Annotated in this window: 51 protein-coding genes (1 of these 51 cut by a window edge); 31 read left to right on the plus strand and 20 right to left on the minus strand. The window is 68.9% G+C overall.

The genetic code is table 11. The features are described 5' to 3' along the window. The first annotated feature begins 149 nt into the window (after positions 1-149). Together ACT3HL_RS01170 and ACT3HL_RS01175 are read left to right on the plus strand one after the other, a co-directional pair. The gene (locus ACT3HL_RS01170; RefSeq protein ID WP_445084970.1) at positions 150-10,142 is read left to right on the plus strand and encodes a PKD domain-containing protein; all 9,993 of its coding nucleotides are present in this window, start codon (positions 150-152) and stop codon (positions 10,140-10,142) included. A gap of 77 nt (positions 10,143-10,219) precedes the next feature. Further along, entirely contained in the window at positions 10,220-12,382 is a 2,163-nt protein-coding gene (locus tag ACT3HL_RS01175; protein WP_445084971.1) for a histidine kinase N-terminal 7TM domain-containing protein, read from the plus strand. Between the two features lie 23 nt (positions 12,383-12,405). On the opposite strand, the gene ACT3HL_RS01180 is transcribed toward ACT3HL_RS01175, so the two are convergent. From ACT3HL_RS01180 to ACT3HL_RS01190, 3 genes are all read right to left on the minus strand, one after another. Next, complete coding sequence (locus ACT3HL_RS01180) at positions 12,406-14,373, minus strand: bacterio-opsin activator domain-containing protein (protein ID WP_445084972.1); 1,968 nt, start codon at positions 14,371-14,373, stop codon at positions 12,406-12,408. 141 nt (positions 14,374-14,514) lie between these two features. Next, positions 14,515-16,344, minus strand: a complete 1,830-nt coding sequence (locus tag ACT3HL_RS01185) for a ribosome biogenesis/translation initiation ATPase RLI (protein WP_445084973.1) — start codon at positions 16,342-16,344, stop codon at positions 14,515-14,517. Between the two features lie 3 nt (positions 16,345-16,347). Next, entirely contained in the window at positions 16,348-16,662 is a 315-nt protein-coding gene (locus ACT3HL_RS01190; protein ID WP_445084974.1) for an EMC6-like membrane protein, read from the minus strand. A 217-nt stretch (positions 16,663-16,879) separates the two neighbouring features. Here ACT3HL_RS01190 and ACT3HL_RS01195 point away from each other — a divergent pair, with 217 nt between their 5' ends. Further along, the gene (locus tag ACT3HL_RS01195) at positions 16,880-17,470 is read left to right on the plus strand and encodes a 50S ribosomal protein L15e (protein WP_445084975.1); all 591 of its coding nucleotides are present in this window, start codon (positions 16,880-16,882) and stop codon (positions 17,468-17,470) included. Between the two features lie 144 nt (positions 17,471-17,614). Then, entirely contained in the window at positions 17,615-17,713 is a 99-nt protein-coding gene (locus ACT3HL_RS01200; RefSeq protein ID WP_445084976.1) for a TFIIB-type zinc finger domain-containing protein, read from the plus strand. A 57-nt stretch (positions 17,714-17,770) separates the two neighbouring features. Here ACT3HL_RS01200 and ACT3HL_RS01205 read toward each other — a convergent pair whose 3' ends face one another. The 4 genes from ACT3HL_RS01205 to ACT3HL_RS01220 form a co-directional block, all read right to left on the minus strand. Beyond that, on the minus strand, positions 17,771-18,427 hold the full coding sequence (locus ACT3HL_RS01205; protein ID WP_445084977.1) for a DUF7384 family protein: 657 nt from the start codon (positions 18,425-18,427) through the stop codon (positions 17,771-17,773). Between the two features lie 111 nt (positions 18,428-18,538). Continuing rightward, on the minus strand, positions 18,539-19,162 hold the full coding sequence (locus ACT3HL_RS01210; RefSeq protein ID WP_445084978.1) for a DsrE/DsrF/DrsH-like family protein: 624 nt from the start codon (positions 19,160-19,162) through the stop codon (positions 18,539-18,541). 2 nt (positions 19,163-19,164) lie between these two features. Beyond that, the gene (locus tag ACT3HL_RS01215; RefSeq protein ID WP_445084979.1) at positions 19,165-19,548 is read right to left on the minus strand and encodes a DsrE family protein; all 384 of its coding nucleotides are present in this window, start codon (positions 19,546-19,548) and stop codon (positions 19,165-19,167) included. Positions 19,549-19,552: 4 nt separating this feature from the next. Next, positions 19,553-19,798, minus strand: a complete 246-nt coding sequence (locus ACT3HL_RS01220; protein ID WP_445084980.1) for a sulfurtransferase TusA family protein — start codon at positions 19,796-19,798, stop codon at positions 19,553-19,555. A gap of 295 nt (positions 19,799-20,093) precedes the next feature. Here ACT3HL_RS01220 and ACT3HL_RS01225 point away from each other — a divergent pair, with 295 nt between their 5' ends. Genes ACT3HL_RS01225 through ACT3HL_RS01235 form a run of 3 tightly spaced genes read left to right on the plus strand, consistent with a single transcriptional unit; the run spans position 20,094 to position 22,272 of the window. Next, positions 20,094-21,287, plus strand: a complete 1,194-nt coding sequence (locus ACT3HL_RS01225) for an MBL fold metallo-hydrolase (RefSeq protein WP_445084981.1) — start codon at positions 20,094-20,096, stop codon at positions 21,285-21,287. 8 nt (positions 21,288-21,295) lie between these two features. Continuing rightward, positions 21,296-21,853, plus strand: a complete 558-nt coding sequence (locus ACT3HL_RS01230; protein ID WP_445084982.1) for a YeeE/YedE family protein — start codon at positions 21,296-21,298, stop codon at positions 21,851-21,853. Continuing rightward, positions 21,850-22,272, plus strand: coding sequence for a DUF6691 family protein (locus ACT3HL_RS01235; protein WP_445084983.1), 423 nt, complete (start codon positions 21,850-21,852; stop codon positions 22,270-22,272). The genes ACT3HL_RS01230 and ACT3HL_RS01235 overlap by 4 nt, the downstream gene beginning before the upstream one ends. A gap of 354 nt (positions 22,273-22,626) precedes the next feature. Here the strand turns inward: ACT3HL_RS01235 and ACT3HL_RS01240 are convergent, their stop codons facing one another. Continuing rightward, the gene (locus ACT3HL_RS01240) at positions 22,627-23,283 is read right to left on the minus strand and encodes an NAD-binding protein (protein ID WP_445084984.1); all 657 of its coding nucleotides are present in this window, start codon (positions 23,281-23,283) and stop codon (positions 22,627-22,629) included. A gap of 128 nt (positions 23,284-23,411) precedes the next feature. Beyond that, the gene (locus ACT3HL_RS01245) at positions 23,412-24,026 is read right to left on the minus strand and encodes a hypothetical protein (protein WP_445084985.1); all 615 of its coding nucleotides are present in this window, start codon (positions 24,024-24,026) and stop codon (positions 23,412-23,414) included. Between the two features lie 100 nt (positions 24,027-24,126). On the opposite strand from ACT3HL_RS01245, the gene ACT3HL_RS01250 reads away from it, so the two are divergent. Both ACT3HL_RS01250 and ACT3HL_RS01255 read left to right on the plus strand, forming a co-directional pair. Further along, positions 24,127-24,768: a metal-dependent hydrolase gene (locus tag ACT3HL_RS01250; RefSeq protein WP_445084986.1), complete on the plus strand. Its 642-nt coding sequence runs from the start codon at positions 24,127-24,129 to the stop codon at positions 24,766-24,768. A 67-nt stretch (positions 24,769-24,835) separates the two neighbouring features. Further along, entirely contained in the window at positions 24,836-25,735 is a 900-nt protein-coding gene (locus ACT3HL_RS01255; RefSeq protein ID WP_445084987.1) for a PhzF family phenazine biosynthesis isomerase, read from the plus strand. Between the two features lie 46 nt (positions 25,736-25,781). Here the strand turns inward: ACT3HL_RS01255 and ACT3HL_RS01260 are convergent, their stop codons facing one another. The 5 genes from ACT3HL_RS01260 to ACT3HL_RS01280 all read right to left on the minus strand — a co-directional run bounded on the left by ACT3HL_RS01260 (position 25,782) and on the right by ACT3HL_RS01280 (position 28,089). Continuing rightward, positions 25,782-26,540: a proteasome assembly chaperone family protein gene (locus tag ACT3HL_RS01260; protein WP_445084988.1), complete on the minus strand. Its 759-nt coding sequence runs from the start codon at positions 26,538-26,540 to the stop codon at positions 25,782-25,784. A gap of 4 nt (positions 26,541-26,544) precedes the next feature. Continuing rightward, entirely contained in the window at positions 26,545-26,727 is a 183-nt protein-coding gene (locus tag ACT3HL_RS01265) for an RNA-protein complex protein Nop10 (protein ID WP_445084989.1), read from the minus strand. 64 nt (positions 26,728-26,791) lie between these two features. After that, positions 26,792-27,595, minus strand: coding sequence for a translation initiation factor IF-2 subunit alpha (locus tag ACT3HL_RS01270; RefSeq protein WP_445084990.1), 804 nt, complete (start codon positions 27,593-27,595; stop codon positions 26,792-26,794). Positions 27,596-27,619: 24 nt separating this feature from the next. After that, positions 27,620-27,805: a 30S ribosomal protein S27e gene (locus ACT3HL_RS01275; RefSeq protein ID WP_445084991.1), complete on the minus strand. Its 186-nt coding sequence runs from the start codon at positions 27,803-27,805 to the stop codon at positions 27,620-27,622. A gap of 2 nt (positions 27,806-27,807) precedes the next feature. Beyond that, positions 27,808-28,089, minus strand: coding sequence for a 50S ribosomal protein L44e (locus ACT3HL_RS01280; RefSeq protein ID WP_445084992.1), 282 nt, complete (start codon positions 28,087-28,089; stop codon positions 27,808-27,810). 139 nt (positions 28,090-28,228) lie between these two features. Between ACT3HL_RS01280 and ACT3HL_RS01285 the strand changes: the two genes are divergently transcribed. The 9 genes from ACT3HL_RS01285 (at position 28,229) to ACT3HL_RS01325 (ending at position 37,478) form a co-directional block, all read left to right on the plus strand. Continuing rightward, positions 28,229-28,489 (plus strand): HAH_0734 family protein, encoded by a 261-nt coding sequence (locus ACT3HL_RS01285; RefSeq protein WP_445084993.1) that lies wholly within the window; start codon positions 28,229-28,231, stop codon positions 28,487-28,489. A 255-nt stretch (positions 28,490-28,744) separates the two neighbouring features. Beyond that, complete coding sequence (locus tag ACT3HL_RS01290; protein ID WP_445084994.1) at positions 28,745-30,508, plus strand: methyl-accepting chemotaxis protein; 1,764 nt, start codon at positions 28,745-28,747, stop codon at positions 30,506-30,508. Between the two features lie 257 nt (positions 30,509-30,765). Beyond that, a complete protein-coding gene (locus ACT3HL_RS01295; RefSeq protein WP_445084995.1) occupies positions 30,766-32,622 on the plus strand; it encodes an ATPase, T2SS/T4P/T4SS family in 1,857 nt (618 codons plus the stop codon). A gap of 101 nt (positions 32,623-32,723) precedes the next feature. Beyond that, complete coding sequence (hisE, locus tag ACT3HL_RS01300) at positions 32,724-33,026, plus strand: phosphoribosyl-ATP diphosphatase (protein WP_445084996.1); 303 nt, start codon at positions 32,724-32,726, stop codon at positions 33,024-33,026. A 122-nt stretch (positions 33,027-33,148) separates the two neighbouring features. Continuing rightward, positions 33,149-34,018 (plus strand): NOP5/NOP56 family protein, encoded by an 870-nt coding sequence (locus ACT3HL_RS01305; RefSeq protein WP_445084997.1) that lies wholly within the window; start codon positions 33,149-33,151, stop codon positions 34,016-34,018. Continuing rightward, positions 34,015-34,668 carry a fibrillarin-like rRNA/tRNA 2'-O-methyltransferase gene (locus ACT3HL_RS01310; RefSeq protein WP_445084998.1) on the plus strand — a complete coding sequence of 218 codons (654 nt, stop codon included), beginning with the start codon at positions 34,015-34,017 and terminating at the stop codon, positions 34,666-34,668. Before ACT3HL_RS01305 ends, ACT3HL_RS01310 begins: the two co-directional genes overlap by 4 nt. Positions 34,669-34,747: 79 nt before the next feature. After that, positions 34,748-35,824 (plus strand): glutamate--cysteine ligase, encoded by a 1,077-nt coding sequence (locus ACT3HL_RS01315; RefSeq protein WP_445084999.1) that lies wholly within the window; start codon positions 34,748-34,750, stop codon positions 35,822-35,824. Positions 35,825-35,919: 95 nt separating this feature from the next. Beyond that, complete coding sequence (locus tag ACT3HL_RS01320) at positions 35,920-36,666, plus strand: winged helix-turn-helix transcriptional regulator (RefSeq protein ID WP_445085000.1); 747 nt, start codon at positions 35,920-35,922, stop codon at positions 36,664-36,666. A gap of 89 nt (positions 36,667-36,755) precedes the next feature. Further along, positions 36,756-37,478 (plus strand): phosphoglycerol geranylgeranyltransferase, encoded by a 723-nt coding sequence (locus ACT3HL_RS01325; protein WP_445085001.1) that lies wholly within the window; start codon positions 36,756-36,758, stop codon positions 37,476-37,478. A gap of 75 nt (positions 37,479-37,553) precedes the next feature. On the opposite strand, the gene ACT3HL_RS01330 is transcribed toward ACT3HL_RS01325, so the two are convergent. Next, a complete protein-coding gene (locus tag ACT3HL_RS01330; RefSeq protein ID WP_445085002.1) occupies positions 37,554-38,504 on the minus strand; it encodes a hypothetical protein in 951 nt (316 codons plus the stop codon). Between the two features lie 126 nt (positions 38,505-38,630). Between ACT3HL_RS01330 and aspS the strand changes: the two genes are divergently transcribed. The 3 genes from aspS to ACT3HL_RS01345 all read left to right on the plus strand — a co-directional run bounded on the left by aspS (position 38,631) and on the right by ACT3HL_RS01345 (position 41,885). After that, positions 38,631-39,935 (plus strand): aspartate--tRNA(Asn) ligase, encoded by a 1,305-nt coding sequence (gene aspS / locus ACT3HL_RS01335; RefSeq protein ID WP_445085003.1) that lies wholly within the window; start codon positions 38,631-38,633, stop codon positions 39,933-39,935. Between the two features lie 260 nt (positions 39,936-40,195). Then, the gene (locus tag ACT3HL_RS01340) at positions 40,196-41,071 is read left to right on the plus strand and encodes a GHMP family kinase ATP-binding protein (RefSeq protein ID WP_445085004.1); all 876 of its coding nucleotides are present in this window, start codon (positions 40,196-40,198) and stop codon (positions 41,069-41,071) included. A 52-nt stretch (positions 41,072-41,123) separates the two neighbouring features. Continuing rightward, entirely contained in the window at positions 41,124-41,885 is a 762-nt protein-coding gene (locus ACT3HL_RS01345; protein WP_445085005.1) for a 4-phosphopantoate--beta-alanine ligase, read from the plus strand. On the opposite strand, the gene ACT3HL_RS01350 is transcribed toward ACT3HL_RS01345, so the two are convergent. The 4 genes from ACT3HL_RS01350 to pth2 all read right to left on the minus strand — a co-directional run bounded on the left by ACT3HL_RS01350 (position 41,882) and on the right by pth2 (position 45,874). Then, on the minus strand, positions 41,882-42,607 hold the full coding sequence (locus ACT3HL_RS01350; RefSeq protein WP_445085006.1) for a DUF2103 domain-containing protein: 726 nt from the start codon (positions 42,605-42,607) through the stop codon (positions 41,882-41,884). The genes ACT3HL_RS01345 and ACT3HL_RS01350 overlap by 4 nt on opposite strands. Before the next feature lie 117 nt (positions 42,608-42,724). Next, positions 42,725-44,212 (minus strand): tRNA pseudouridine(13) synthase TruD, encoded by a 1,488-nt coding sequence (gene truD / locus ACT3HL_RS01355; protein ID WP_445085007.1) that lies wholly within the window; start codon positions 44,210-44,212, stop codon positions 42,725-42,727. Between the two features lie 134 nt (positions 44,213-44,346). After that, positions 44,347-45,453: an ATP-binding protein gene (locus ACT3HL_RS01360; protein WP_445085008.1), complete on the minus strand. Its 1,107-nt coding sequence runs from the start codon at positions 45,451-45,453 to the stop codon at positions 44,347-44,349. A gap of 82 nt (positions 45,454-45,535) precedes the next feature. Continuing rightward, complete coding sequence (gene pth2 / locus ACT3HL_RS01365) at positions 45,536-45,874, minus strand: peptidyl-tRNA hydrolase Pth2 (RefSeq protein ID WP_445085009.1); 339 nt, start codon at positions 45,872-45,874, stop codon at positions 45,536-45,538. Positions 45,875-46,050: 176 nt separating this feature from the next. On the opposite strand from pth2, the gene dcd reads away from it, so the two are divergent. From dcd to ACT3HL_RS01380, 3 genes are read left to right on the plus strand one after another with little or no spacing between them, the layout of a single operon-like run. After that, on the plus strand, positions 46,051-46,701 hold the full coding sequence (dcd, locus tag ACT3HL_RS01370; protein ID WP_445085010.1) for a dCTP deaminase: 651 nt from the start codon (positions 46,051-46,053) through the stop codon (positions 46,699-46,701). Further along, the gene (locus ACT3HL_RS01375; protein ID WP_445085011.1) at positions 46,698-47,612 is read left to right on the plus strand and encodes a thiamine-phosphate synthase family protein; all 915 of its coding nucleotides are present in this window, start codon (positions 46,698-46,700) and stop codon (positions 47,610-47,612) included. The genes dcd and ACT3HL_RS01375 overlap by 4 nt, the downstream gene beginning before the upstream one ends. 49 nt (positions 47,613-47,661) lie before the next feature. Beyond that, positions 47,662-48,360 (plus strand): methyltransferase domain-containing protein, encoded by a 699-nt coding sequence (locus ACT3HL_RS01380; RefSeq protein WP_445085012.1) that lies wholly within the window; start codon positions 47,662-47,664, stop codon positions 48,358-48,360. A 101-nt stretch (positions 48,361-48,461) separates the two neighbouring features. Here the strand turns inward: ACT3HL_RS01380 and ACT3HL_RS01385 are convergent, their stop codons facing one another. Beyond that, a complete protein-coding gene (locus ACT3HL_RS01385) occupies positions 48,462-49,388 on the minus strand; it encodes a sulfide-dependent adenosine diphosphate thiazole synthase (protein WP_445085013.1) in 927 nt (308 codons plus the stop codon). 140 nt (positions 49,389-49,528) lie between these two features. Here ACT3HL_RS01385 and ACT3HL_RS01390 point away from each other — a divergent pair, with 140 nt between their 5' ends. The 7 genes from ACT3HL_RS01390 to ACT3HL_RS01420 form a co-directional block, all read left to right on the plus strand. Next, on the plus strand, positions 49,529-50,524 hold the full coding sequence (locus tag ACT3HL_RS01390) for a glutathione S-transferase C-terminal domain-containing protein (protein WP_445085014.1): 996 nt from the start codon (positions 49,529-49,531) through the stop codon (positions 50,522-50,524). Between the two features lie 124 nt (positions 50,525-50,648). Continuing rightward, the gene (locus tag ACT3HL_RS01395; protein ID WP_445085015.1) at positions 50,649-51,353 is read left to right on the plus strand and encodes a cob(I)yrinic acid a,c-diamide adenosyltransferase; all 705 of its coding nucleotides are present in this window, start codon (positions 50,649-50,651) and stop codon (positions 51,351-51,353) included. Beyond that, the gene (locus tag ACT3HL_RS01400; RefSeq protein WP_445085016.1) at positions 51,353-53,062 is read left to right on the plus strand and encodes a cobyric acid synthase; all 1,710 of its coding nucleotides are present in this window, start codon (positions 51,353-51,355) and stop codon (positions 53,060-53,062) included. The genes ACT3HL_RS01395 and ACT3HL_RS01400 overlap by 1 nt, the downstream gene beginning before the upstream one ends. Before the next feature lie 79 nt (positions 53,063-53,141). Further along, the gene (locus ACT3HL_RS01405; RefSeq protein ID WP_445085017.1) at positions 53,142-53,921 is read left to right on the plus strand and encodes a nucleotide-binding protein; all 780 of its coding nucleotides are present in this window, start codon (positions 53,142-53,144) and stop codon (positions 53,919-53,921) included. A gap of 2 nt (positions 53,922-53,923) precedes the next feature. Further along, complete coding sequence (locus tag ACT3HL_RS01410) at positions 53,924-54,478, plus strand: hypothetical protein (protein ID WP_445085018.1); 555 nt, start codon at positions 53,924-53,926, stop codon at positions 54,476-54,478. Positions 54,479-54,554: 76 nt separating this feature from the next. Continuing rightward, positions 54,555-55,298 carry a hypothetical protein gene (locus ACT3HL_RS01415; RefSeq protein WP_445085019.1) on the plus strand — a complete coding sequence of 248 codons (744 nt, stop codon included), beginning with the start codon at positions 54,555-54,557 and terminating at the stop codon, positions 55,296-55,298. 246 nt (positions 55,299-55,544) lie between these two features. After that, on the plus strand, positions 55,545-56,369 hold the beginning of the coding sequence (locus tag ACT3HL_RS01420) for an ATPase, T2SS/T4P/T4SS family (RefSeq protein WP_445085020.1). 1,530 nt of this gene lie beyond the right edge of the window; only the first 825 of its 2,355 coding nucleotides appear in the window; it begins with the start codon at positions 55,545-55,547; its stop codon lies beyond the right edge, outside the window.

Consider the following 56,369-nt stretch of genomic DNA (forward strand, 5'->3'; position numbering starts at 1 on the left):
CCGGGGCGCTCACGCGCGTCGGCAACAGGGGCGGCGGATGTGCGATCGGTTTTCGAACGGGGCGCGGTTTGCGGTCTCCTCTCGTCGTCGGTTCGGCGGTCGGCGCGTTCCGACGACGTCTCCGGTACTCTCGAAGCGGGGCCCGACGCATGACCGGGGCACGGCGGCCGAAACGATCAACGCGGGAGCAGGTCCGTGCGGTGGCGCTTTCTGCGGTGATGATCCTCTCGGTCGTGGCGGGCGTCCCGCTCGGGACCGGCGTCGCGGCGGCGCAGGACGGGAGCTCGGTCCCGGAAGTCGACGCCAGCGAGGGGTCAGTCGAGTTCGACGCCGACGCGGGTGCGGCGGTACGAGTCGATCCGGATCTGAACGTCTCGGACCCGGGCGGATCGACGCAACTCGACGGCGCGCGCGTGGCGATCACGGAGAACCGCGGGGCGGGCGACGAGCTCGCGTACAACGACACGACCGCCGGCGACGCCGGCATCTCGGGCGCCTACGACTCCAGCGCCGGCGTGCTCACGTTCACCGGCAACGCCGCGGTCGCCGAGTACGAGGCCGTGTTGCGGACGGTGAACTTCACGAACGACCGCATCGATCCCGAGACGGCCAACCGAACGATCGAGTTCCGTCTCGGCGCGAACTACTCCGCGGCGACCGGGCACTACTACGAGTACGTCGCGGACGACAGCGGGATCACGTGGACCGAGGCGCGGGGGGAAGCCAACAGCAGCACCTACCTCGGGCAGCGGGGATACCTCGCGACGATCACCAGCTCCGCGGAGAACAACCACGTCTACGACCGTTGGAGCGGCGATGCGGACGTCTGGATCGGCGGCACCGACAGCGGAACCGAGGGCGAGTGGCACTGGGTCACCGGCCCGGAGGGCAACGAGACCGCGGGCGACCACTTGGCTGGCGTCCCGTTCTGGTCCGGTGCGGCCGACGGCGGCCCCGTCGACGACGCCTTCGAGAACTGGGCGGCCGAGCAGCCGAACGACTACGAGGGACAGGACTACGCGGGCTTCTTCAGCGACGAGTCGAACTCGTGGCAGGACTTCGCGCTGGCGGGCGACGGCGAGCCGAGCATCGGCGGGTACGTGATCGAGTACGGCGGCCGATCCGGCGACCCCGACGTCCAGATCGCGGACACCAAGACCGTGACCGTCAACAGCTCTTCGAGCCTGCCGGTCAGCGAGTCCTTCGAGGAGTCGACGGCCGATATCGACGACTGGCGGTTCGACGGAGACGCGGTTTCGGGCGTCGTCGAGGGCGACGGGAACCGAGAGGAGTCCGTCCTCCGCCTGACGGAGGCGGCGGGCAATCAGGCGGGGACCGGCCTCTACACGAACCCGTTCTCCTCGAATCTGGGTATCACGGCCGAATTCAGTTACTACGCCAACGAGGGCGACGGTGCCGACGGGGTCTCCTTCTTCCTGCTGAACGCCTCGCAGGTGGACCCGCTCGACTTCCGTACCGGGGCATCGGGCGGTTCGCTAGGCTACTCCGGCGACCCGGGCATCTCGGCGGGCTATCTCGGCGTCGGGTTCGACGAGTACGGGAACTTCGCCTCGGACACGGAGGCCGGTCACGGCGACGGCCCCGGTCGAACCGACCAGTCGGTCACGATCCGCGGCGCGGGCGACCGCGCCTCGAGCGGTGACGACCCGTGGTACCCGCACCTCGTCACGGCGGAGCCGACGAAAAACATCGACGGCGGGTGGCGCGACGTCGTCCTCACGATCGACCCCGCGGCCGGCGGCGAGGACGACATCGGGATCGAGCTGCAGATGAGTTGGGACGGCGGCGACACGTGGGAGACGGTCGTCGACGACACGTACACCCGCTCGAAGATCGGTTCGGACATGCCCGAGTCGTTCTATATGGGCTTTTCCGGCTCGACGGGCGGGTCGACCAACGTCCACGCGATCGGCGAGGTCGACGTGCAGGTGCCCGCGGACCTCGAAACGACGGTCACCGCACAGCCGACCGGGAGCTTCGACCGCCTCGAATACGTCGAGTACGAGTACGAGGTCACCAACAACGGACCGAACAACGCCACGGACGTCAGCCTCGATAACTCGCTCCCGACGGGGGCAGAGGGGCTCACGGGCGTCGAGTGGGAGTACGAGACCACCGACGGCCAGACCGACTCCGGGCGAAGCATCGACCTGTCGAGCGCCACCGTGGACCTCGACAGCGGCGAGACGGTCACGGTCACGGTCTCGGGGACCGTCGGCCGGCAGGCGGCCGGGAATCTCGATCACACCGTCGGCGCGTCGAACACGGGGATCTACAGCGACCCCACGCCGTCGGACTCGTCGGCGTCCGTCTCTATCGACGTGGTCGAACAGCCGACCGGCCTCCAGACCGGCGCCGGCGCCGCGGCGTTCGTCGAACGCGGCGGGGCGGTCGTCGTCGACTCGAACCTCACGGTCACCGACGGGACCCAGGACGTCAGCGGGGCCACGGTCACTATCGTCGACGGCTACGACGCGGACGCGGACGAACTCGGATACGACGAGACGGTCGCCGATAACCGCGGGATCGACGGCACCGCAGACGGCGACAGCCTCTCGTTCGCGGACGCCGGCGGGCAGACCCCGACCGCGGACGACTACCAGGCCGTGCTCCGCACCGTGACGTACAACAACACCGCCGCAGCGCCCGCCGAGGTCGACCGCGAGATCGCGTTCCGTCTCAGCGCGGGCGGCGGCGACGTCCTGTACAACCCGGACACGGGGCGGTACTACGAACACGTCTCCGACGAGTCGATCGCGTGGGCGGACGCGCGCGACGCCGCCGAGGGCCGCTCGCACTTCGGGATGAGCGGCTACCTCGCGACGATCACCTCCGAGGGGGAGAACGACTTCCTGCGCGAGCAGTTCGACGAGGGCGGCTGGATCGGCGCGTCCGACGCGGCCGACGAGAGCGAGTGGCGGTGGGTCACCGGCCCCGAGGGGTTGGAAGAAGCCGGCGACGGCCGACACTTCTTCACCCAGACCGGCGGCCACGTCGCCGGCTTCGGCCCCTACGCGGGGGCGAAGCGGGGGAACGTCGGCGGCGGCGACCCCGTGGACGGCGCGTACGAGAACTGGAACCCCCGGCACGAACCGAACAACAAGTTCCCGCAGTTCGGCGGGCAGGACTACGCGTACCTCTGCGCCGGTCCCGGTTCGTGCGCGGACGGGATGTGGATGGACGCCGCCGATAGCTCCCCGCCGTTCGACGCCGACGGGTACTTCGTCGAGTACGGCGGACTGCCCGCAGACCCGGTCGCGACCCCCGGGGACGCGCGGACGGTGACGATCACGCGGAACTCCCCGCCGACGGCCGACGCCGGCAACAACGTCACGGCCGAGGTCGACGCGACCATCGAGTTCGACGCCTCGAACTCCAGCGACGTGATCGGTATCGACGACTACCGCTGGGACTTCGGCGACGGGACCGTCTACGACTTCGACTCGAACAACGAGACGGTAACCTACGCCTACGCCGGGGACGGCAACTACACCGTTACGCTGACGGTCAGGGACACGACCGGGCAGACGGCGACCGACGAGATCGGCGTCACCGTCCAGGGCGAGACGGTCCTCGTGGCGAACGCGGGCGCGAACGAGACGGTCGACGAGGGCGACACGGTCGAGTTCAACGCCAGCGCGTCGGAGGCGAGCGAGGGATTCGCCGACACCGGCGCCTTTCAGTGGGACTTCGGCGACGGCGAGAGCGACACCGGCGAGACCGTCACGCACACCTACGACGACCCCGGAACGTACCGGGCGAACCTGACGATCACCGACACCGCCGGAAACGCGGCGAACGCGACGAAGTACGTCGTCGTCGAGGACGTGACGCCGCCGACCGCCGATGCGGGCGACGACGTCACCGTCGCGGAGGGCGGAACAGTCGACCTCGACGGCTCCGGTTCGACGGACGCGTTCTCCTCGGTCGAGACCTACGAGTGGGACACCACCGGCAACGGCGACATCAACGCCACCGGGGAGACGACGAGCGTCACGTACGCCGCGGCCGGCAACTACACGGTGACGCTGTACGCCACCGACGAGGCCGGCAACACCGGGACCGACACGGTGAACGTGACCGTCACCGACGCGACCGACCCCGTCGCGGACGCGGGCGAGGACGTCTCTGCGACTGTCGGCCAGCGCATCACCTTCGACGGGACGAACTCGACGGACAACGTCGGCATCGACACCGTCGAGTGGGACTTCGGCGACGGAAACACGACCGCCGGCGCGTCGGCCGCGCACAACTACAGCGCGGTGGGAACCTACACCGTCGAGGTGAACGTGACCGACTTCGACGGCAACAGCGATACCGACACGCTCACCGCCACGGTTACGGACCCGCCCGAGGTCACCGCAACGGGCGGCCAGACCGACTTCGTCCAGTACCGCGGGCCGGTCGTGGTCGACGGCGGCATCGAGATCAGCTACGACGGCTACTTCGAGGGCGCCGAGGTCAGCATCGAGGACGGCTTCGATCCCGATTCGGACGTGCTGGCCGTCCCGGCCGGCGACGTGCCGGAAAACATCACCGGCGTCGAGTACGACGCCGCGACCGGCGTCCTCTCGCTGTCGGGCAACGGGACCGCCGCGGACTATCAGGCGGCGCTCCGGAACGTCACGTACAACAACACCGCCGCAGAGCCCGACGAGACCGACCGCGAGATCACTTTCTCTGTCGGAAACGACAGCCGCTACAACCCCGAGACGGGCCGCTACTACGAGTTCGTGGAGGACGACGGGATCACCTGGTTCGACGCCAGAGACGCCGCCGCCGAGCGCGATCACTTCGGGCTCCCGGGGTATCTGGCGACGGTCACCGAGTCGGCCGAGAACGACTTCATCGCGGACAAACTGGCGGGCCAGGGCTGGATCGGTGCGTCCGACAGCGGCGACGAGGGCGAGTGGCACTGGGTCACCGGTCCCGAGGGCGAGGAGACCGACGGCGACCTCCGGGGCGTCCACTTCTTCGCGCAGACCGCAAGCGTCGACGGCGAGCCCGCGTCCGTCTACGGCGGCGCGACCCCCGGCGGCGGTGACGCGGTCGACGGCAACTACACCAACTGGGCGCGCGGGGAGCCCAACGAGTGGGGCAGCGGCGAGGACTTCGCGCACTACTGGGCCCGCGGGACGTGGAACGACTACGCGTCCGACAACGGCAACATCGACGGCTACATCGTCGAGTACGGCGGCTTCGAGGACGATCCCGACGTCCAGTTGACCGACAACCGGACGGTGACGGTCGCGGCCGACCGCGCGCCCGCCGCGGTCGCGTTCGGCGCGAACTCGACGACCGTCGCCGACGCGGTGAACTTCACGGCGGCGAACTCCTCGGACGACCGTGGGGTCTACGGCTACGCGTGGGACTTCGGCGACGGCACAGCCTACGGCGTCGACCCCGGCAACGAGACCGTCAGCCACTCCTACGCCGCCGACGGCAACTACACCGTCACGCTGACCGTCGAGGACACGGCGAATCAGACCTCGACCGCCGAACTCGACGTGACCGTCGTCGACGACACCTTCGTCATCGCGAACCCGGGCGCGAATCAGTCGATCGACGAGGGCCAGACGGTCACGCTGAACGCCAGCGGCTCGCGGGCGAGCGAGGGCTTCGCCGCCCCCGACACCGACGCCTTCCAGTGGGACGTCGACGGCGACGGCGCGTTCGAGAAGTTCGGCGAGGAGGTGACTCACACCTACGACGAACACGGGACGAAGGCCGTCACGCTCAACGTGACCGACAGCCGCGGCAACAGTTCGACCGCGACCACGTACGTCCACGTCGCCGACGTCAGCCCGCCGAGCGCCGTCGCCGGCGCGAACGTGACGATCACCGACGGCAACCTCTCGGTCGACGAGGGCGACGCCGTCGAGTTCAACGCGAGCGGCTCCTCGAAAAACGGGACCGACCTCGCCGGCTACGAGTGGTCGTTCCCGGACTTCTCCGAGGACGACCAGGCGGCCGAGCAGTCCGGCGAGACCGTCACCTACCGGTTCTCGCCCGGCGAGCAGAACGGCCCCGGAAACTACACCGTGACGCTGACCGTGACCGACGAGGCCGGCAACGAAAACAGCACCACCCTCACCGTGACGGTGAACGACGTCACCCCGCCGTCCGCCGACGCCGGAAGCGACATCGTGGCCGAGCGGGGCGAGCCGTTCGCCTTCGACGGGACGGGATCGACCGACAACGCCGAACTCGACACCTACGTGTGGGACGTTCCTAGGCTGTCGGAGAACTTGACCGGCGCGACCCCGACGCACACGTTCGATCGGGTCGGGCGCTACAACGTCACGCTGACGGCGAACGACACGAGCGGCCACGAGGACACAGACCACGTGCTCGTGCTCGTCGAGGACACGGTCGAGCCGGACGTACAGGAGTTCTCCCTGTCGAACCCGGAGGGACAGTCGGTCGGGGTGACTGTCACGACGGACGAACCGCTCGCCGAACTGTCGGTCGCCCTCGACGGTCCCGAGGACGCGACGCTCTCAGGCGGTGCCTTCGAGACGAGCGAGACGGCCGGCACGTACACCTACACCGCCACGTACGGGGGGTCGAGCAACGGCGAGTACGAGGCGACGCTCGAAACCGCCGCGGACGAGGAGGGCAACGACGGGGGGACCGGACAGCAGCGAACGCTCGCGGTCGCGGCCCCGCCGGTGATCGAGGCTGACGACGTCGCGATCTCGAATCCGGACGGGCGGACGCTCGACGTCTCGATCGACTCCGACCAGGAGCTCAGCGCGATCGAGCTCAACCTCACGCGGGACGGCTCCCACGTCACGACACTCACCGCCGCGGACTTCGAGGTGAGCGAAGCGGGCGGCGTCTACACCTACACCGCGAGCTACGAGGCCGCCGAGGACGGCGCGTTCGAGGCGACGCTCGAAACCGCCGAGAACGTCAACGGCGACGACGGGGCCGACGGGCAGTCCGACAGCGTCGCGCTCGACGAGGACCTCGTGGCCGACGTCACGGCCGGCAGCGCGCTGGTGTCGCTCGGCAGCGAGGTCGCATTCGACGCCGACCGGGCGTCGATCCCCGCCGGAGAGACGCCGACCTACGAGTGGCGGGTCGACGGCACCCTCGAGTCCCAATCGGCGAACTTCACGCACACCTTCGAGGAGACGGGCGAGCACACCGTCGAAGTGACGATCGAGGCCGGCGGCGCGATCGACACCGACGCGGTGACGATCACCGTCGAGGACCGCGAGCCGCCGGACGTCCGGCTGGCAGTGAACGACACCACGCCCTCGGTGAACGACACCGTACACTTCGACGCGACGGGATCGACGGACAACGACGCGATCGACGGGTACGACTGGGACCTCACCGGTGACGGAACGCTCGTCGATCAGGGCGACGGCGAGCGCAACTTCACGTACGAGAAGCCGGGGACGTTCCGCGAGACCGTGACCGTCACCGATCCCTCCGGCAACGAGAACGACCGGACGGTCAAGATCGTCGTCCAAGGGCCGAACGCCAGCGTCGACCGCACCGAAATCGACTTCGGAGACACGACGCGCAACTCCACGAACGTCACGTCGATCACCGTCTCGAACGACGGGACGACGCCGCTGAACGTGACGAACGTCAGCTTCGGCGATCCCGGGGAGCCGTTCTCGGTCGTCGGTGACGCCGCGACGTCGCTGCCGGTCGTCCAGCCCGGATCGAGCCGATCGATCGCGGTCGCGTTCGAGCCGACGGCGGCGACGACGAACCAGACGACGCTGACGATCGAACACAACGCGACGCACGTCGCGAACTTCACTGTGGACCTGCTGGGGACGGGCATCGAGAGCGACCTCAGCGTCGACGACTCCTCGCAGGGCTTCGGCTCGGTCTCGGTCGGTCAGTCGGGTACGCGGACGGTCGGGCTCACGAACGAGGGGAGCGACGCGGCCGATGTCACCGACGTGACGATCGCCGGCGAGACGCTGGACGCCTTCGAGGTGACAGACGGGGGCGGGCTCCCGGGCGAGCTCGGAAGCGGCGACACCGCCTCCGTCGACGTCGCGTTCGAGCCGGTCCGGAGCGGCGAACAGACGGCGACGCTCCGGGTGACGACTGCCGACGGAACCGTGACGACCATCTCGCTCAACGGGACCGGTACCGGCCCGGAGATCGCACTGCCCGACGGCGACGTCGACTTCGGCGAGGTCGGGACGGGCAACGAGAGCACCGAGACCGTGCGGATCGCCAACTACGGCACCGAACCGCTCGACGTTGCGTCCGTCACCGTCACCGGCGCGGATAGGTCCGCCTTCGCGGTCGAGGGCGTTCCCGACACCGTCGCCGCGGGTGCGACCGAATCGGTGGACGTGACGTTCGCGCCGTCGGACGCCGGCAACCACACGGCCGTCTTCGCGGTCGACAGCGACGATCCGACGGTCGGGACCGTCGAACGCGACCTGAACGGCTCGGCGGTCGCGCCGTCGATCGACGCGAACCCCCGGAACGTCGACTTCGGGAACGTGACCGTGGGCGAGACGGTCTCGTTCAACGTCACGGTCCGGAACCTCCACAGCTCCAAATCGAACCTCAGCGTCAGATCGACGCAGATCACCGGGAAGGACCCCGGCGACTTCGAGGTCTCAGACGGGAGCGACGCGCCGTTCTCGCTCGAGCCCGGCGACTCGAAGAAAATCCAAGTGAACTTCACGCCCTCCTCGCAGGGGACGAAGGAGGCGCAGCTCCAGATCCTGAGCAACGCGGGCAACGAACCGCAGATCGACGTCTGGCTCTCGAACACCCGGACGTACGTCGTCGTCCAGGAGGTGGCCGCCGACGCCGACCGCGACAGCTCGGCGGTGAACCTCGACGCGAACAACGTCGAGTCGGGCACGACGTTCTCGATCAACGTCTCGAAGCCCGGGACCCGAGACCGGAACGCGAGCATCGACACGATCCGGATGACCACGGACCACGACGGGGACTTCCAGATGAACATCACCCACCAAGACGACCCGGTGAACCACACGCTCGACGAGACGGACCGGGAGTCGGTGCAGTACATCGAGCAGAACTACTCCGTCGACAGCTCCGTCTTCGACGGCACCGCGTTCGACTACCGCGTGCGCAAAGACCAGCTCCCGTCGGGCGTCGACCCCGAGGACGTGGTGTTCTACCGGTACAACACGACGCGGGACGCGTGGGTCGCCCACGACAGCACCCTCGAACGTACGAGTGACTCCAACTACCTGTTCAGCGTCGACACGCCGGGATTCTCCGAGCTCGCGGTTTCGGTCCCCGCGGCCGACGACACCGACGGGTCGGGCGGGTCCGATAGCGGTTCGAGCGACGCTCTGTCGACGACGCCCGAGGACGGGACGGTCACCGGCACGCCCGAGGACGGGACGGTCACCGCAGAGCCCGGCACGGCCGAGCCGAACACCGACACCGGGGGCGGCGGCGGCTCCGGTCCCGACGCGCCACCGAGCGGCGAGGACTCGGTCTCGACCGACGGCGGCTCGGCCCCTGCCGAGGGCGGCGACGGCCTCGGCGCGGGACTGGGGCTCCCGCAGCTCCCGCCGCTCGCGTGGGGGATCGGCGGGCTCTCGCTGTTCGCGGGGCTGATGAGCCTCCTGTTCCTGCTCGGTCGACAGCGCGTTGGGCCGCACCGCATCGCGGTCGTCTCCGACGTGGACGATCGCTGGACGCGGCTCGCCGCGTCGGCCGTCGCTCGCGAGCGGGACCGCCGAGAGCTGACCGACACCGTGACCGTGACCGAAATCGAGACCGGCCGGCGGGACCGATCGGTCGACGGCTGGCTGTCGAACGCCGTCGCACGGGTTTCGGGGCCGTCAGAGACGACGCGGACATCGCTCGACTCGGTCGACGTCGAGACCTACGACACGGTCCTCGCGATCGGCGCGTCCCCGGCGGCGTTCGACGGGGCCGACGATATCCGCCTCGTCCGCTGGGCGCTCCCCGACGTTGGGGCCGGCGGCGAATCGGACGCGCGCCGCGCGCACGAACTGCTCGCGTCGAACGCGTCGGCGCTCTTCGAGGACCGAGACGGCCTGACGCGTGCGGACGAACGGGTCGATTCGGCGACCCCGCACGGGGGCCCCGCCGACGCGGAAGCGGCCTCCGGCGAGGACGACTAGTCGGGTACGCCGCCGCTCTCGACCGGTTCTCTCCGGTCGTCGGAACGTATTTACCGTGTCTCGCTATCGTTCTGCCCATGGTATGGCAGGCGCACCCGGACCTCACGCCGCTGCTCATCGGGGCCTGTCTCACCGCCGCGATCGCCGGCTACCTGCTCTGGCGCGAACGGACCGGAAAGCGAATGCCCGGACAGTTGCTCGCGGCGGCGATCGCGTCGCTTCTGGTTGTCTCGCTGACCGCGTTCGCGCTCGAACAGGCCAGCGTCGAGCGGGGCGCTAAGATCTTCTGGAACCAGGTGCTGTACGTCGGAGACGCGGTCCTGCCGGCGCTCCTGCTCGCGTACGTCGTGGTGTACACCGGCCACGATATGTCTCGGCGGCGCTATGCGGCCCTGTTCGTCGTGCCCGTGTTCATCCTGCTCTCGGTGTTCACGAACGGCGTCCACGGCCTGTTCTGGAGCGGCCTCACCGTCGACACGGTTAACGGCTACTGGATTCTCGGGAACGAGGCGGGGCCGCTGTTCTATGGCTACGTCGCCTTCGCTTACGCGTGTTTGTTCGTCGCGCTCGGTCTCCTCGTGCGCACCGCGTTCGACTCCAGTGAGATCCATCACTGGAACCTGAACGCGCTCGTCGTCGGCACCCTCGCGCCGGGGCTCGGCGGTGTATTCTACCTCCTCTCGGTCGGCCCAGAGCCGACACCGAACTACGTGGGCTATGCGTACCTCGTGACCGCGGCGTCGTTCGCGTACTCCGTTCACCGACGGGACCTGTTCACGCTCGTTCCGATCGCCCGGCGCACGGCGATCGAACAGCTTGACGTCGGCGTCCTCACGATCGGTCTCGACGGCCGGATCGCGAGCGCCAACGACGCCGCGGTGACGCTTCTGGACCGCGGCGACGTGACCGTTCGGCGTCGACCGGTGACGGACGTCCTCGGCGACCTCGCGGACGCGGTCGATCTCGACAGCGAGACCCGCCGGAAGGTCACTGTCGAGACGGACTCGCACGTCCTCGAGGTCGCCGTCTACCCGCTCCTCCGAGACGAGGTGGTGGTCGGGAGACAGATCGTGCTGCACGACGTGACCGATCGGGTCCGGCAGAAGCGGGAGCTCGAAGAGCTCACGGCTCGACTTCGGCTGGCGCTCGAGGGGACGAACACCGGCGTCTGGGAGTGGACGCTCGACGGCGAGGTGCTGTGGGACGAGCAGTCCGAGCGGCTGTACGGCTACGACCCCGGAGGGTTCCCCGGGACGTACGAGGCGTTCGCCGATCGGGTCCACCCCGACGATCTTCCCGCCGTCGAGAATCAGCTCGAGGAGGCGCTCGCGACCGGCGAGCCGTACCAGACGGCGTTTCGAATCCGGCACGCCGACGGGGGCGAACGGTGGATCCAGACGCGGGGCATCGCGGAGTACGACGACGGCGAGCCGGTCCGAATGCTCGGCGTCCAGACCGACGTCACGGACCGCAAGCGGTTCGAGCGCGACCTCGAGGCCCAGAACCGGAAGCTCGAACTCCTGAACGGGATCATCCGACACGACATCCGCAACGAGGCGTCGTTCATCCTCAATCTCCACAGGCGTACCGACCGCGACGGGGGCGGGTCGCCGCCGGAGGCACAGGGTCACGAGCGGGAAGGAGACGCCCTCGACCGGATCGAACAGCGGGCCGAACGGATCGTCGATCTCACCGACCGGGCTCGAGATCTGGTGGCCGCCATCTCGAAGTCGCGCGGCGACCTCGAGCCGGTCGCGCTTTTACCACTCCTCGAACGGGTGACTGTCACCACCTCGACGCTGCGCCCCGACGCGACGGTCCGCCTCGACGGATCGCCCCCCGACGTGTCGGTCCGCGCGAACGACATGCTCGAGTCCCTGTTTCGAGACCTGCTCGTAAACGGGGTCAAGCACAACGACAGCGACGAGCCGGAAGTCGTGGTCTCCGCGCGCGTCGCCGGCGGCGACGTCGTCGTCGAGGTCGCGGACAACGGTCCCGGAATCCCCCCGGCGCAGCGGGACGCCGTCTTCCAGGAGGGCCGGACGCTCCGCGGGAGCGACGGGACCGGGTTCGGGCTGTATCTCGTCCGCACGCTCGTCGATCAGTACGGCGGCAGCGTGACCATCTCCGAGTCCGAGAGCCTGGGCGGGGCGGCTGTCAGGGTGACGCTACCGATCGTCGCCGACGAGCGCGCGTCCGACGGTGGCGGCGAGTCCGCGAGCAGCGCGGTCGGGCGGTGAGCGGGCAGTCGACCCGGGCCGCCCTAGCCGTACATCTCGCCGAAGACCTTTTGCTGGGCGGCGCGGAGGTGCTGCAGGAACGTCGAGTGGCTCACGCCGAGCGACGCCGCGACCGCCGTCGCGCTGCTCTTTCGCGGCGACTCGAAGTAGCCCTGATGGAACGCGGCCCGGAGCGCGACGGCCTGCTTGTCGGTGAGTTCGCCCGTGAGCCGCTTCACAGCCGGGGAATCGACCTCCCGATCGGTCTCGACGAGCGACTCGACCGACACCGTCGGATACTCGGATTCGAGCCGCTCGATCACGCCGCTCGGGTCCTGCGTGGCGGCGATCTCGACGTGTAGCGTCGCCCCGTCGGCGCGGACGACCGTTTCGCGGACGACGGCGCCGAGATCCGCGAGCCGGGACTCGGGCGTCGGGCCGTCGACGACGACGGTGAAGCGGCCGCTGTCGTCGGTCGTCCAGACCGTGTCGACGTCGACGACCGCCGGGTGCTCGGTCGCGGCCGCTCGAACGGCGTCCTCGGCGATGCCCTCGGCGGTGAGATACTGAATCGTCCGTCCTTCCTCGTAGGGGACCGTCCCCTCGACGACGACCCGACTGTCGGTATCGCCTCCGCTCATCCGCTGGGCGACCTCGTTCAGGTAGTAGCCGTCTCCGTGGAGTCGCAGACCGAGTTCGACCACGTGTCGCGAGGCGAGCGCGCGGTGCGTTTCGATGCTGTGGATCGCGAAGGCGGTAGTCTCCGCGAGCGACAGCAGCAGCGATCGCTCGGTCTCGTCGAACCGCGGCGACCGGCGATCGTACACCGCGAGAACGCCGTAGAAGATGCCGTCGTGAACGATCGGGAGCGCCGCACCGGAGCGGTATCCGGCCTCGCGGGCCGCGTCCCGCCAGCCCGTCGCGAAGAGCTCCTCGAAGTCGTCGACGAACGCCGGCTCCCTCGACCGAGCGGCCCATACGCTCGGCTCGGTGTCGTGTTCGTCGTCGAGCGAGAGCGTGACTGAATCGACGTACGAACTGTCGCCACAGACGCTGTCGGGGCGGAGTTCGCCGTCGGCGACGCGTCCGATCCACGCGAGCGCGTAGCCGTACTGGTGGAGCTGCTCACAGACCGTCCCCTCGAGGTCTTCGCGCGTCCGCGACTCGACCAGCGCCCGCTGGACGTTGCGGTTCAGCTCCCGCTCCCACTCCAGTTCGCGCTTCCGGCGCTTCCGCCGTGTGACGTCGCGCGCGGAGATGAGCACGGCCGGCGCTTCCGCGTACGTGATCGCCCGCCCCGCGAGCTCCCAGTGGCGTGTCTCCCCCTCGCGGGTGAGGATCCGCGCCTCCTGCAGGCCCTCGTCGTCCGATCCGTCGTACCACGCGTCGATCGCGTCTCGAACGGCCGCCCTGTCCTCTGGGTGTACCAACTTCTCGACGGGATCGAACGCGTCGAGCCCTGGCCCCTCGTAGCCCACGAGTTCGGCCAGCCGGCGGTTCCAGAACGCGGCGCGCCCGTCCTGAACGATCACGATCGCGTCGCTGCTCTGTTCTGTGACTGTCCGGTACCGCTCTTCGCTTTCGGCGATCGACTGCTGGAGGCGGTGCTGCTCGACGGCGGCGCTGATGCGCCGCTCGAGGAGGGTCGTCTGATCGGCCTTCGGATCCTTGATCAGATAGTCGCTCGCCCCGAGGCTGATCGCCTCCGCGGCGACGTCCTCGGCCCCCTCGCCGGTGAGAAGCAGTATCGGAATCTCCCGGTCCTCCCCTCGGACCCGTTCGAGAAGCTGGATCCCGTTTACCTCCGGCATCTGGTAATCCGTGACGAGGCAGTCGCAGTCGTCCGGTCCGCGCAGTCGCTGTAACGCCTCGTTGGCGCTCGTCGCGATCGAGACGTGCAGCCTCTCGTTCTTCCGTTCGAGGTCCTGCGAAAGGAACCGCGCCCACTGCTCGTTGTCGTCGACGAGGAGGACGTCTATCGGCGTGCCGTCGGCCGTTGCGTCAGAGGACACCGTGAAATCGTACCTACATATGAAGGCCGGTACGTTAATCTTCCGCTCGCCGTCGCCCGCGGAGGGTGCAACGGGCGCTCGTCAGATCAGTCGCGAGCGCGCGTCGAGCCGGCGGAGACGGGTTCACGCTCGGTTCGCGGCCTAGGGAGCGTAGTAGTACTCGCCCTGCTTCTTCTGCTTGCGGTCGAGCTGGGAGTCGGGCTTGTTGATGCGGGGCCGCTGGGTCCGCTCGTCGCGGCGGAACGTGATGTCGAGATCCCCGAGGAAGTCGTTCATTCCCTCGCGCATCTCCTGGGGTGCCGTCGCGTGACCGTACTCGGAGGGCTCGCCGTCGAACACCATCAGTCGATCCGCCAGCAGATCGATCATATAGATGTCGTGGTCGATGACGAGCACCGTCTCGTCGTGGTTCTCCGCGTAGCGACGGATGGCGGTCGTCGCCTGCACGCGCTGTTCGACGTCGAGGTGCGCGGAGGGCTCGTCCATCACGTACAGGTCGGCGTCCTCGGAGAGGCACGCCGCGATGGCGACGCGCTGGCGCTCCCCGCCGGAGAGGTCCTCGAGGTTCCGCTCCATGATGCGGTTCAACTGGAGGGGGTTCGCCACCTCCGTGTTCCAGTACGACGTCCCGAAGTCGTTCGTGATCGACGAGAGGAACGCGTCGACGCGCATCGGCTGGTCGATCTCGATGTACTGCGGCTTATACGAGATGTCGAGCCGGAAGTCGAGTTCGCCCTCGTCGGGTTCGAGCGCGCCCGTGAACAGCTTCGCGAGCGTCGACTTCCCGATCCCGTTGGGGCCGACGACGCCCAGCACCTCCGACTCGTAGATCGTTCCCGGATCGACGTCCAGCGAGAACTCGCCCTCGCCGTAGGACTTCGAGATCGCCGGGTACTCCACGAGCGGCGCCGCCTTCGACGTCTCCCGGGGGGCGTGCTCGTGGAACTCGATCTCGCCGGGGCGGATCCGCATATTCTCGTTGGAGAGATACCCCGTGAGATACTCGTTGATGCCATTTCGGACGGACTTCGGGTCCGTGATGACACCGAACGCGCCGGGCTCGCCGTAGGCGACGTGCAGCGAGTCCGCGAGCAGGTCCAAGATCGCGAGGTCGTGTTCGACAACGAGTACGGCGCGCCCCTCGTCCTCGGCGAGTTCGCGGATGAGCCGCGCCGCGGTGACGCGCTGGCCGATGTCGAGGTACGGCGAGACCTCGTCGAGGAAGTAGAAGTCGCGGTCGCGCGCGAGCGTGGCCGCGAGCGCGACGCGCTGGAGTTCCCCGCCCGAGAGCGTATCGAGCGGCTGGTCGACGACCGGCCGGATGCCGAGCCGATCGACGTAGTCGTCGAGCGCGCCGCGCTCGTCCGTCGACTCGAGCAGTTCGATCGTCGTCCCGTCGAACTGCTTGGGGATCTGATCGACGTACTGGGGCTTGCGCGCGATGGTGACCTCTCCCTCGCGCACCCGCTCGATGTACGTCTGAAGCTCCGTCCCCCGGAAGCGATCGAGGACTGCCTCCCACGTCGCCTCCTGTCCGTGCGCGCCGAGGTTCGGGACCATCTCGCCGGCGAGCGCCCGGACCGCGGTCGTCTTCCCGATGCCGTTCGGTCCGAGAATCCCCGTTACGGTGCCGGATTCCGGCACCGGCAGCCCGTAGAGCGCGAACGCGTTCTCGCCGTAGCGGTGGACGGGGTCGTCTTCGAGTTCGGTCGGTAGGTTGATGATCTCGATCGCGTCGAAGGGGCACTTCTCGACGCAGATCCCGCAGGTCTCGCCGAGACAGACCTCCTCGGAGATCCGGATCTGCTCCGGGCCGCCGTCGTAGGGTTCGTCCTCCTCGTAGTACTCCCCGCGAGTGACGATGCACTCTTTGCCCGTCCGGTTCGGCGGACAGTAGTTCGCACACTCGTAGCTGCAGCGGTCGGGCTGACACCGATCGAGGTCGACGACCGCGATGCTGTCGTCAGCCATGACTTACAGCGCGACACCTTCCGTCAGGAGGACGCCGAACGTGATGAACCACAGCGTGAACGTCATAAACGTCACGTAGAGGTAGTCTTTCGCCCCGAACTCGGAGATGTCGATGCCGACGACGCGCAGGATCGGGAACTGCGCGAGGACGAGCGCGACGACGATCAGAAGCGACTGCTGGCTCGCCGCGTCGGCGACCGCGGTCCCGACGAACCTGGCCGACGCCAGCGCGGCGACGACGCCGGCGAGACAGGCGATCGTGGTGACCGTGACCCCCCGGAGATGATCGGAGAGCCCGCTCTGCGTTTCCGTGGCCATACGTACGCCTCCGACACCCGGCGTCAAAAGCCGTTCGTTCCGGTAGCCGGCCGCCGACGCGAACGCTCGCGGGCTTTCGAAGTGGTTAAGAGCGCCACGCCGGAAGTTCCGGCAACTCGCTGGTCGGACGGGACGCCAGTGGGCACCCGAGGGATCGGGACGAAATGTGGGCGGACGTCGAACGTCCCCCGAATCGCAAGCGCCCGTGGTGAAACCAATGGCACGAAGTTTCTACTCACACATCAAGGAAGCGTGGAAGCAGCCCGGCGACGGCAAGCTCGCCGAGCTGCAGTGGCGAAGAAAGCAGGAGTGGCGCGATCAGGGCGCCATCGTCCGAATCGACCGACCGACGCGCCTCGACAAGGCCCGCGAACTCGGATACAAGGCCAAACAGGGAATCGTCGTCGTGCGCGTCGCCGTCCGGAAGGGCAACGCCCGCAAGCAGCGGTTCAAGGCCGGCCGCCGCAGCAAGCGGCAGGGCGTCAACCGCATCGGCCGCCGCAAGAGCATTCAGCGAATCGCCGAAGAGCGCGCCGCCCGGAAGCACCCGAACCTCCGGACGCTCGCGTCCTACTGGGTCGGCGAGGACGGCTCCCAGAAGTGGCACGAAGTGATCCTTATCGATCCCGAACACCCTGCGATCCAGAGCGACGACGACCTCAACTGGATCTGTGCGGACGACCACCGCGGCCGCGCCTTCCGCGGGCTGACCAACGCCGGGAAGTCGAACCGCGGGCTCCGCACCCGCGGCAAGGGCGCAGAGCACACCCGCCCGAGCATCTCCTCGGACCGCCGACGCGGGAAGTAACTGCGGCCGGTCCGCGGGGTCGTGGACTCGTTTTTCGCGACTCGCGTTCGCGCCGGGAACGCCGTATGCTCCGTCGCGACCGCATTTTTCACACCGCGGGAACCGCCCGCCGCCTTTTTACTGCCAGTTCGCAGAGTCGCACGTATGGACGAAGCGTGTCCCAAGTGCGGATCGACGGAGTTCGAGAGCGAAGACGACGGACCGAACGTCTGCGACAACTGCGGGCTCCGCTGGCACAGTTAGTCGACGCCCGATTTGGGTCGACGGCCGGATGGCGGTAGCGGGGCGAACGCTCGCCGGTCACTCACGCGGGTCGCGATCCGGTCCCGGATACGCGTCGCCGACGACCTCCCGGTAGAGGCTCTCGGCGTCGAAGAGCGTCGCGAACGCCCGCGGATGGCGTGCGCTCACGGAGAGGCGGCCGCCGAGCGCCGCCCCCGCCTTCGCCGAGAGGAGCCGCTCGTCGTACGAGAGGAGATGCATCGCGCCGCCGCGGTAGGCGGTCGCGAGCGCGGGGTGATCGCCGGGCGGCTGGGCGACAGACTCGACCCACGCCTCGGCGCGCTCGCGCCACGCGGCGGCGAGGTCGGATTCGGTGAGATCGGAGAGGACGGCCTCCGCGTCGTCAAGGAGCGGGCCGCTCGCGAGCAGGGTCGTCCACGAGTGCTCCCGGAGGTGGTCAAGCGCGTCCCGGGCGTCGCCGCCGACGAGGAGGTCGGCCGCGAGGACGTCGGCGTCGGCGACGACGCGGGCCGGGTTCGATTCGGCCGGCGGCGACGCGGCTTCACCCGTCGATGCCCGCTCGCCGCCCCCGTCGACACCGTCCCACCCTGAGGTCTCCGCGCGGCGTTCGTGTCGGTCCTCGTCCTCGCGGACGGTCTCGATCGCCTCTCGGACCGCGGTCTCGTCGACGTCGTACGCCTCGGCGCGCTCGAAGAGCGTGCGCCACGATTCCATACGCCGCCTGCGTCCGCCGAGAACAAGAAGGCTGCCGTCCGCCGTTCGGTCCACTGCCGTCCGTCGATGCGTCCGCCGTCGAGACGTTTGCCCGGAATTCGACCGCCTCGCCTAGACGAGCAGTTGGATGTCCGCGTCGGCCATGTCCTGAATGGCCGTCGCCGCGCCGACGCCGGTCGTGACGCCGTCGTAGAAGTCGTCCTCGTCGTAGTCCATCAGTTCGATCGTCATCTGGCAGGCTTGGAACTCCACGCCCATGTCCAGCGACGTCTCGATGAGTTCCTCGATGGTCGCGGTGTCGTTGTCGTCGATCTTCTTCTCCATCATCGATGTCGTCACGCGGTCCATCCCGGGGAGCGCGCCGACCACGTTCGGCACCGGCATATTGGGGTTGCCGACGGAGCTGAGTTTGAGGTTCTTCGAGCGCTCCTCGTGGAGGATGTCCAGCCCCCAGAACGTGTGGAACACGGTCACGTCGTAGCCGAATGCGGCGGCCGTGCTCGCGAGGATGAGCGGCGGGTACGCCATATCGAGCGTCCCCTTCGTGGCGATGATGGACATCTTCTTCTCGCTGTCGGCGGCCGCGACCTCGGCCAGTTGCGCTTCGAGTTCGTCGACGCGTGCGGCGAGTTCGGCCCGCGATGGGGCGTCGGCGTCTGTCGCCGCCGAGCCGTCTTGGGGTGCCTCGTCGTTCCGCGTGCCCTCCGCCGCCGTGTCGGGTGTCTCCGTGCTCATCGTTAGAAACTGAACACTTGGTCTGCGTCCTCGACCGCCTCGAGGAACGTCGCCGCGCCGGCGAACGTGCTCGTCACCGAGTCATCGATCGCGTCTTGGTCCCACGCGAGCATGTCGAGCGTCGTCGTGCAGGCGACCGTCGTGACGAGGTCGCCGCCGTCGGCGACGAACGCGTCAAGCAGGTCGTAGGGGTTCGGCATCCCCTCCTCGAGGAGCGGTTCGATCTCGGAGACGTCCTTCTCGCCCTCCAGCAGGTGCGTCAGCCCGTCGAAGGTGAAGTAGACGAGCACCTCGGTGTCGGTCGCCAGCGCGGTGTGTCCGAGGTTCATCGCCATCGCGAGGCTCTTCGGACTGTCGCTGTCGACGATGATTCCGATCTTCTCCATCGGCTCACTCCGTCTTGCGGACGTAGTGTTTGTACACGTCCTCGCCTTCGACCTGATCGATCATCTCGACGCCGTCGGTTCCCGCCGCCCAGCCGTCGAGATCGCTCATACTTCCCGGGTCGGTCGCGAGCACTTCCAAGACGTCCCCCTCCGCGAGGTCGTCGATGGCAGACTTCGTCTTGACAACCGGCATCGGGCACGATGCGCCTTTCACGTCGAGCGTCTCTGTGATGTCGAGTTCTTCACTCATGGTAGGTCCGCTCCGTTGCTTCGTATTGGAGCTATCACACAATATCGGTGCGACGATTAAAAGAATGTCGGTTCTTGTGCCTACTGCAAACAACTGTGGGCCGTATATCCGTATCTCACGCGTGCGTGTGAGTCCTTCAACACTCCATTGAATCGCCCTATAATGCACTTCTTACGGATCAGACGTTACGTTTTTCCCGAACAAGCTGCGCTATTATGCACCTATTGTATTGCACACTAATTGAACTACTATCCGAATGTTTTTGTGTCGCCACCCAGTAGGAGGCGATGACGATATGAATCCCGAAGACTTCCCGACTCCGGACGCGACCGTCGAGGCGGTCGCCCCGGAGACGCTGAAGGCGCAGATCGACGGCGGCGAGGACGTCACCGTCCTCGACGCCCGGATGAGTTCCGAGTACGACGAGTGGCACATCGACGCCGAGAACGTCACTTCGATCAACGTCCCCTACTTCGAGTTCCTCGAGGACGACATCGACGCGGACGTCCTCGAGCAGATCCCCACGGACCGCGAGGTGACCGTTCTCTGCGCGAAGGGCGGCGCCAGCGAGTTCGTCGCTGGGACCCTGAAGGATCGCGGCTACGACGTGGTCCACCTCGAAGACGGAATGAACGGCTGGGCGCGCATCTACGAGCGCGTGGCCGTCTCCGCGTACGAGGGCGCGGGCGAACTCTACCAGTACCAGCGGCCCTCCTCGGGCTGTCTGGGCTACCTGCTCGTCGACGGCGACGAGGCCGCCGTCGTCGACCCCCTCCGCGCGTTCACCGACCGCTACCTCGAGGATGTCGAGGACCTCGGCGTTGAGTTGACGTACGCGTTCGACACGCACATCCACGCGGACCACATCTCGGGCATCCGGGATCTGGATGCTGAAGGCGTCGAGGGGGTCATTCCCGCGGCCGCGGTCGACCGCGGGGTCACGTACGCGGACGAACTCACGACCGCCGAAGACGGCGACACCTTCGCCGTGGGCGAGGCGACCGTCGAGACGGTGTTCACGCCGGGCCATACGACGGGCATGACTTCGTATCTCCTCGACGAGAGCCTCCTGGCGACGGGCGACGGGCTGTTCATCGAGAGCGTCGCGCGCCCGGACCTCGAAGACGGCGACGAGGGCGCGCCCGACGCCGCGCGGATGCTCTATGAGTCCCTGCAAGAGCGCGTGCTCACGCTGCCCGAAGACACCCTCGTCGGCGGCGCCCACTTCAGCGACGCGGCCGAACCCGCCGACGACGGAACCTATACTGCCCCGCTCGACCAACTGCTCACACAGATGGACGCGCTCACGATGGATGAGGACGAGTTCGTGGAACTGATCCTGTCGGACATGCCGCCGCGGCCGGCGAACTACGAGGACATCATCGCGACGAACCTCGGGCAGAACGCCGTCGACGACGAGGAGGCGTTCACCCTCGAACTCGGCCCCAACAACTGCGCCGCCAGCCAGGAATCGCTCGCCGGTGACTGAAGAGACCAATGGTGATTGATCCACTTCCGCTGCAACTGGCCGCAGAGCTGTTCCCCAACGGGATCAGTCGATACGCGGTCGGGGGGATGCTCGTCGGTCTCGGCGTGGTCGTGATCTACATCGGCACGGGCATTCCGGCCGGCGCGAGCACGTTCCTCGAATCGACGCTGTCGTATTTCTCCGACCAGTCGCGGTTCCAGCGGTACGTCTCCTCGCGGGACTGGCGGCTCGTCTTCACGCTCGGCATCGTCCTCGGCGGGCTGGCGTTCGCCGCGACAGTCCAGTCCGGGGTACTCACGACGTCGCTGTACGAACCCGGCTCGACCGGCGAACTGTACGAGGTTGGGGGCATCACGCTCTGGCTGACGGACGTCCAGCCTTGGCGGCTGTTCCTCGGCGGCATCCTCGTCGGGATCGGTACCCGGATCGGCAAGGGATGCACGTCGGGCCACGGCGTCTGCGGCGTCGGCTCGGCGTCGAAGACCTCCCTCGTCGGCGTGGCGACGTTCCTGCTCGTCGCCATCGTGACGGCCCAGGTCATCGCCGCACTGGGGGTGAGTCCATGAGTGACCGACATCCTCTCTTCGTGCCGCTGGTCCTCGTCGGCGGCCTGATCTTCGGATTCGGCCTCGGCTTCAGCCACATGGCGCGACCGGAGGTCGTGCTCGATTTCCTCCAGTTCGACGATCTCGGGTTGCCCTTCGTGATGTTCGGCGCGGCGATCGTCTCCGGAATCGCCTTCTGGGTGATGCCCCGGATTCGCGATAGCGCGCCGCTGACCGGAGATCTGTATGAACGGCGGCTGAAGTCGTTCGATCGGAACGTGCTGATCGGCGGCGCGATCTTCGGCGTCGGCTGGGGGCTGTCCGGCATCTGCCCGGGCGCGGCCTACGCCAGCCTCGGCATCGGCAACGTCACCATCCTGTGGGCGCTCGCCGGGATGTTCCTCGGCGCGTACGCGCAGGGCTACTGGCGGAGCCGATAGGGCCTCACCGCCGTCTGACGCGGTTTTAAGTACATTACGAAATAGCATCCGATCGGGCGCGCACCGGGTACCAGTGCTTGACGGCCTCGTACTGCCGGCCGTCGCGGCGAGTGCCGAAACGGCCGGTCTTCACGTTCCCATCCGCTCGCTGCGCGCCCGACCGCGAACGTTTCCCCCGGTGGACGGCGTCGTCGTTCCGCGACGACGCATCCCACATTCGAGCGATGGAGTCCGGACCGACGGGTCGAACGATCTCTCTATCGTAGCGTTTACACCGTTTTGCGCATCCGACCGCACGCGGTCGGGCGACCGAGTGTGCACTGACGTGCAAACGCTTGTACCATCGGTCGTGCCTCACGCACCGAGCAGCGCGGACTTCGTCCGGTCGAGGCTGTCCTGATCGACGACGAGCGCGAGCTGATCGCCGGGTTCGACGACGGTGCCGGGAAGCGGAATCGTCATGGGCTCGCCGTCGCGCCCGTGCGCGTAGACGCGCCCGAAGTCGTCGAGGTCGATGTCGTTCACCTTCTGCCCGACCGCCGGCGACCCCTCGGGGATCGTCACGGTGGTGAGTCGAAGCTGTTCGGTCAGCTCGCCGATGGCGTTGAAGCTGCCGCCCAAAAGCGCCGTCTTCGCGCCCGCCGCGCCGAGCCGCTCGGGGTAGATCACCTCGTCGACGTCCTCGGCGTACCGCTCGTAGATCTCCTCTCTGTAATCCTCGCTGATCCGCATCGCGACCCGGCAGCCGAACCGCTTGCCGATCATACAGACCGCGAAGTTCACGTTCGGATCGCCCGTGAGCCCGCCGACGGCGACCGCGTTCTCGACGCCCGCGCGCTTCAGTACCGACTCGTTGCTGCCGTCGCCCTCGACGACCTCGAAGCCGGCCTCGCGGGCGCGATCGGCCTTATCGGGATCGTTCTCGACGACGACGACGGGGTGTCCCTCCTCGAAAAGAATCCGGGCCGTCCGCGAGCCGACCCGTCCGTAGCCGACGATAATGTACGACATATGCCAACGTAACGCACTGGGGGTACAAAAGCGTGGACGTGTCGCGCGGACGGACCCCCGACAGCGCCCGGTGGAACGGACCCGGTGTCGTCCGGTGGGACGGACTCGGCACCGCCCCGCGGCCACCGCTATCTGAGCCACTCGCGGATCGTCTCGATCAGCGTAGAGAGGCGCCGGGTGCCGAAGAGCGCGACAAGCACCGCCCCGACCGTGTCGAAGACGAGATCGAGTATCGTGTCTCCGAGGCCGTACTGGACCAACACGGCCTCGACGCCGACCGCCGCCGCCCCCAGCCGGGCGAGAAATTCGAGGACTTCCCACAGCACCCCGAGCGAGAGCGTCACGAGCAGGATGAAAAGCGAGAGAAAGCGCGGGGGAAAGGAGACGGCGTCCGAGTGGAGATCGATGGCGCGCGCGGCCGCGTAGCCGACCGCAGCGACGATCATCGCCGAGAGCGTGTGCGTCAGGTGATCGTACCACCAGATCTCGTCGTAGAAGCCGACCATCCCGAGCGCGTGCAAAAGCACCGCGAGCGTCACGACGAACGTCAGTCCCGGCGAGAGGCGGAGGTCCCAGTCCCGGCGCAGCACCGCCGGGAGATACGTGACGGCCAGCGCGAGCACCGCGTTGACGACGATCCCCAGATTCACCGTCGCGATGCCGTACCCGAGGATGATAGCGATGGCCATCCGCATCGCGCTGGCGGCGAGGGCCGCGGCCTCCGAGCGGGCTGGCAGTCGCATACGCGGCGATTGGTGGTCGTCGACTAAAAGCGTCCGACCGCGTTCCGTGGTATGACGACACACGGAACGGTCTTATTGACGATTCCCCTACAAGCGATCGATGATGGCCACCACCCACGCACTGGCGGGAGTCGCACTCGCCGTGCTCGTCAGCGTTCTCTTCCCCGAGAGCGCCGCTGGAACCTCGGTGATTCCCATCGCCGCTGCCGCCCTCGGCGGGCTGTTCCCGGACTTCGACCTCTATGCGGGGCACCGCCGGACCCTCCACTTCCCGGTGTACTTCAGCGCGGCGGCCGCCGTCGGCGCCGTCGTCGCCGTCGCCGCGACGGTCCTCGCGCCCCAGACCGGTCTCGTCGCTATGTCGGCAGCGCTGTTTCTCGCGGCGGCGGCGCTGCACTCCGCGTCGGACGCGATCGGCGGCGGACTGGAGCTGAAGCCGTGGCTCGGGACGTCCGAACGGGCGGTCTACAGCCACTACCACGGCCGCTGGATCCGCCCCCGGCGGTGGATCCGCTACGACGGCTCGCCCGAGGATCTGCTCGCCGCGGTCGTTCTGGCCGCTCCAGCGGTCTACGCCTTCGATGGCCCCGTCCAGACCGGCGTGCTCGCCGCCGTCGGGATCTCCGCGGTGTACGTCCTCCTCCGCAAGCCGATGGTGATCGCCGTCGAGGCGGTCGTCGACGCGCTTCCCGAGGGCGTCGTCGTCCGACTGCCTGCCCGGTTCGTCGAGGACTTCCGGTAGCGCTCGTCGACTTCTCGACCGAACCTGACAGAGCGGGGTTTTTCACTCGCGCGCGAGTCGGAGTCGTATGGACATCCGACGCGCGCTGCTCGTCGACGCCTTCACCGCCGAACCGCTCGCCGGCAACGCCGCCGGCGTCGTCCCGGAGGCGAACGACCTCGCGACCGACCAGATGCGGGCGATCGCCCGCGAGCTCGCCGTCAGCGAGACGGCGTTCGTCCTCCCCTCGGAAACCGCGGACAGGCGTCTCAGATACTTCACACCGTCTCAGGAGGTCGATCTCTGCGGGCACGCGACGATCGCCGCGTACGCACACCTCTATGAGGACGGCGCCGTCGACCCCGGCGAGCACACCGTCGAGACGCACGTCGGCGTCCTCGACATCGAGATCGAGGACGACGGCACCGTCTGGATGACGCAGGAGTCACCGAGCGTCCGGCGCGTCGCGATCGACTACGAGCGGCTCGGTGAGGCGCTCGGCGTCGACCCGGCCACGCTCTCTGACGTGGGCGCGGACGCCCCGACCGCGGTCGCCTCGACCGGCCTCCCCTTTCTGATGGTTCCGGTGAACTTCCTCGAGAACCTCGGTCGCATCGACCCCGACCCCGCCGCGATCGAGGCGCTCGGCGACGAGTACGACGTCGCCGGCGTCTACGCCTTCACGTTCGACGCGCTCTCCGCCGACGCGACGTTACACGCCCGGGCGTTCGCGCCCGGACTGGGCGTGACGGAGGATCCGGTCACCGGGACTGCGGCCGGCGCCTGCGGCGCGTACCTGCGCGAGATCGGCGCGTTCGACGAGTTCCCCGACGAGATGCGCTTCGAGCAGGGCCACTACCTCGACCGCCCGGGTCGGATCCGCGTCCGCGTCGGCGCGGACGTCCGCGTGGGCGGCCGCGCGGTGACGTCTCTCGACGGCCGGCTGACGGTCCCGCCAGAAGACGACGACGACATCGTCGAGGCGTAAGGGGGAAGCGACCTCCGTTTCGCCGCTGCGAATCCCGCTCGATCGCTTACCCGATGTACCGGAGATCGTCGTCGGTCGGCATCCCCTGCTGTTGGCTCTGCATCTCTTGGATCTTCTCTGCGACCTCCTTCATCTCCTCGGCGCGTTCTTCGAGGGAGTCGTAGTCGACCTCGAAGTCGACGACCGATTCGAGCACCTCGAGTACGGCCTGCGCGCTCGAGGGATCGACGAGGTAACCGCTCGTCTCGCCCATCAGACAGGCGGCCGAGAAACCGCGCCGACCGCCGAGACCGAGCAGGAGGCCGCTGACGCCGACGATGCCGCCGGCGGGCTCACCCTCGCGGAACTCGACGCCGGCGTCCTCGAGCGCGTCGACCCCGTCCGCGTGGCTCACCGCGCCCAACACGTCCGGTTCGTCGACGAGTTCGCCGGTCGGAACGCCGCCGAGCGCGTAGACGTCGTCGACGTCGTACGTCGCGGCGACGTCGAGGAACGCGTCGGTGATGTGGTAGTGTCCCGAGTGCGACTGCGCTTGGTGGTCGCCGGTCAGGACCAAGAGGTCCCGCTCGCCGGTGTCGACCGCGTGGAACTCCGCGCAGGCGAGTTCGGCGACGCCCTCGTCGTCGACGGCCACCTGCGGCGGGAACTCGTCGGCGAAGACGCGCGCGACGAGTTCGGAGTCGAACTCCTCGAGCAGGTGCTCGGCCGCCAGCTTCCCGACGTGTCCGACGCCGGGGAGTCCCTCGATCAGCGCCGGGTCGCGGAGATCGGGCTCTGTGAGCGTCTCGATCTCGATATCGTCCATACACTCACTCGCGGACGCGGCGTTTAAGAGCGCGTCGGTACTCGCCGTAGGCGTCTTTGGGGTCGAACGGCGCCGGAGCGGAGTTCTCGGTCTCGCCGCCGCACTCCGGGCACGTCTCCGCGAGCGTGTACACCGGTCGGTCGTGGACGTCGCGCCAGCGTGCACACACGCGAATGTCTGATTTCATAGCCAGAACGATGTCACAAATTCCATAGTCAGAACCGTGTCGCAACGACGCCGACAGCCACGCGCTACTCGTCGTCCTCGTGTCGCTGCCGGTGGTACTCGGCGGTACCGCCGTCGGCTTCGATCGACTCGCCGGCGCGGCCGGCGGACGCCTCGAGGGCGTCCTCGGCGGTCTTGTAGTCGGGGGCCCGAACGCGAATGCGGTACTCGGGTGCGCCGACGTACGTGACTTCGAGGTCGATCTCCTCTGGGACCTCGCCGTCGTCGCCCTCGGCCGCCTGCAGCGCCTCCTTGATCCGGTCGACGCCGTCACCGGTCGGACACCGGAGGTCGACGTATCCCGTGACGTTCACGTAGGGGACCGAGACATTCTCGCGGGCCGTCTGGACGATGGCGTCGACCGCCTCGTCGTCGAGGTCGACGTCCTCCAGCGCGTCCGAACCGTGGATCGCCGCGGCCTCGAAGCCGTCATAGAGGGTCTCGAACTCGGCCAGCAGCGCGTTCGCGACGGCGCTGTACCGTTCGTCGTCGATGTCCTCGCCGAAGGCGACCTCCATCCAGTTGTCTGCCTTCTGCTCGTTTTTCCACTCCTGGATCTTGTCCTTGCGCTGGTGTTCGTTTACGTCCTTGATCGAGAGATCGATCTGCTGGGAGCTCTCGTTGACGTCGAGGACCTTCGCCACGACGGTCTGTCCCTCGCGGACGTGGTCGCGGACGTTCTTGATCCAGCCGCTTGCGACCTCGCTGATGTGACAGAGGCCGCGTTTGTTCTCGTACTCGTCGAGGTCGACGAAGACCCCGAAGTCCGTGATCTCATCGACCTCGCCGACGACGAGCTCACCCGACTCGGGCCATCCGCTGTACTTCATGTATTGAATCCTCCGAGCGGAGACTTACGCCTCGACCGAGCGGCGTTCGACCGTCTCGACGACCTCGCCGTGAATCTCGGCGTCGCCGCCGGTCGGCGTCGCGAGCGTCGTTCCACAGACGGCGCAGTTGACCGTCGTCGACGCCTTTCCGAAGATGACCTGCTCGTTGTCGCAGTCCGGACACTGAACGCGGTAGAAGTTTCCTGCCATCGTTACTCCTGGAAGCGGAGGCGACCGGCGCGCCATCCCTCTCGCATGTGGGCCTTGCCGCAGTCCGAGCAGATGTACTTCAGGTTCGTCTTCTTCGTCGGCTTGTCGCCACCGGGAACCTTCGAGAACTTGCCGGCGTTTCCGATCACTGCCTTGCCGCGGCGTGTCTGCCGCGCGTTCCACTTCATTCCCGTCGAGCGACCCGTTCGGACTTTCTCGACCTCGTGCTCGTGATGCCCGTCGCAGTTCGGGCAGTACGTGTTAAACCGGCGTGGCATTTCCATAGATATCGACCTTGTGCCTGTTTCGACATCGTCGGTTAAAACCCGTTTGGTTCGCGCCGACGTCGGCGAGCCCTTCGGACGCGCTCTCTCGGCGACCGTCTCCGAAGCGATTAAGCCCCGACTGAGCCAACGACGGAGTATGAAGAAGGTCATCATCCGCGGGGATCCCGGAATCAACCGTGGCGCGACGATCGAAGTCGACGGCGAGGAGGTCGTCTGCTTTTCGATCGACAGACAGAGCGACTACCACGGCGCTGACCGCCCGCAGCTGTGGTGCACCGTCGGCAGCGAGGACGAGCGCGAGGCTTTCGAGAAGCGCGAGTTCGTTCCGCACTTCCTCGACGTGGTCGCCGTCGACGCCGAGGCCGTGACGGTCGTCTCGAAGCGCGGCGCGTCGTAGATCGCCCCGCACGCCGCCGGGGCTCTTCACGGGCCATCGGTGCCCCCGATCGGTAGCGCGCCGGCGGTTCCCTTCTGACCGACGAAATTATCCTGCTCGACCCCCGCGATCAGACCCGTCCTTCGGCGTCTCAGATATCACCTGTGATATCGTGACGCGAACGTTGATAATACCCGGAATATGCGGCGGTGTGCGGTTATCAGCTATTGAAAACGCGCGCGTGGACTTATATCGCCCGTCGGGTGAACTGGGCGTATGCGCTTCCTCGATACGTACGAACGCGTTCTGTGGACGACGATGGACGTCCTCGGCGTCTCGCGCTCGGTCGCGCGGAAAGTCCTCGTCGCGGTCGGTATTCAGTTCGGGATTTCGATCGCACAGGCGGGGCTCCCGTGGTTCGTCGCGGGCGAGACCCAGACGCTGCTCTCGGCGGTGCTCCTCGCGGGCGCGGTCGTCGCCTTCGTCAACACCGTGCTGATCGTCCGTCGCGACGTCGTCGAGCCGATCGAAGACCTCTCTGCGTCGGCCGCGGCCGTCGCCGCCGGCGACCTCTCTGCGTCCCCGCCGACGTTCGACGGCGACGACGAGGTGGCGCGGCTCGTCGAGGACTTCGGCGATATGCACGAGCACCTCCAGTTGGTCTCCGCGCAGGCGACCGCGATGGCCGACCAAGAGTTCGACGACCCGGTTCTCGAGGAGCGGCTCCCGGGGGAGTTCGGCGATTCGCTCGGCCGCATGGCGACCGACCTGACGGCGCACACCCGAGCGCTCCAGCGACTCGTCGACGCCTTCGGCGAGGCGACGGAGCGGGCCCGCGAGGGCGATCTCACGGCGCTCGTCCCGGCAGACGAACTGGCCGCCGAAGACGACCGCTACGGCGAAGTGGCCCGGTCGTACAACGAGTTCGTCCGGACGCTCTCGGCGACGATCGGCGACGTGCAGTCGTTCGCCGATCAGGTCGCGGAGATGAGCGACCAGGCGCAGACGCACGTCCGGCGCGCGACCGAGTCGAGCGAGGCGGTCGCCGCCGCCGTCGACGAGATCGAGGACGGGGCGGACACCCAGACCGAACACCTCCAGACGGTCGCCTCGGAGCTGTCGACGCTCTCGGCCACCGTCGAAGAGATCGCCGCCTCCGCCGACGAGGTCGCTGGGACCGCCGAGCGCGCCGCCGAGCGCGGGCGGGCGGGCCGCGACGTCGCGACGACGGCGATGGAGGAACTCGACGCGGTCGAGGCGCGGATCGACGAGACGGCGACCGCCGTCGAGGAGCTCGCGGCGCTCATCGAGGAGATCGACGAGATCGCCGAGTTCATCGACGAGGTGGGATCGCAGACGGATCTCCTCGCGATCAACGCCTCGATCGAGGCGGCCCACGCCGGCGACGCCGGCGACGGGTTCGGCGTCGTCGCTCGCGAGGTCAAGGCGCTGGCGGAAGACACCCGCGAGTCCGCCGACGAGGTCTCCGCGCTCATCGAGGAGGTCACGGAGCGCTCGGAAGCGACGCTCGAAACCGTCCACGAGACCGACGCGCAGGTCGAATCGAGCGTCGGAACGGTCGAGGAGGCGATCGAGGAGTTCGAGACGATCGTCGACGACGTCGAGGGGATCGACGCCAGCGTCCGCGAGGTGAGCGAGGCGACGGATCAGCAGGCGAACTCCTCACAGGACGTCGCCGCGCGCGTCGACGAAGTCGCGAACATCTCCGAGGAGACCTCCGCACAGACCACCGCTGTCGCCGACGACGCCTCGAAGCAGTCCGAGTCGCTCCGCGAACTCCAGTCGCAGGCGAGCGCGCTCTCCGATCGCGCGAACGGCCTCGACGACCTCGTCGGCTCCTTCGAGGTGCTGGAGGACCACCGAGACCGGATTGCCGACGTGATGGGCGACCGCGAGAGCGACGGTTCGACGGCTGACGAGGCCGTCGGCGGCTTCGACTTCGGGCAGGAGACGGACGGCGTCGAGCCCGCCGTTGATCGTACAGAGCGCTCGGCGGCCTCGGCTGCGACCGACGACTGATACGGATCTCGCCGCTCTCAATCCGCTCTCGCCGTGCCGTCGGTCGGTAGCGCTATCGCTGTGTAATCCTTCTCTCTCTGGCGTACAGCCGGCACCGCAGATCCCGCGCCGACGTGCCGGGCAACCGCTTTCCCGACGCGGGGTGAATGTCACGTCACGGGAGTTCTGCCCCCGTTTTCCTACATAAACGCTCGCGTGCAACGGCACGGCCGCGTGCAGTCTATACCCTTATCCGTCCGCCGGTCGAATCCGGGCGTATGAAGCTAGTGCCGGACACGAGCGCGGTCATCGACGGCCGCGTGTCCGAGCGTGTCGAGTCCGACGGCGCCGAGGTGTCGGTGTTGGTTCCCGAGGCCGTCATCGGCGAGCTCGAATCACAGGCCAACGACGGCCTCGACACGGGCTGGGAGGGGCTCGAAGAGCTCCAGCGTCTCACGGCGCTCGCCGACGACGGCGCTCTCGAGGTTCGATACGTGGGCCGGCGGACGAAGCCCAGTGAGGCGACCGGAGCACACGAGGGCGACATCGACGCGCTCATCCGGGAAATCGCTGACGAGGAGGGCGCGACGCTCCTGACGAGCGACGTCGTCCAAGCGGAGGTCGCGAAGGCGAAGGGCATCGACGTCGAGTACGTCGAACCGCGAGCGCGGGGCTCCGGCGGCCTCATCATCGAGGAGTTCTTCGACGAGCAGACGATGTCGGTTCATCTCAAGACCGGAACGAAGCCGAAGGCCAAGCGCGGGGCCATCGGCGAGATGCACTATCAGACCATCCGGGAGGAGACGACCGAAGAGGCACAGATGAAAGAGTGGGCCGACGACATCGAGAACACCGCTCGCTCGGACCCGGACGGCTTTCTCGAACTCTCCGAACCGGGAATGAGCATCGTCCAGTACCGCGATTACCGCATCGCGATCGCTCGTCCCCCCTTCGCCGACGGCATCGAGATCACGGCCGTCCGTCCGATCGTCAAGACTGATCTCGAAGACTACGAGTTCGCCGACGAGCTCAAAGACCGCCTGAAGGAGCGCCAGCGCGGCGTCCTCATCGCCGGCTCCCCGGGCGCGGGGAAATCGACGTTCGCGCAGGCGGTCGCCGGGTTCCTCGCCGACAGCGACTACGCGGTCAAGACGATGGAGAAGCCGCGCGACCTGCAGGTCGGCCCCGAGATCACGCAGTACACCGCCCTCGGCGGCGATATGGCCAAGACCGCCGACTCGCTCCTCTTGGTCCGCCCCGACTACACGATCTACGACGAGGTGCGGAAGACCGACGACTTCGGCGTCTTCGCGGATATGCGCCTCGCCGGCGTCGGGATGGTCGGCGTCGTCCACGCGACCCGCGCCATCGACGCGCTCCAGCGCCTCGTCGGCCGCGTCGAACTCGGGATGATCCCGCAGGTCGTCGACACCGTCGTCTACATCGAGGACGGCCGCGTCGACACCGTCTACGACGTCACGACCGAGGTGAAGGTCCCCGAGGGGCTCACCGCCGAGGACCTCGCGAGGCCGGTCATTCAGGTCGCCGACTTCGAGACCGGCAAGCCGGAGTTCGAGATCTACACCTTCAACCGGCAGGTCGTCACCGTCCCGCTCGGCGACGGCGAGCGCGAGGAGAGCGGCGTCGGCCGCCTCGCCCGCCAGGAGATCGAACGCGAGATCCGCTCGATCGCCCGCGGACACGTCGACGTCGAACTCAAGGGACAGAACAAGGCGGTCGTCTACGTCGAGGAGGACGACATCTCCTACGTCATCGGCAAGGGCGGCGGCCGCATCTCCGACGTCGAGGACCGCCTCGGCATCGACATCGACGTCCGGACGCACGCCGAAAAGCCCTCCTCGTCGCCCGCTTCCGCCTCCGGAAGCGGCGATTCCGGACGCGCCGGCGCGTCAGACGGCATCGTCGTCACGCCGGAGGTCACCTCTCGCCACGTCGTCGTCCGGCTGGACGAACACGTCGGCGAGACGGTCGAGATCCGCGCCGACGGCGAGTACCTCTTCACCGCGACGGTCGGCCGCGGCGGAGACATTCAAGTCTCCCGCGGGAGCGCCATCGCCGACGAACTCGAAGCCGCGATCGACCGGAAACAGCAGCTTACCGTACACCCGGCCTAACGCGTCAGGGTCTCGGTATCGCCCTCGGCGAAACGCTCTCGACTCTCGGTATCGCCCCGCCGAACCGGACGATTCTTCCCCCGAGCCTCACACCCTCGAGTATGGACTCGGACACGCCGCCGGCGGAGGTGCTCGACGAACTGTTCGCGACGATCGAGGACCGGAGAGAGACGCTTCCGGAGGGCTCTTACACCGCGTCGCTTTTCACCCACGAAAAGGGGAAAAACGCGGTCTTAGAGAAGCTCGGCGAGGAGGCGACCGAGACGATCCTCGCCGCGAAAGACGGCGACGAGGACGAACTGCTGGCCGAGAGCGCCGATCTGGTCTATCACCTTCTCGTCCTGCTCGCGATGGGGGACGTCACGCTCGATGACCTCCGTGTGGAACTCCGAGAGCGGTTCTGAACCGGCTCGATTCCCGCGCTGTCCGAAGGTCATTCGGCGCTTTTGGTGGCCTCGATGCCACTCCTCAGCGACGTCGATATCGCTTCGCGAACGCATATACGAGTCCGCGTTCAAGCGGTCCTATGAGCGGCCACAGTCCCGAACACGCGGGATGGTTCACGGATCTCGATCCCGGCGACCTCGACGCAGCGGCACGCCAAATCACTGACGGTAGCGCCGACCAGCCCAGAAACTGGCCCGCCGTGGCGGTCCAATCCGGCTTCGCAGACGACGAAGACGGCTACTACGACGCGCTGCACGAGGCGACGGTCCACGCCACGCGCGAGGCAGTCAAAGCCCGAGAAACCTCGGGAGACCAACAGCTCCAGTATAGTGTCGCAGCTATGGACGACACAGAGCGCACCGCGAACGAGCTCGCTGAGCGCCTCGCCGAGTGGGCCGGATCGCTCGCGAGCGGCGTCGACGGTCGCGAGGACGTTCCCGGCGGCGTCGACGGGGCGCGCGAAGTCGCCGACTGGACGGCGGAGACGCCGGCCGAGGCGCGGGTCGTCTCGCTGGCGGAACGGATCGTCGACCTCGACGAGGAGCGCGCGGACCTGCGGGCGTTCGTCGAGTCGCACGCGCCGGAAGTCGCGCCGAACCTCTCGGCGATGGCCGGCCCCGTGCTCGCCGCCCGGCTGCTCTCGCTCGCCGGCGGCCTGGAGTCGCTGGCGAAGAAGCCCGCCGGCACGGTGCAGGTACTGGGCGCGGAGGACGCGCTGTTCGCCCACCTCCGCGGCCGCGGGTCCTCACCGAAGCACGGCGTCATCTTCACCCACGAGTACGTCCGCGGGACGCACCCGGACGACCGGGGGTCTGCCGCGCGGGCGCTCGCGGGCAAACTCGCCATCGCGGCCCGTATCGACCACTACTCGGGGGAGTACAAGCAGTCCGTCCACGACGACCTCGACGCGAGAATGGCGTCCATCCGCGAGCGGGAGGTGTCCCGATGACCCGCGACCTCCCCGCGGGCGTCGAGCGGCGGCGATTCGACGGCCGCGACCGACTCGCCACCCCCGGCGAACCGGTGTACGGCGAGCCGCAGGACGAGGACGGTTGGCGCGCGTGGGACGCCGGCCGATCGAAACTCGGCGCGATGCTCGAGCTCGGAATGGACCTCGGCCTCGCAGGCGACGAGAGCGTCCTCTACCTCGGAGCCGCGTCGGGAACGACTGTCTCGCACGTCGCCGACTTCGCCGGCCCCACCTACGCCGTCGAGTTCGCCCCGCGACCGACACGCGACCTCCTTGGCGTCGCGGCGTCGCGGCCGAACCTCTTTCCGCTCCTGAAGGACGCCCGCGCCCCGGAAACGTACGCACACGTCGTCGAGTCCGACCTCGACTGCCTCGTCCAGGACGTCGCGACGCGCGGGCAGGCAACGGTCGCGCTGCGGAACCGACGGTTTCTCGCCTCCGACGGGCGGCTCATCGCCGCGATCAAAGCCCGGAGCGAGGACGTCCTCAGCGACCCCGCTGACGTCTTCGAGGGCGTCCTCGAGGAACTCCGAGAGGGGTACGAGCTCATCGAGACGCGGCGGCTGGACCGCTTCCACGACGACCACCTCGCGGTCGTCGCGGAGCCGCGCTCGGCCGACGCCCGCTAACCGGAGTTCCCCAGCGGATGGGCGACGCGTTCGCCGCGGCCCGCGACATATTTAATCGGCCGCCGCAAACCACGGGGCGATGGAGCTAGGGTCGGCGGACGCCTTCGACCGGATGGGTACCCTCGGCGTCGAAGAGGAGTTCTACATCGTCGACGAACGCGGTCGTCCGACGTCCGGTATCGGTGAGCTCGTCTACGAGCACCCCCCGGGGGGGATCCTCGAAGACCGGATCGACCACGAACTGTTTCAGTGCACGATCGAGACGCAGACGCCGCTGATCGAGGACGTCGACGCGGCGGGTGAGGCGATCCGCGCGGTCCGCGAGGCGCTCGTCGAGCACGCCGCCGACCACGGCTACCGGATCGCCGCCGCCGGCCTGCACCCCGCGGCGAAGTGGCGCGAACTCGACCACGCAACCAAGCCGCGGTATCAGTCCCAACTGGACCGGATCCAGTACCCGCAGCACCGGAACACGACCTCGGGACTGCACGTCCACGTCGGCGTCGACGACGCCGACAAGGCGACGTGGATCGCGAACGAACTCCGCTGGTACCTCCCACCGGTGCTGGCGCTCTCTGCGAACTCGCCGTTCTGGTGCGGCTTCGACACCGGTCTCGCGTCGGCGCGCGCGAAGATCTTCGAGGCGCTTCCGAACACCGGGATGCCCACGCGCTTCGCCGATTTCGAGGCGTATCAACGGTTCGAGCGCCGGATGGTCGAACTCGGGTCGATCGAGGACCGCGGGGAACTCTGGTACGACGTCCGGCCGCACACCGGCCACGGGACCGTCGAGGTCCGCACGCCGGACGCCCAGACCGACCCGGACGCCACCCTCGCGTTCGTCGAGTACGTCCACGCGCTCGTCGAGGACCTCGCCACCCGATACGAGGACGGTGAGTCGGGGACGGCCATCCGTCGGGAACTCCTCGATGCGAACAAGTGGCACGCGATGCGCTACGGGCGTGACGCGTCGTTCGTTACTCGTGACGCCGAGGACACAGTGACGCTCGAGGAGTTCGTCGCCGCCGAAACCGAGCGGCTCGGCGCTGTCGGTCTCCGCCGACTCCTCGATGCGGAGAGTCCGACGATCCGCCAACGGCGGCTGTACGACGAGTCGGGCCTCGATGCGCTCTGTGAAGCGCTCTGTCTCGACTGATCGGGGCGCTTTCTTCTCACCCGACAGGGCGCGCCCGCCGGTCCACGCGAGAAAGGCTTTTGGCTCGTGAGTTTTGACCTTTCGAGTAGAACACGATGTCCCCCAGTGACCCAATCGACGAGCGAGACGAGAGCGACGAGAGCCGGGAAGAGAACCGCGAGAGCCGGGAACGCGGCGCGGACGGCATCGGCGCGGCCGATGCGTCTGACACCGACGCGGACGAGTTCGACACCGATTCGGAGGGAACCAACGCGCGAGCGCGGCTGGAAGCCGAGGCCGACCGGGCCGTCTCGGAGTTCGACGAGGGCATCGTCGACCTCCTCGCGTGGCTCCTCGACACCGAAACGCGCGCTCGGATCTACGTTTACCTCCGACAGCACCCGCACTCGACGAGCGAGGAGGTCGCCGACGGAACGGGGTTGTACCCGAGCACGGTCAGAGAGGCGCTCGCCGAACTCCACGACGAGGAGACGGTCAAGCGCCGCAAGCGCGCGAGCGCCGGCGCGGGGAACAACCCCTACGAGTACACCGCTATCGCGCCGAGTGAACTGGTCCGCGGCGTCGTCGGGCAGGTCCAATCGGAGCTGAACACGGTGTTCAACCTCGATCGCAGCCTCGGCGGTGGTCCAGAGGACGACGAAAGCGGTGCCGGAGCCGACAGCGGCCCCATCAACATCACCGTCGACGACGCGGGAGACGAGCGGCGCGGGGACGAACGCGGCGATGACGCGGTCGATGAAAGCGGGACCGACAACGACGTTGACTCCGACAGGGACGCGGATTCCGACAGAGACGCGGATTCCGACGGCGCAGACGGGCGCGACGGCGACACCGACCGTTGATACCGTCGCCCCTCGTTGATTCCGGGGATCATCGTCTCTCACCGGTACTTTCGCGTCATTTTTAACGTTCCCCGGACGAGGTATCTGCAATGACCGGGCCTTGGACGGAGTGGGACCACGTGCTGAAAGTGGACCCGGACAAAGACCTCGTCGAAGGCGAGACGTTCGCGGACGTCTGCCAGACGGGCACCGACGCGATCGAGATCGGCGGGACGCTCGACATCACGACCGAGAAGATGCAGCGCGTCGTCGACGCCTGCGCGACATACGATGTGCCGCTGTATCAAGAACCGTCGAACCCCGCCGTCGTTATCGAATCCGATCACCTCGATGGGTATCTCATCCCGACGGTGTTCAACGCCGAGTCCTCCTTTTGGGTCACCGGCGCGCACAAAGAGTGGGTCCGAATCGACGGCCCGCTCGACTGGGACCGGACGACGACGGAGGCGTACATCGTGCTGAACCCCGAGGCGTCGGTCGCGGAGCTGACCGACGCCGACACCGACCAGACCGCGGCTGACGTCGCCTCCTTCGCGGCCGTCGCCGAGAAGATGTTCGGCCAGGAGATCGTCTACGTCGAGTACTCCGGCACCTTCGGCGACACCGAGAAGGTCGCGGCCGCCCGCGACGCCCTCGAGGAGTCGACGCTGTTCTACGGCGGCGGGATCGGCGACTACGACGCCGCCTACGAGATGGGCAAGCACGCCGACACCGTCGTCGTCGGAGACCTCCTCCACGACGAGGGCGTCGACGCCGTCCGCGAGACCGTCGAGGGCGTCAAAGACGCCCACGCCGAGATGATCGCCGAGTAGCGCGCTCCCGCGCCCGCTCTCACTCCAGCCGTCCTCCGCCTCGAATCCCCGTCCGAGAGCCACCGTCCCGAACTTTCACCAGCGGACCACCTCCCGAATTTCCGTCTGAGGACTCCCGTCTCGAGTCTGTGTTCCGCCGTCACGTCGTCTGCGCCCTGCGCTCCCGCGTTCGACCCCCGTGGCTAGCCGGTCGATCCGGTGGCTCTCGTTGCGGAGGACCCGCTCGATGAGTCGGGCGGCGACCGCGACGCCGAAGAACGTCACGCCGGCCGCGAGCACCGGACCGACGACCGGGACCGCACCCACCCCGAACCGTCCGACCCCCACGGCGACGCCGACTCCCGCGAGCGCGAGCGCGAGCCGTCGAATCGCCGGCGAGCGAACGAACCGTGCCGCGGTCGAACGGACAGATTCCGAACGTCCGCCGCTCCACGCGAGAGCGGCGATGCCGACCACCGCGCCGTACCACACGAGACAGGCGAGGAGCGCCGCGATGCCGAGTCCGGCGAGTGCGGCGGGACCGGCGGTCCCGCTTACTGTCAGCTGCCCACCGAGTTCACCTCCCGCGCCGCCGCCGGCACCGAACAGCCCGCTGACTCCGCCGGCACGGAGCAGTCCCGCCCCGACGAGGGCGGCGCCCGCCGGAATCGCGGCGGCGGCGACGACGGCACTCGCGCGGAACCCCTCGATTCCCAGCCGCGGCCACGCGCGGAACGCCGAGACCACGACCTCGCGGTCACGGGCCGACACGACGACGTAGCCGGCGAGCAGGACGCCCAAAAGCGGCACTCGACCGGTCGCGAGGACGAGGAGCGTGCCGACGACGAACGCCTCGGCGGCACCGGCGTGGGGGCCGTTGGCTTCGTCGTTGCGGCCGCCTGTCCCCGGCCTGTCCTCGCTCCGACTGTCCGCCCGCTCGTCGCGACGCCGATTGTTCCGACGGCGTCGACGGACTGACGCCGCGAGCGCGCTCGCGACGGCGGTGCCCGCGTCGACGACGACGTCGACGGTGGTTTGCTGCTGCATCGCACCGGAGTGGTCCCGTGCTCCTATATGAACGCTCGCCGGCGCCCGAGGCCGTCCCGTGTGTGGGTGACACACTCCGGGTCCGAACCGCCCGTTTTTAAGACCGGGCGGCCGGAATCACGGGGTATGAAAGGCAGAACCTACACGGCCGACGCCGAGCCCGGCGAGGCGGTCACCGTCGCCGGCTGGGTCCACGAGGTCCGGGACCTCGGCGGCATCGCGTTCCTCATCCTCCGGGACAAATCGGGGAAGATCCAGATCAAACTCGAGGAGGATTCGATGGACGCCGACCTCGTCGAGACCGGTCTCAACGTCTCCCGCGAGAGCGTCGTCTCGGTCGCCGGCTCGGTCAAAGAGGAGCCGCGCGCGCCGACGGACGTCGAGATCGTCCCCGAGTCGATCGACGTGCTCGCGGAATCCGACACGCAACTCCCGCTCGACCCCTCCGGGAAGGTCGACGCCGAGCTCTCGACGCGCTTGGACAACCGGACGCTCGACCTCCGAAAGGAGGAGGTGAAGGCGGTCTTCGAGATCCGCGCGGAGGTCCTCCGGTCCGCGCGCGAGGCGTTCCGCGACCTCGGCTGCACGGAGATCAACACGCCGAAGATCGTCGCCACCGGGACGGAGGGCGGCACGGAGCTGTTCCCGATCACGTACTTCGGCGAGGAGGCGTTCATGAACCAGTCGCCGCAGCTGTTCAAGCAGCTGATGGTCGGCTCCGGCCTCGAGCGCGTCTTCGAGATCGGGCCGATCTTCCGCGCCGAAGAGCACAACACGCCCCGGCACCTCAACGAGGCGACGTCGATCGACTTCGAGTCGGCGTTCGTCGACCACGCCGAGGCGATGGACGCCTGCGAGCACGTCGTCAAGAGCGCTTACGAAGGCGTCGCCGAGAACTGCGAGCGACAGCTCGAACTGCTCGGGCTCGACGATGAGTTCGAGGTCCCCTCCGGGGAGTTCCCGCGGCTCACCTACGAGGAGGCCATCGAGCGGATCAACGCGACGGGCGAACTCGACGAACAGCTCGTCTGGGGCGACGACCTCCCGACGGAGGGCGAGCGCGCACTCGGCGACGACGTCGGCGAGCACTACTTCATCACCGACTGGCCGAGCGAGATCAAGCCGTTCTACATCAAAGACCACGACGACGACGACCAGCTCTCGACCGGCTTCGACATGATGCACCCGCGGATGGAACTCGTCTCCGGCGGGCAGCGCGAACACCGCTACGACCGCCTCGTCGAGGGCTTCGAACAGCAGGGGCTCGACCCCGACCAGTTCGAGTACTACACGAAGATGTTCAGATACGGGATGCCGCCGCACGCCGGCTGGGGTCTCGGCGGCGAGCGCCTCGTGATGACGATGCTCGGATTGGAGAACATCCGCGAGGCCGTGCTGTTCCCGCGCGACCGACAGCGTCTGTCGCCGTAGGCGACGACGCGGCAACGAGTGCGGGAGCTCGGTAGAGCTCCGCTCTACCGGTGTTCCCGCGAGATCGCCAACGTCTGAGCCCGTAGGGCAAAGACGTGGCGAACCAACGAGACGAGCGCTAGCGAGTCTCGTCAGACCGGCAGCGTCTGTCGCCGTAGGCGGCGACGCTCTCCGTTCGGCGCTGATCGCTCGCCGACCGGCGAGGTCCCGCGCGGCCGGAAATCGCGCCCGATTTAACGGCGGACGCGCAACCGACGCCAATGACCGACGAGGCGGCGGCGTTCGTGCCCGGGCACGTCACGGGCTTTTTCAGCGCGCATCCGGACGAGGACCCCTCGGTCGCGGGCTCTCGCGGTGCGGGCATCACGCTGTCGCACGGCGTCGACGTCCGAGTCGAGCGCGCCGCGGCCGACGGCGACGCCCCCGCGGTCGCGCTGAACGGCCGGTCCATCGCGGTCGACGCCGTCACCCGCGTCTTGGACGCGCTCGACGCGCCCGACGCGAGGGTGGAAGCCGAGACGTCGCTGCCGCTCGGGGCCGGGTTCGGCGTCTCCGGTGCGATGGCGCTCGGGACCGCGTACGCCGCGAACGCGGCGTACGACCGCCGCCGAAGCGAGAACGACCTCGTCGCGGTCGCCCACCGCGCCGAAGTCGAGGCCGGGACCGGCCTCGGCGACGTGGTCGCGCAGGCCCGCGGCGGGCTTCCGATCCGACTCGACCCCGGCGCGCCGGGGCACGGGCGCCTCGACGGCGTCCCGGAGAGCCCGCGCGTCGAGTACGTCTCCTTCGGCCCCCTGTCGACCGAGGAGGTCCTCGCCGGGGACACGAACGCGCTCACCGCGGCCGGCGAGCGCGCGCTCGCGGACCTCCGCGAGGACCCCACCCCCGAGCGCCTCGTCTCGCTCTCGCGCCGCTTCGCTCGCGAGGCCGACCTGTTGACCGACCGGGTCGCAGACGCTATCGCGGCCGCCCGCGCCGAGGGCGGCGACGCCGCGATGGCGATGCTCGGCGACACCGTCTTCGCGTTCGGCCGCGACCTCTCGGCGGCCGGCTACGAGCCCGAGGTCTGCTCGGTCCACTCGGCGGGGGCGACGCTCCGACCGGCAGACTGGGGCGTCCCGGAACGCACTCGGTAGCTGACCGGGGCCGAATCGGCTCGCTTTTCCCGCCACCGATACTTCTCCGGGTATGAGCGAGATCGACGTGCCGGAGAGCCACCCCCGGTACCAGTCGCTACTCACGCGACACCGCATCGAGGCGGGCGTCGAAAAGGGCATCACGAGCAAACAGGGCCTCATCGCCGAGGGGCGCGGCGAGGCGTTCGACTACCTCCTCGGCGAGCGGACGATCGACTCGGCCGACCGGGCCGAACGCGCCGCCGCCGCGCTTTTGCTCCTCGCAGAGCGCCCCGTGCTCTCGGTCAACGGCAACGTCGCGGCGCTCGTGCCCGGCGAGATGATCGACCTCGCCGCCGCGGTCGACGCCGATATCGAGGTGAACCTCTTCAACCGGACCGAAGAACGGATGGACGCGATCGCCGCACACCTCCGCGAACACGGCGCCGAGGAGGCGGGCGTTCAGATCAAGGGACTGACCGCCGACGCGCGCATCCCCGGCCTCGACCACGAGCGCGCGAAGGTCGACGCGGACGGCATCGGCGCGGCCGACGTCGTGCTCGTTCCCTTGGAGGACGGCGATCGGGCGGAGGCGCTCGCGGCGATGGGGAAATCCGAGATCGTGATCGATCTGAACCCGCTGTCGCGGTCCGCGCGGGCCGCCGCGGTTCCGATCATCGACAACATCATCCGCGCCGTGCCGAACGTCACGGCGCACGCTCGGGAGCTCCGGGGGGCCTCGCGCGAGGAACTGGAAGCGATCGTCGGCGAATTCGTCGGAGCGGAGGCGCTCGAAGCGGCCGAAACGACGATCCGTTCGGGGGATCTGGATTAGTTCTCCCGGAGTTCTTTCTCCGAGAGCGCCTCGTTGAGGTCGTCGCGGACGAACTCGCCGGTCTCTCTGTCCATCGCGGTCGTGACGATCCGGTTCTCCTGCACGCTGGAGCCGTCTCTGAGCAACAGGCGGACGTTCCCGTTGTCGTCGGCGCGGGTCACCTTCGCTCTGAGCCCTGTCCGCGACCCCGTGCCGCCGGCGTCGATCGGTCCGGGGACGATCTTCTTCACGTGCGGGTGATCCGCGACGACGCCGATCGCTTTTCTGCCACCGCGCCCGCCGATGAGCGTCGAGTGCGCCCCACCGAGCTTCTCTCTCGGGGGCGTCTCGACCACCTCCAGTGTGCGCTCGCCGCGGCGGTCGAGCACGCGCGAGACGGGGTCCTCGCCGGCGACACGGTAGAACTCGTGGTGCAGTTGCGCGCGCGCCTCCCGGAGGACCTCGCGATCGCCCGACGCGAACACCGTCTCCGGGCGCTTGCGCCGGATCTCGTCGGCGACGCGCCCCGCGAAGTTCCGGAGCTCGACGACCTCCGCCTCCGGGTCCGCCTCGGGAACGGTCGTCAGGGCGGTCTCTCCCACGACGTCCTCGCCGTCGAGCATCGTCAGCTCCGCCCGGTCGCGCTCGAACGCGACGACGACGGCGTCGCAGTTCGACGTATTACAGACCAGACAGTAGTCGCCGGGGCGTTCGAGGGGCGTTCCGCACCGCCGGCAGTCCATAGCGGCCGAACGCGACGTGAAAATAAAAGCGCGGCTATACAGTGGCGTTCGCACGTCTCCGCGCACTCGACCGCACGCAGTCCATGCGATCGGATGCGCAATCGGGTGCGGACGCCCCTATAGCTCTCTCGGGGACGTCTTCAGGTACTCGCGGAGGAGCACCGTGGCGTACGCGCCCGACGGAAGCGAAAACGCGAGGTCGTACGCGTCGTCGTCAGCGCCGTCCTCACCGTCGCGTTCCGTCTCACCAGCGGCCGCGTCGACGGCGACGCGCGTCCGCAACAGCACGGCGCGGCGCGTCCCGGTGGAGTGAAACTCGTCCGGCAGGTCGAAATCGGCCGGTTCGAGGCCGAGATCCTCGAGCACGTCGCGTTCGACCTCGCCCGGCTCGCCGTCAGCGAGGTCGGTGTCGGTGCCGACGAGCGGTGCGGTCACGAACGCGCGGCCGCGCTCGCAGTGGCGCGACATCACGTCGACGCGTCGCTCGCTCGCGACCTGCGTCCGATCGGTGTCCGGGCGGTAGAGTCCCTCTGGGGCGTCGGCGTCGGCGAAGCACACCACGTCCCCGGCGACCGGACGCGAAAGCGGGAGACCGCGCTCGAGGCGCTCGCTGACGATGCGGTTGAACGCGTACGACTGCGCGGCGTTGACGAACAGCCGCTGGAGGTTCCGCGGGACGGCCTCAAGGGCGTGCCGCCAGTCCGCGGGCGTCTCGTCGCCGCGCTCGGCGAGGCGATGCAGCATCGAGCGCTCGAAGCGCAGCGCGCCCGGCATCCGGTCGAGCGCGGCGTTCCAATCGGGGTCGGCCGACTCGGCTTGGTCGTCGACGAACGCCCTGGCGGCCCGGGTCGACTCGGGCTCGGCCTCTGCGGGGTTGCCGACGTACGTCAGGACCGCCTCGCGCCACTCGCGGCGAGCGACGCACAGGCCCACCTCGTGGGTGACGGGCCGTCGGCTCCCGAAGCGCTGGTGCCCGAAGTAGTTCGGTACCGCGACGTCAACGGGGCTGTCGCCGGCGGCGGTCCCAGTGTCGATGTCGGCGGTCCCGGCGCCGTCGCCGTTGGCACCGGCTAACCGGTCCGGCGCCTCCGTCTCGCCGGCGACGAACGCGTGCAGTTCGGCCGTGATCGCGTCGACGGGATCGGCGTCGGCGTCGCGGACGCGAATCTCGAAGGCGTTGCCGGCCAGGTCGCCGAAGTGGAGCGAGCGGCCGATCCGCCCGAGGACCTCGAGATCCGCCCCCCCAATCGAAGGAAGGCCCTCCCCCGAGAGCTCGTCGGGGTCGACGTTCGCGAGGCTGAAAAGCTGTGTCGTGACCGCGTGCTTGTCCTTCGTCCCGGCCCACGAGACCCGCTCGCGGCTGATCCCGAGCGCGTCAGACAGCCGGCGCGCGAAGTCGTTGGTGTCCCACTTCCGCAGCGTCGCCCGCACGAGGAGATGCGGGTAATCACCCGATTCGACCTCCAGCGGCTCCGGCTCCATCGTCTCCAGTTCGCGAACGCGGAAGTCCTCGGGGGTCGTTCGCAGACGGCCGCCGGTCCCGTCGGCGTCGCTGGCGTAGTACTCGATGCCGACGCGCCGTTCGATCGGATGTGCCTCGCGCATCTGGTCGCTCCCGACTTCCCGCCCGGGGAGTAAGGCCCCTCCGGTTCGAGGGGGACCCCCGCCCGGTTCGAGGGATCGAGGACCCGACTCGGGGACCCCCGCCCGGTTTGGGGCCGGTCGATCGGTGCGCGGGGCTACTGTGGATCGCCGCTCCGACCGCTCTCGGAATCTCCAGCGCCGTTCTCGTCGCCCGCTGATTCGGTTCGCATCCCCGTGATCTCGAAGCGCGCCCCGCCCGCCTCGGACTCGCCGACCGCGACGTCCCAGCCGTGGGCCTCCGCCGCGGCGGCGACGATGTTCAGCCCGAATCCCGTCCCGCCGGCGTCGGTGGTGTACCCGTACTCGAAGACGCGCTCTCGGTCGGCCGCGGGGATCCCCGGCCCGTCGTCCTCGACGGCAACCCCGCGGCCGTCGGCGAGCCCTGCGACCGTCACGGTGACCCTTTCACCGGCGTCGGCGGAGTCGGCGCCGTCGCGGCGGCACCCGTGTCGAATCGCGTTCTCGAAGAGGTTCTCGAAGAGCCGGCACGCCCGCCCCTCGTCGGCGGCGACCGCGCCGAGGCCGTCCCCGACGACGAGCGTCGCGCCCTCGTGTTGGTCGCCGCCGACCGCCTCCCAGGCGTTCTCGACGACCCGTTCAAGCCCGACAGTGTCGGATTCGACGACGCGCCGGCCGTCGTTCACGAACGTGCAGACGTCCTCGACGATGTCGATCATCCGGTCGTGGATCCGATCGAGCCGGTCTAGGAACTCCTCGCCCCCGCGGGCTTCCCGCCGCAGGATGTTCACCTGCGCCTGCGCCGCGTTCAGCGGGCTCTGGAGGTCGTGCGCCAGCACCGCGGCGAACCGTTCGAGTTCGCGTTCCCGGCCCACTCGTGCGGTCACGTCGCGGACGACGCTCACGAGGCACTCCCGGTCTCCGGCGCGCGTCGTCGAGACGCTCGCCTCCGCCCAGAAGGTCGTTCCGTCTCTGCGTTCGGCCTCCCAGCGGAACGTCCCCGTTCCGGTCTCTCGGGCGGCCTCGTCCGCGTCGGCCCGCGCGGCGGCCGCGGCAGCGGGATTGGCCGCGCAGTCCGCAGCGTCGAGTTCGCAGAACGCCGCCGGCTCCCACCCGAAGATCTCCGCGACGGCGTCGTTCGCGTCGAGGATCGCGCCGCTCTCGGCGTCCCGGACGATCACGGCGTCGGCGAGGTCGTCGACGACGTCGGTGAGCGGCGCGCTCGATCCCGCGAATTCGCTCATCGACAGTCCGTCCGGGCGGCTCAGTGGTAAGTCGTTTGGCCGTTCGGGGTCGTTGGAGTCGTTGACGCCGCCGCTCCGGACGTCAGTACAGCGAGAGGTCGCCCGTCACGCGGTCGACGTCCGCCTCGGGAGCGGGGCCGATCGCCAAACACGTGACGGTTCCGGGGTCCAGCTGCGTGTGTCCCGCGTCCCGGATGATGGCGTTCGGGAGACCCAGCCGATCGGCCTCCTCGGCGAGGCGGAACAGTGCCGCTTCGCCGTCGGCTTTGAGCACGATCTTCTTCTGTCCCGCTCCCTTCCAGCGCTTCCGGGCGCGGTCGCCGGCGTCTTCGTAGGCCGACAGCGACGCGTGGGCGACCTGCGCGGCGAGCTTTCCCCGCCCCATCCCGAGGTCCGTCCGGGCGACGATGGCCTGCTTCATACGCCACGGTGGCGCGCGCGGTGGTATAGGTCCTCGCTTTGTGCGTGAGACTGCCCTCTCTGTGTGTGTGAATCCGTCCTCGCGCTTTGTCTCGTGGGTGACGCCGACGCGGCGGTGTCGCTGGGCGTTCGGACGGAAGCGGGATATTTACCTCCCCGCCCGCACTCACACGAACGATGATACTCTCGGACGAGGACATTCTGGCCCGCCTCGAGGCCGGCGATCTCGTCGTCGACCCCATCGACGACCTCGATATGCAGGTCCAGCCGGCGAGTCTCGACCTCCGTCTCGGCGAGGAGTTCTTGGAGTTCCAGCGGACGAACATCTCCTGTATCCACCCGAACCGCGAGTCGGAGATCTCCGAGTACGTGACCGAGACGACGGTTCCGGAGGGAGAGGAGTTCATCCTTCACCCCGGCGATTTCGTCCTCGGAACCACCAAAGAGCGCGTGGAGATCCCGGCGGACCTCCTCGCGACGGTCGAGGGGCGCTCCTCGCTCGGCCGACTCGCGGTCGTGATCCACGCGACCGCGGGGATCGTCGACCCCGGATACAAGGGCCAGATCACGCTCGAACTCTCGAACCTCGGCACCGCGCCGGTCGCGCTGACGCCGGGGATGCGCGTCTCGCAACTGGTGTTCACGGAGCTCACGCGGCCCGCAGCGCGCCCGTACGGCGCCGAGCGGGGCTCGAAGTACCAGGGACAGGAGGGGCCGCAGGCCTCCCGGATCGGCTCCGATCCCGAGTTCGCGGGCGGTGGGAGCGGCACCGACACGGCGCCCGACGGTGGCGACGACGTAGGGACGCCCGACGGGAGCGACGAATGAAGTTCATCGAGGAGGTCGTCGTCGAGGAGTTCCTGCCCACGTTCCGGTCGATGTTGGCGGCGGAACTCCGCGAGCGCGGCCTGACGCAACACGAGGTGGCAGAGGCGCTGGGGATCAGCCAGAGCGCCGTCTCGAAGTACGCCCACGGGGAGGTGAGCCGGAGAGAGGCGGTGCTCGAAGACGAGCGCGTCGTCGCCCTCGTCGAGCGCATCGCCGAGGGCCTCTCCACCGGCGATATGAGCCGCGTGCAGGCGCTCGTCGAGGCAGAGGTGCTCATCCGGCGGCTGGAGGAGGGCGACCTCCTCGCGCGCCTCCACGAGGCGGCGATGCCCGAGTTCGCCGAGTACGACGGCTACGGGCGGATCCACGACCCCGACAGCAGCCTCCGAACGAGAGAGCAGGTGCGGTTGTCAGTCAGGCGGGCGCTCCGGCGGCTCACGAACGCGAGCGGCTTCGCGGGGCTCATCCCGAACGTCGGCTCGAACCTCGTCGAGTGCCTCCCCGACGCCGAGAGCGTCGACGACGTCGCCGGCGTTCCGGGCCGGATATTCGACGTGAAGGGCCGCGCCACGGTTCCGGCCGATCCGGAGTTCGGCGTCAGCGAGCACGTCGCCTCCGTTCTCCTCTCAGCGCGCGAGGCGGGCAGCGACGCCCGCGCCGCGCTCAACCTCCGCTATGACTCCCAGATCGTCGCCGACCTCGAAGCGGCCGGCTACGACGCCGTCGAGTTCGACCCCGACGCGCCGACGGATCCGATCCGCGAGTCCGTCTCGGCGCGCGCCCCCGACTCGCTCTCGGAGACGTTCGTCTGTTATCAGACCGGGAGCTACGGCATCGAGCCGATCACGTACGTCCTCGGTCCCGACGCCGACGCGGTGGTCACGGCCGTGAAGGCGCTCGTTCGGGAGTGACCGCGGGGCGCCGACGGCGTTACGCCGCTGGCGACCGTCCGTTCGAACGATGACTGCCGACGAGCCACCCGCGACGAGGACCGCGGCGACGCAGGAGTTCTACACCCGCTACGCGTCGCTCTACGATCTCATCGCGCGCCGGACGCCCGGCGTCCGTCGGCTCCGCCGGGCCGGCGTCGATGCGCTCGACCCCGACCCGGGAGACGTCGTCGTCGAGGTGGGCTGTGGAACCGGTGCGAACTTCTCGCACCTGCGCGAGCGCGTCGGACCCGCTGGTGTCGTCGTCGGGGTCGACGTCACGCCCGGCGTGCTCTCGATCGCCCGCGACCGCATCGAACGGGCCGGCTGGGACAACGTCCACGTCGTCCGCGGCGACGCGCGGCGGCCGCCCGTCGCCGACGCGGACGCCGTGCTCGCGACGTTCCTCTCGGGGATGCTCGCCGACCCGGCCGCGGCGGTACGCGGATGGGCCGACCTCGTCGGGCCGGGCGGGCGACTCGCGCTCGTCGACCTCGGCCGCAGCACGCACCCGCTCGCCCGCCCGCTCAACGTCCCGTTTCGGGGGCTCGTTCGCGCGTCCACGCCGCCGAGCGGCGGAGCGCGACGCGAGGCTCAGCCGACGCGCGTCCTCGAACGGCGGCTGGTCGCGGCCCACCGCGAACTTGACCGCGTCTGCGCGGACGTCCACCGCGAGACGCGGGCGCTCGGGTTCGCCCGCGTCGCCGGCGGCCGGGTGGGGGAACGGTGACGAACGGCGCGGCGGCGTGACTGGCCGGTCGTCGGTGAAAAGTGAGCGTAATCAGTCGTCCACGGCGACGCGAACGCGTCGTGGTCCAACGCCGCGGGCGTTCAGTCGTCCGCGGCGGCCGTCGGCGCGAAGTCGACCGGCGTCGCGTCGCGACCCAGTTCGTCGAGGCAGGCCTGCGCGCCGCGCTTTCCGGAGAGGAGCATCGCGCCGAACGTCGGCCCCATCCGCGGCAGCCCCTCGACGGTGGCGACGGCCATCCCGGTGGCGACGACGCCCGGATGAACCGCGCCGGTGTGCTCGACCACTTGATCCTCCGACTCGCTGACCCACATCGAGTCGTGCCCCGGCGAGTCGTGCCCGGGCGCGCCGTACTCGTCGTCGCTCGTCGCGTCCATCCCCGTGTTGTGCTCGTCGGCGTGCTCGATCCCCGGCGCGTCGAGCACGCCGCGCTCTGCGAGCTTCGAGACGACCACGGCCTCGTGGCCGGTCGAGTCGACGACGAGGTCGGACTCGACGGCGACGGGGTCGACGCAGGTGAGCTCCCGGGGCAACGCGTGTACGGGCGTCCAGTTGAGGACGACGCCCCCGACTCGGTCGCGCTCGCGGGTGACCACGTCCGTGAACTCCGTCATGTTCTGTACCGTCGCGCCGGCGTCGCAGGCGGCCTCAATGAGCGCCGAGACGGCGTGCGGACCGTCGGCGACGTACAGACCCGACGCCTCGTCGGACTCCTCGTAGGGGACGCCGAGCTCCTCCAGCACGGACTGCGCCGGGTCGCGCACCGTCACCTTGTTCATCAGGAACCCGCCGAGCCAGAAGCCGCCGCCGAGGTAGTTGTTCTTCTCGACGACGGTCACGTCGACGCCGCGCTCGGCGAGTTCCTTCGCCGTCACGAGCCCCGACGGACCGCCGCCGACGACGATGACGTCAGTGTCGACGCGGTCGAGGAAGTCCTCGCTCCACTCGCTGGCGATGGCCCGCGTCACCTGTGCTTCGCTCACGTCCGCGAATCCGTCGAACTCCTGCATACAACTGAGTGATACCACTACGTACTAAGACGTTTCGGTCGCCGTGATACGGCGGGACAGTCGTCGCGGTACGCTGGTCGTGTGCGATCGGCGCCCGAGGGCCGAACGACTTACCCGCTCACGCCCCAATAAGAGAGACGATGAATATGCTCGTCAACGGTGAGTGGCGAACCGACGCCTACGAGGCGACGAACGAGGAGGGGGAGTTCGACCGGGACGAGACGTCGTTCCGCGACTGGGTCCGGAACGATCCGGACGCCGAGTTCCCCGCCGAATCCGGGCGCTATCACGTCTACATCTCACGGGCGTGCCCGTGGGCCCACCGCGTGGCGATGACCCGGCGGTTGAAGGGGTTAGAGGACGACATCTCCCTCTCGATCGTCGAGCCGGTCCGTTACGACGACGGCTGGGAGTTCTCCGAGACGCACCCCGATCCGCTGTACGGCGAGGCGTACCTCCGCGACGTGTACACTCGCGCCGATTCGGAATACACCGGTCGCGTGACCGTCCCGGTCCTCTGGGACCGCGAGCGGGAGACCATCGTCAACAACGAGTCCCGCGAGATTATGCGGATGCTCGACACCGAGTTCGACGGCGCGAACGACGTGGATCTCTGGCCCGAGGGCCACCGCGAGGAGGTCGACGAGACCATCGACTCGATCTACGAGTCCATCAACAACGGCGTCTACCGCGCCGGCTTCGCCGACACGCAGGAGGCCTACGAGTCCGCGGTCGCGGACCTCTTCGACGCGCTCGACCGCTGGGAGTCGGTCCTCGACGAGCGGCGCTTCCTCGCGGGCGAGGTCCTCACCGAGGCCGACGTCGCGATGTTCGTCACGCTCGTCCGATTCGATCACGTCTACCACACCCACTTCAAGTGCAACCGCCGGGCGATTCACGAGTATCCGAACCTCTGGAACTACACGAAAGAGCTCTATCAGCTCCCCGGGGTCGCCGAGACCGTGAACCTCGATCACATCACGCGGCACTACTACATGAGCCACGACGACCTGAACCCGAAGCGGCTCGTTCCGACGGGCCCCGACATCGGCTTCTCGGAGCCGCACGACCGCGATCGGCTTCCGGCGGATCTCTCGCCGGCGCTTCGGGGCGACGCCGCCCCCGCCGACGACTGAACTGCGCTGCTTTGCGATCACGGCCGCTGCGACTGATCCGCGTTTCCCGCTATCACGGCCGTATGGCTCTGCACCCCCGCCGGCACCCGTCGCTTTCTTGTCCGACCGATTCCTCCCCACGCGTATGACTGACAGCGCTGACCCCCCCTCGTCGACGCCCGAGGAGACGCGACGGCGGACTCCCGGCGGCGGCGTCCGCCCCTCGACCGAGGCGATCGAACCGGACGCGCCCGACGCGTTCGGCCTCGTACAGGCGTGGTGGGGCGACGGCAAGGGCAAGACGACGGCCTCGCTCGGGATGGCGTTCCGCGCGGCCGGCCACGGCTACCGCGTGCACGTCCTGCAGTTCCTGAAGGGCGGCGCGGACTCCGTCGAGAGCGTCCGCGGCGAGTACAACGCCATCGCTTCGGTCCCCGGGATCTCCTATGAGAACACCGGCCACTACGGCTGGCACGGCCTCCTCGACGGCTCCGACGAGGACGAACATCTGGCGAAGGCCCGCGGCGCGCTCGATCGATCGAGGGAAGTCCTCGCTGGCGCCGCGGAGGTGGACCTGACCGCGCCGCTCGACCCCGACGCCGATCCCGAGGCGGGCGTCCACATGCTCGTTCTCGACGAGGTCCTCTACGCGGTCGAGCAGGGGCTGATCGACGAATCCGACGTCCTCGACCTCGTCGACTCCAAGCCCGCGAACCTCGAACTCGTCCTGACCGGCGGTCACGCGGAGCCGACGTACCTGCTCGAGGCGGCAGACCTCGTGACGGAGGTCCGGAAGGTGAAGCACCCCTTCGACGAGGGCGTGCGGGCCCGAAAGGGCACCGAGTACTGATGGTCGATAGCTCTAGGCGAACCAGCCCCGATACCGCCGAGACGGTCCTCGTCGCCGGCACGGCGAGTCACGCCGGCAAGAGCACGGTCGCCGCGGGGCTGTGCCGCCGCCTCGCCGCCGCCGGCGTCGACGTCGCGCCGTTCAAGGCGCAGAACATGAGCAACGAGGCGCGGGCGGTCGTCCGGCCGAGCGCGGTTCGCCGGGGGGACACTGATGGCGACGTGGGGACGCCACCCGAGAGCGACCCCGCGTTCGGCGAGATCGGGGTTTCACAGTACGTACAGGCCCGTGCAGCCGGCGTCAGACCGACGACCGATCACAACCCCGTGCTTTTGAAGCCACGCGGAGGCGGGGAGTCCCAGCTCGTCGTTGACGGCGTCGCGGTCGGTCACTACGCCGCGGGCGACTACTACGCGGACCACTGGGACGAGGCCAGCGCGGCCGCCGAGGCGGCGCACGCGCGTCTCGCGGCCGAGCACGAGGTCGTCGTCGCCGAGGGTGCCGGCTCCATCGCCGAGGTGAACTTCCACGACCGCGACCTCGCGAACGTCGAGACCGCGCGCTTCGCCGACGCGCGGATCCTGCTGGTCGCGGACATCGAGCGCGGCGGGGTCTTCGCCTCGATCCTCGGGACGCTGGAGCTTCTGCCCGCGGACGTCCGCGAGCGCGTCGTCGGCGTCGCGATCACGAAGTTCCGCGGCGACCGCTCGCTGCTCGCTCCCGGCATCGACGACATCGAGGCGCGAACGGGCGTCCCGGTCCTCGCGGTGCTCCCGTACGAGGACCCCGGCCTCCCCGAGGAGGACAGCGTCTCGCTGCCGCCCGCGGGCCACGCGTCCGTCCGCGGCGGCGACGACGGCGTCCCCGACGACCGGAGCGTGACGGTCGCGGTCCCGCGGCTCCCACGCGCGTCCAACACCGCCGACGTGGACCCGCTCGCCGCGGTTCCGGGCGTTCGCGTCGCGTTCGTCCCGCTCGACGCGCCGCCGTCGCACCCCCGCCTCACCGACGCCGACGCGGTCGTTCTCACCGGGACGAAGAACACCGCCGACGACCTGCGGGCGCTCCGCGAGGCCGGACTCCACGAGCGGCTCCGGGCGTTCGATGGGCCGATCGTCGGCCTCTGCGGCGGCTACCAACTCCTCGGCGAGCGCCTCGTCGACGCCGGCACCGAGGGCGTCGCAGACGAGGAGTCGACGCTCCGCGGCATCGGGCTGCTGCCGGTCGAAACGGCGTTCTCCGCCCGGAAGCGCGTCGCGCCGGTCGAGTGGACGATCGAGGGGACGGGCCCGCTCGCCGGCGCGACGGGCGGCGTCACGGGGTATGAGATCCACGCCGGCGAGACGCGGTTCGTCGACGGAGACACGCCGCCCCGACTCGTCGAGACGCCGTTTTCGGCACCGGGCCGCGAGCCCGTGGCGCTCGGCGCGAGCGTCGGGCGCGTCCTCGGGACGTACCTCCACGGCCTCTTCGAGAACGACGCCGTCCGGGACGCGTTCGTCGACCGCGTGTTCGAGCACGCGGGGGCGTCGCGACCGACTGCCGGGACGTCGCGGTCGGCTGTCGGGACGTTGCGGTCGGCTGTCGGGGCGTCGCGATCGGCCGTCGGATCCGATTCCATCGACGATACCCCGGACGACCCCTACGCGCGCGCCGCCGACCTCGTCGACCCGATCCCGCTCGGCGTTCTCTGCCCGAGATTCGAGTGATCGGCCGATCCTCGGTCGTCGGAATCAACGCCGAGAATCAGACTCGAAGAGTTTTACAGTCCCGCCCCGAGGGCCGAGTATGGTCGAGGCGTTCGCCGTCGCGAGCGGCAAGGGCGGCACCGGGAAGACGACGAGCACGCTGGCGCTCGGGATGGCGCTCGCCGAGCGGTACGACGTCACGGTCATCGACGCCGACACGGGGATGGCGAACCTCCTGTTTCACGCCGGCTTGGACGACGCGGACGTGACGCTGCACGATCTGCTCGTCGCAGACCGGGACGTCCCGGTCGAAGACGCCGTTTACGAGCGCTTCGGGATGTCGGTCGTCCCCTGCGGGACGAGCCTCGCGGCGTTCGAGGCGGCCGATCCCGCCCGCCTCCGCGACGTCGTCGCGGACCTCGCCGCCGACGCCGACGTCCTGCTCTTGGACTCGCCGGCGGCGCTCGGGTCGAAGAGCGCCGTCCTCCCGATCGTGCTGGCCGACCGCGCGGTCGTCGTCCTCCAGCCGACGGTCCCCTCGCTGTCGGACGGACTGAAGGTGCAGGAGTACGCCCGCTCCTACGGTACCGAGACCGCCGGCGTGCTGTTCAACCGCGTCCGACCGGACGAGGACGTCGAGTCGATCGCAGACCAGGCCGCCCGCTACTTCGGCGGGACGGCGCTGGCGAGCGTCCCCGAGAGCGACGCGGTGCGAGCGGCGCGGCGGGCCGGAGAGCCCCTGCTCGCGCACGCCCCGGACGACCCCGCGGCCGACGCGTTCCACGAGGCGGCGGCCAAACTCGACGTCCGGGCCGGTGACGCCGGGGCCGCCCGCGTCGCGGACCGATTCCGGAGCGCCGTCGTCCCCGACCGCCCGTGACGATGGTCGTCGATGGCCACATCCCGGAGGGGGAACTCTGCCGCTCCCGGACCGACGACAGCATCGGCGACGCGCTCGCGGCCGTCCTCGACCGGGAACTCACCGGCTACGTCGTCTTCGAGCCTCGCGGGTCGATCCTCCTCGACGACGGCGAGCGCGCGGTCCTCACCTTCGAGGCCGGCGTCCCGGTCCTCGCATACCACCCGGCCAGCGACGCCGGCGGCGACGACGCCCTCGAGGCGCTCACCGGCGGCCCGTTCCACGTCGAGATGTACGAGCTCCCGCCGGCGGCGCTGGCTGCGGCCCACCGCGTGGAGGAGCTGTCCGTCGGGCCGACCGCCCCGGCGCGAACGCTCACGGCGGACGAGACGCTCCTCGAACGGACGCGAGCGGCCGCCCCGGAGGAGCGGCTGTCCGCCGAAGCGGAACCGGGGTCGGTCGAGGCGTTCCTCGCCGACGCCGAGCGCATCGGGGAGATCCGCGAAGAGGCCCGCGCGGAGGCGGAGGCGCGCGCCGCCGAGTGGGGGCTGACGGAGCAACTCGAACACGAGCGGTGAACGCTCTGTCTCCTCTGTGCGCCGGGCGTGAACCGCAAACGGGGATATAAATACTATCGGGGGACCATACAGCGACGTGAGCGTCCTCTCGTTGCTCCGCGCGCGTTCGCCCGCCGACTTCACCGACTGGTTCCGCCCCGGGGCCGAGTACGTCCTCCGCGTCGCCGATGGGATGGGGTTTCACACCGGCGACCTATCGGGCTTCATCGACGAGGCCGAGACGTCGATGCGGGCGGGCCGGACCGGCGCGGACGTCGCGCCCGTGGTCAACCGCCTCATCGCGGCCGACCTGTACGCCGACGCCGCGTTCGGCCTCCCGTTTCTGGAGTGGACGCCCGTGTGGTACGAACTTTCGCTCGCCGCGCCGACGGCGTACGCCGCCTGGCGGCTCAGGCGCGTCGCCGACCAGTACGCGGCGACGATCGATCACATCACCGTCCCCCAGTTCAGCCGGCCCACCGACGTCGTCGTCCGCGGCCGACCCGCGACCGCGTTCGTCTCCGGGTTCGCCGATCGCTTCGCCTTCGCCGACGCGGTGCTTCATCTGGAGTGGTTCGACTACGTCGCGACCGAGTGCGGACTCGGCGTCCCGCCGGGGCTGATCGAGGAGACGCGCGCGCAGACGGTCGGCTACTACGTGGGAGACCTCGATATCGACGACCTCGATCCGGACGTCCGGCGGTTTCAGTACCTCCTCTTCACCGACGACGAGTGGGCCCGGGCCGTCGACGACGCGTACGGACTGAACAGCTCGCTCTTCTCGCTGTGGGAGCGCGTCTGCCGCCGCGAGCGCGAGCGGTTCGGCGGCCGAGAGCGGTAGCCGCCACCGCGTCTGGACTCCCCTCGCTCCGTCGCCGCCGTCACCGTCGCGTCGGTCCCCAGCCCATCGCCGCCGTCACCGTCGCGTCGGTCCCCAGCCCATCGCCGCCGTCACCACCGCGTCGGTCTCCGCTCCCCCGTCGCCGTCACTCGATTATCGGTGTAGATAACTGGGGACACCGTTTATATACCATCGGGGAAGAAGCGACGGTATGTACGACCGACAGGACACACCCGAGGAGGCGGGATGACGACGCCGGAGGGCGGTACTGAACCGGTCGACCCGCTGCGGTCCGATTGTAAGCTTGAGGGGTCAGAGGGCACGGTGCCGGGCGTTCCGGGTCCCGAGCCACCGGGGAGTTCCGACGCGTGGTACGCGCCGTCGGTCCGGGCCCAATACGAGGTCGACCCCGGTGTCGTCGTCACGATCCGCGACGCTGCCGACGGGGTCGGATTCGACTATCAGATCCGAGAGCCCGCGCTCGATGCCGGCGCCGAGCGGGCCCTCCAGACGGTGCTGGAGTACTTCTCGGACGTCGAGGGGCGCCGGCCGCTCACCCGGCAGGGGACGGCGGAGCGGGCGGCGTCCGGGCTGCCGCCGAAGTACCGGCGCGTCCTCGACCGCCTCCTCGACGTCTCGCCGACGACCCGCCGGCGGATCGAGTACTACGCGACCTGCGAGCTCCGGCTGCTCGGGTCGGTGACGCCGATCGCGCTCGACGACCGCGTCGACGTCGTCGACGTCGAGGGCGAGACCGACGGCGCGCTCGTCGTCCACACCGAGAACTACGCGCCGGCGGTCACGTCGTTCCGCGCGGACGCCGAGTTCGCCACGCGCGTCGCGGGCGAACGGCTCCGCCACTACGCCGTCTCCTTCGCCGGCTTCGACGTCCCGGTCGTGGTCCACCGGGACCGACTCCTCGGCGACGACCGGTTCGAGGCGAAGTACGCCGTGCTCGAACCCGACCTCCTCCCGGGCGACGAGGCGCTCATCGAGGAGTGCAAAGAGCGCATCTGGGAGGCGAACGTCGAGGAGATCGTCGAGGACCGGACGGCGTTCATCCGCCGGCGC

This window comes from Halobellus sp. GM3, from assembly GCF_052545375.1.

Excerpts from the sequence above, each read along its gene's own strand:
- ACT3HL_RS01170 (WP_445084970.1), top strand. The coding sequence starts at position 150 with ATGACCGGGGCACGGCGGCCGAAACGATCAACGCGGGAGCAGGTCCGT.
- ACT3HL_RS01175 (WP_445084971.1), top strand. The coding sequence starts at position 10,220 with ATGGTATGGCAGGCGCACCCGGACCTCACGCCGCTGCTCATCGGGGCC.
- ACT3HL_RS01185 (WP_445084973.1), bottom strand. The coding sequence starts at position 16,344 with ATGGCTGACGACAGCATCGCGGTCGTCGACCTCGATCGGTGTCAGCCC.
- ACT3HL_RS01190 (WP_445084974.1), bottom strand. The coding sequence starts at position 16,662 with ATGGCCACGGAAACGCAGAGCGGGCTCTCCGATCATCTCCGGGGGGTC.
- ACT3HL_RS01195 (WP_445084975.1), top strand. The coding sequence starts at position 16,880 with ATGGCACGAAGTTTCTACTCACACATCAAGGAAGCGTGGAAGCAGCCC.
- ACT3HL_RS01200 (WP_445084976.1), top strand. The coding sequence starts at position 17,615 with ATGGACGAAGCGTGTCCCAAGTGCGGATCGACGGAGTTCGAGAGCGAA.
- ACT3HL_RS01205 (WP_445084977.1), bottom strand. The coding sequence starts at position 18,427 with ATGGAATCGTGGCGCACGCTCTTCGAGCGCGCCGAGGCGTACGACGTC.
- ACT3HL_RS01210 (WP_445084978.1), bottom strand. The coding sequence starts at position 19,162 with ATGAGCACGGAGACACCCGACACGGCGGCGGAGGGCACGCGGAACGAC.
- ACT3HL_RS01215 (WP_445084979.1), bottom strand. The coding sequence starts at position 19,548 with ATGGAGAAGATCGGAATCATCGTCGACAGCGACAGTCCGAAGAGCCTC.
- ACT3HL_RS01220 (WP_445084980.1), bottom strand. The coding sequence starts at position 19,798 with ATGAGTGAAGAACTCGACATCACAGAGACGCTCGACGTGAAAGGCGCA.
- ACT3HL_RS01225 (WP_445084981.1), top strand. The coding sequence starts at position 20,094 with ATGAATCCCGAAGACTTCCCGACTCCGGACGCGACCGTCGAGGCGGTC.
- ACT3HL_RS01230 (WP_445084982.1), top strand. The coding sequence starts at position 21,296 with ATGGTGATTGATCCACTTCCGCTGCAACTGGCCGCAGAGCTGTTCCCC.
- ACT3HL_RS01235 (WP_445084983.1), top strand. The coding sequence starts at position 21,850 with ATGAGTGACCGACATCCTCTCTTCGTGCCGCTGGTCCTCGTCGGCGGC.
- ACT3HL_RS01240 (WP_445084984.1), bottom strand. The coding sequence starts at position 23,283 with ATGTCGTACATTATCGTCGGCTACGGACGGGTCGGCTCGCGGACGGCC.
- ACT3HL_RS01245 (WP_445084985.1), bottom strand. The coding sequence starts at position 24,026 with ATGCGACTGCCAGCCCGCTCGGAGGCCGCGGCCCTCGCCGCCAGCGCG.
- ACT3HL_RS01250 (WP_445084986.1), top strand. The coding sequence starts at position 24,127 with ATGATGGCCACCACCCACGCACTGGCGGGAGTCGCACTCGCCGTGCTC.
- ACT3HL_RS01255 (WP_445084987.1), top strand. The coding sequence starts at position 24,836 with ATGGACATCCGACGCGCGCTGCTCGTCGACGCCTTCACCGCCGAACCG.
- ACT3HL_RS01260 (WP_445084988.1), bottom strand. The coding sequence starts at position 26,540 with ATGGACGATATCGAGATCGAGACGCTCACAGAGCCCGATCTCCGCGAC.
- ACT3HL_RS01265 (WP_445084989.1), bottom strand. The coding sequence starts at position 26,727 with ATGAAATCAGACATTCGCGTGTGTGCACGCTGGCGCGACGTCCACGAC.
- ACT3HL_RS01270 (WP_445084990.1), bottom strand. The coding sequence starts at position 27,595 with ATGAAGTACAGCGGATGGCCCGAGTCGGGTGAGCTCGTCGTCGGCGAG.
- ACT3HL_RS01275 (WP_445084991.1), bottom strand. The coding sequence starts at position 27,805 with ATGGCAGGAAACTTCTACCGCGTTCAGTGTCCGGACTGCGACAACGAG.
- ACT3HL_RS01280 (WP_445084992.1), bottom strand. The coding sequence starts at position 28,089 with ATGGAAATGCCACGCCGGTTTAACACGTACTGCCCGAACTGCGACGGG.
- ACT3HL_RS01285 (WP_445084993.1), top strand. The coding sequence starts at position 28,229 with ATGAAGAAGGTCATCATCCGCGGGGATCCCGGAATCAACCGTGGCGCG.
- ACT3HL_RS01290 (WP_445084994.1), top strand. The coding sequence starts at position 28,745 with ATGCGCTTCCTCGATACGTACGAACGCGTTCTGTGGACGACGATGGAC.
- ACT3HL_RS01295 (WP_445084995.1), top strand. The coding sequence starts at position 30,766 with ATGAAGCTAGTGCCGGACACGAGCGCGGTCATCGACGGCCGCGTGTCC.
- hisE (WP_445084996.1), top strand. The coding sequence starts at position 32,724 with ATGGACTCGGACACGCCGCCGGCGGAGGTGCTCGACGAACTGTTCGCG.
- ACT3HL_RS01305 (WP_445084997.1), top strand. The coding sequence starts at position 33,149 with ATGAGCGGCCACAGTCCCGAACACGCGGGATGGTTCACGGATCTCGAT.
- ACT3HL_RS01310 (WP_445084998.1), top strand. The coding sequence starts at position 34,015 with ATGACCCGCGACCTCCCCGCGGGCGTCGAGCGGCGGCGATTCGACGGC.
- ACT3HL_RS01315 (WP_445084999.1), top strand. The coding sequence starts at position 34,748 with ATGGAGCTAGGGTCGGCGGACGCCTTCGACCGGATGGGTACCCTCGGC.
- ACT3HL_RS01320 (WP_445085000.1), top strand. The coding sequence starts at position 35,920 with ATGTCCCCCAGTGACCCAATCGACGAGCGAGACGAGAGCGACGAGAGC.
- ACT3HL_RS01325 (WP_445085001.1), top strand. The coding sequence starts at position 36,756 with ATGACCGGGCCTTGGACGGAGTGGGACCACGTGCTGAAAGTGGACCCG.
- ACT3HL_RS01330 (WP_445085002.1), bottom strand. The coding sequence starts at position 38,504 with ATGCAGCAGCAAACCACCGTCGACGTCGTCGTCGACGCGGGCACCGCC.
- aspS (WP_445085003.1), top strand. The coding sequence starts at position 38,631 with ATGAAAGGCAGAACCTACACGGCCGACGCCGAGCCCGGCGAGGCGGTC.
- ACT3HL_RS01340 (WP_445085004.1), top strand. The coding sequence starts at position 40,196 with ATGACCGACGAGGCGGCGGCGTTCGTGCCCGGGCACGTCACGGGCTTT.
- ACT3HL_RS01345 (WP_445085005.1), top strand. The coding sequence starts at position 41,124 with ATGAGCGAGATCGACGTGCCGGAGAGCCACCCCCGGTACCAGTCGCTA.
- ACT3HL_RS01350 (WP_445085006.1), bottom strand. The coding sequence starts at position 42,607 with ATGGACTGCCGGCGGTGCGGAACGCCCCTCGAACGCCCCGGCGACTAC.
- truD (WP_445085007.1), bottom strand. The coding sequence starts at position 44,212 with ATGCGCGAGGCACATCCGATCGAACGGCGCGTCGGCATCGAGTACTAC.
- ACT3HL_RS01360 (WP_445085008.1), bottom strand. The coding sequence starts at position 45,453 with ATGAGCGAATTCGCGGGATCGAGCGCGCCGCTCACCGACGTCGTCGAC.
- pth2 (WP_445085009.1), bottom strand. The coding sequence starts at position 45,874 with ATGAAGCAGGCCATCGTCGCCCGGACGGACCTCGGGATGGGGCGGGGA.
- dcd (WP_445085010.1), top strand. The coding sequence starts at position 46,051 with ATGATACTCTCGGACGAGGACATTCTGGCCCGCCTCGAGGCCGGCGAT.
- ACT3HL_RS01375 (WP_445085011.1), top strand. The coding sequence starts at position 46,698 with ATGAAGTTCATCGAGGAGGTCGTCGTCGAGGAGTTCCTGCCCACGTTC.
- ACT3HL_RS01380 (WP_445085012.1), top strand. The coding sequence starts at position 47,662 with ATGACTGCCGACGAGCCACCCGCGACGAGGACCGCGGCGACGCAGGAG.
- ACT3HL_RS01385 (WP_445085013.1), bottom strand. The coding sequence starts at position 49,388 with ATGCAGGAGTTCGACGGATTCGCGGACGTGAGCGAAGCACAGGTGACG.
- ACT3HL_RS01390 (WP_445085014.1), top strand. The coding sequence starts at position 49,529 with ATGAATATGCTCGTCAACGGTGAGTGGCGAACCGACGCCTACGAGGCG.
- ACT3HL_RS01395 (WP_445085015.1), top strand. The coding sequence starts at position 50,649 with ATGACTGACAGCGCTGACCCCCCCTCGTCGACGCCCGAGGAGACGCGA.
- ACT3HL_RS01400 (WP_445085016.1), top strand. The coding sequence starts at position 51,353 with ATGGTCGATAGCTCTAGGCGAACCAGCCCCGATACCGCCGAGACGGTC.
- ACT3HL_RS01405 (WP_445085017.1), top strand. The coding sequence starts at position 53,142 with ATGGTCGAGGCGTTCGCCGTCGCGAGCGGCAAGGGCGGCACCGGGAAG.
- ACT3HL_RS01410 (WP_445085018.1), top strand. The coding sequence starts at position 53,924 with ATGGTCGTCGATGGCCACATCCCGGAGGGGGAACTCTGCCGCTCCCGG.